Below are 55,866 nucleotides of genomic sequence, written 5' to 3' on the forward strand. Positions count from 1 at the left end.
TAACCCCAATGCGGTGTCCCTTGGAGTCATGTCGAAAGCCTACGGATTGCCGGGGCTGCGCATTGGGTGGATCGCCACGCATCGCCCGGATGTGCTTCAGGCGATGGCTGTGGTCAAGGATTACCTTACCATTTGCAACAGTGCACCGGCTGAGATGCTGGCTGAGGTGGCTCTTAAACATCGGGAGGTTCTACTAGAACGCAATCGGGACATCCTACGCCAGAATCTGGAGCATTGGACGGAGTTCTTTCAGCGCCACAGCGAGCAGTTTGCCTGGGTACCGCCTCAGGCCGGCTCGGTGGCTTTTCCGCGTTTGTTAGAAGGGGATGTCGAAGAATTTTGCGATGCCCTAGTGATGAAGACCGGCGTGTTACTGGCGCCTGGTACCTTATTTGAGGATCGGGGCAATCACTTCCGCATCGGGTTGGGGCGGCGCTATGTGCCTGAAGCATTGGAATTACTGGAATCGTTTCTGCAAGTACCTAAATCCCTACCAACGCTTTAATGCGTGAGCATGTGATCCACGGCGGCGGTGAGTTGGTTCAGGTTGGCGACCTGAAAGACATGGGTGCAATAGGGTAAATAACGGGGCATGTCAGAGTCGCCGCTTCCCCATAGCCAGGGTGGTTCGGGATTCAGCCAAATTACCTTGCGCGCCCGGCGGGCAAAGCGTTCGAGTAAATCGGCGCGTGGGTCGTTGTAGTTATTGCGTCCATCGCCCACGAGGATCAGAGTTGTGCGTTGGTCTAAGGTATGTAGGTAGTGGTGATCGAATTCGGTCAGTGCAAACCCTAAATCGGTGTTGTAGTAACCGGGAGGCATGCGTTGGAGCACCTGGATGATCGCCTCTTCGGGGGGCAGACGCTCAAAATCGGGTGAGATGTATTCCAGATGATCAATGAAGGCAAATGCATGGGTATGGCCGATTTGGTCTTGGAGCGCGTAAAGCAGGCTGAGCATCAATTCGGAGCAAAAGCGCATGGAGGTGCTGATGTCGCAGATCACCACCAGTTTGGGCTTGAGGGCGTGGTCTTTATAACGCAGTTCAAGCGGAATAAGGCCGTACTTCAGGCTGGCGCGCAGGGTGGCTTTAGGGTCGAGTTGACCGTTCCGCGCACGCTTCATCCGTAGCGCCAGGCGAGTGCGCAGGGCGGTGGCTAAGCGTTGCACCTCGCGCCGCAGACGGTGCATTTCATCCGGGGTTAGGTGCTGTAAGGGGCGGTTGAGCAAACCGTCATTGGAAGGCTGGCGAGGGTTTTTGACCATGGCGTCGAGGATGCGTTCACCGGCATGCTGATGCAATTGGGCCTGCATGGCACGGAGGTTGGCCTGAAGGGCACGGCGGATTTGATCCACCTTGTGGCGGTTGAATCCCAACTCGCGTAAGCGCTGAAGCAGACCTTCCAGGGCTTCTTGTACTTCGTCAAAATGCAATGCGGCCTCGAATTGACGTGCCAACCAGTTGCGATAACGAGGATCTGTGGGGGGCTCGGCATTGAAAAGCATATCCAGTTGTTCTAATTCCTGGGGCGAAAGCGGCTGCCCGGCAAGCAGTTTTTGTATCATGTGTTGAAGATGTTGGGACAATTGGCGCAGGGCTTCGGCCAGCAGGCGCGCTTCCTGGGCTGTTAACGTACCGAGGACGTTTTGTAAGGGAGGCGGTTCTTGAGATTGAAAGAAAAGCGGAAAGAGTCGCTCAAAGACGGGGATATCGCGCGCCTCTTTGATCAAAGTGGCCCGGAGGCTAAGGCGAAACCGTTCGCGGTCTTGAACGCCTAACTGCTCTACGGCCTGGAAAGCATCGGTACTTTCGGCCAGGCTAATGCGTACCCCACTGGCACGTAGGGCGGCAATAAATTGAACCATTCGCCGTTCCATAGGGCTATCCTCAACAACGATTGAGCCCAATCCATCAATTCTGCCACCGCGGGCGCGGCGCAGGTGGACGTGGAGGACGGGGTTCTTCATCATCGGGGTGCACGAACGCACGGCGCGCCCGTTGTAAATCAGCCTCGTGCTTGAGCAAGACGCTCAATGTTGTTTCGAGCGTCTTTTCGTCCAGTGCAGAGGCATTCAAAGAAACCAGGGCTTTTGCCCAATCGAGGGTTTCGCTGATGCTGGGTGCCTTACGTAAATCCATGTTGCGCAACCGTTGCACCAATTCCACGGCTTGACGGGCGAGTTTAGGACTTAGTTCCGGCACCTTGAGGCGTACCACAGCCAATTCCTGATCCAACGTTGGGTAGCCTATAAACAGGTAGAGGCAGCGGCGCTTGAGGGCTTCGCTCAATTCACGGGTATTATTGCTGGTGAGCACCACCAAAGGGTGGTGCTTGGCAGTGAGGGTACCAATTTCAGGAATGCTGATCTGGAAGTCGCTTAAAATTTCGAGCAAGAAGGCTTCAAATTCGGCATCGGCACGGTCAATTTCGTCAATCAGTAGCACGGTCGGGGTATCGGCCAGAATGGCCTTGAGCAGGGGGCGTGGAAGTAAAAACCGTAGGGAGAAGAAAACATCTTCCTCCTGGGCCAGGCGGTCGGCGGCTTCACGTAAAGTCTCGCTAGTGGAAAGAAGGTCTTGTAGTTTATCTCGTAACAACTGGGTATAAAGCATTTGCTTGGCGTATTCCCATTCGTAGAGAGCTTTGGTTTCGTCTAAGCCCTCGTAGCACTGCAAGCGGATCAAAGGATAACCGGTTGCCCCGGCCAAGGCTTTTGCCAGTTCAGTCTTGCCCACACCAGCAGGGCCTTCGGTAAGCACGGGTTTGCCCAGGGCGTGGCTGAGGTAAAGCACGGTCGCAATTTCATCGCTGGCGATATAATTCTGCGCTCGTAAAGCGGCTTTCAAACTGTGGGGAGAATCAAAGGGTGACATGGCCATTACCTGTAAGATTGTGACACTTAAAACCCGGGGAGGCTGTGAATGGGGCGGTAATTATTTACTAGTTAAATCCATTATATCCCAATTTGTTAGGGGTTGCATCGTGTGTCCTATGTGTGGGCGTTCAGGATGGGGGGATTGAAGAAGATTTGTTAAAATTGAAAAAAGGTCAGACTTAAATGATGGATTATTTTTTGGGCGTAGATGTTGGATCAAGTAAGACCCAGGTGATGGTGACCACGGCGGATGGGCAAGTGTTGGGGCTGGGTCAGGCAGGGGGTGGTAACCCGGATGTGGTCGGAATAGCGGCTTTTCAGCAGGTCGTTGCCCAGGCTACGCAGCAAGCACTAGCGGTGGCTGGTCTTTCGCCGCCTGATTTGCGGGCGGCAGGGGTGGGCATTTCGGGGTTTGATTGGCCTTCTCAACGCATAGGTCTTCTGAAGGCGCTTTATCCTGTGTTGGGTCCCGATTTGCCTCTCGATATTGTGAATGACGCCGTACTGGGATTACTTATCAGTCCTCGTGGCTGGGGGATCTCCTTAGTTTCCGGTACTGGGTGTAATTGCTGGGGACGTAACCCTCAAGGGGACTATGCCCACATGACGGGTTATGGGGATTTAATGGGGGAATATGCCGGCGCCACGGAATTGGTGGCGCGGGCAATCCATTTTGTAGCGTATCAATGGACCGGACGCGGGCAGCCCACGGGGCTAACTCCCTTGTTTATCCAAAAAACCGGGGCAAAGGACCTGGGGGACTTAATTGAAGGTCTTTGTCGTGGGTACTATCATTTGAGTGCAGAGGCTGCCCCGCTGGTCTTTGAATGTGCCCGAGAGGGCGATCAGGTTGCCTTGGCGTTATTAGACTGGGCTGGCCGTGAATTGGGAGCCATGGTGGTTAGCGTGGCACGGCGACTGAACATGACTCACTTAGCTCCAGATATCATTTTGATCGGAAGCATGTTTAAGAATCAACCGGCATTGGCCGATTTCGTGAGGCCGGTTGTGCTGGAGGCAGTACCAAAGGCTCGTCTACTCCTGTTACCCACTTTGCCGGTGGTGGGGGCTGTTGTGCTGGCGATGGAAGTGGTTCGAATGCCTCGGAACCGTATCCAGCAAGCGTTGGAAAACCTGCAACAGACTGTGATGTCTTTTCAGTGAGGTGGGATATGAAGATTGCCGTCATTGGTGGTGGTTCGACCTATACGCCGGAATTGGTCAAGGGATTTCTGGAGCGGACAGCGCAATTGCCGCTGCGCGAATTATGGCTCATGGATGTGGATCAGCATCGTCTGGCAATTGTGGGCGGGTTCGTTCAACGCATGGTGGAAGCCCATGGACGCCCGTTTCGGGTTGTCCTGACGACCGACCGGCGTGAAGCGCTGGCGGGTGCAGCTTATGTATGCACTCAATTCCGAGTCGGACAGATGGAAGCGCGACGGCAGGACGAATATCTGGCACGACGGCATGGGTTAATTGGGCAAGAAACCACTGGGGTTGGGGGGCTGGCAAAAGCCCTTCGCACCATCCCGGTTATTTTGGACATTGCGCGCGAGATGAAAGCCGTGGCCCCAGATGCTTGGCTGATCAACTTCACTAATCCAGCTGGGTTGATTGTGGAAGCCCTCAACCGGTACGTACCCGAAGTGAGGGCGGTGGGGGTTTGCAATGTCCCCTATACAGCTAAAATGCAATTCCTGGCACTGTTGAAGGAAAGCATGGGGAGAGAGATTGCTCCCGAGCAGGCGGAATTGAAGACATTAGGGCTAAACCATCTAACGTGGCATTATGGGCTAACCATAGAAGGGGAGGATTTCTGGCGTTACGTGTTGAGGGCGTTCATTCAGAAAGCCAGGGGGCAGGAACACCCGGAGTGGGAGCCGCGTTACCTGGAAAGCACACATATGATCCCTAACTATTATCTGCATTACTACTATCACACCGACGAAAAACTGCACGAACAAGTACACTGGCCACCCTCGCGCGCTGAGCAGGTGATGCAAATTGAGACTCAATTGCTTAAGCAATATGCAGATCCTACGCTGGTAGATTTACCACCTGACTTGATGCGGCGAGGGGGAGCCTACTATTCCACCGTTGCCACTCAGTTAATTTCGGCCCATTACAACAACCTGGGCGAAGTCCACGTGGTCAACGTGCCCCATCGCGGTGCGGTTAAGGGATGGGATGCGCAATGGGTGTTGGAATTACCGGCGCGCGTTTCACGCCAGGGGATTGAACCTTTGCCAGCACAGCCTTTGCCGCTATTTGCCTTTGGTTTGGTGACAACGGTCAAGGCCTATGAAATACTCACCGTGCGTGCAGCGGCAGAAGGGGATGTTGAGGCGGCTTACCAAGCGTTGATTACCCATCCCCTGGGGCCGCGCTTGAACCGGGCTGAAGCCGTGCTTGAGGACATTTTGGCGACGAGTTGGCCTTTCCTGCCCCAGTTTCACGGCAAGGTAACACCACCCAAACATGTGTCGGTTACCCCGGATGGCGATCAATAGGGCCGCGTTCTTCGTTTTCTGATTTGGTAAGGCACTTATCCAAAAGAAACCGACCAACTACCTTGACAAGCCGGGTATCCTCCTGTAATTTTATGCCACTTGTTGCGTGTAGAAAAAAAAGAACAGGAAAGGAGGGAGGATGCTGGTTATTGTCCTATCTGGATTTTTCTTTGCGGCGTTAATTCCAGTGTTATACTGTCGTTTTCAAGCCCATAGTGGGTGGCTTATTGCTCTGTTACCGCTGGGATGGTTGGGTTATTTCTTGACCCAAGCACCAACCATCTTGATCCAGGGGCAGGTGATTGAGGAGCGATACGCTTGGGTACCCTCTCTGGGGGTTGATCTGGCGTTTCGCCTGGATGGGCTAGCGCTTTTATTTGCCCTTTTAGTCACCGGAATCGGTGCGTTGGTCATTATCTACGCAGGTGGTTATCTGGCTGGGCATCCTTACCAGGGACGTTTTTTCATCATTATCACCCTGTTCATGGTCTCTATGTTGGGGATTGTGCTCAGTGACCATTTGGTTCTTCTTTTTGTCTTCTGGGAGTTGACCAGCATCACGTCCTTCCTCTTAATTGGCTTTGATCATCAGCGCTACACCTCGCGCGCGGCAGCTTGGCAAGCCTTATTAGTTACCGCCGGAGGTGGTCTGGCCCTCTTGGCCGGATTGGTGCTCTTAAGCCAGATGGTTGGTAGTGGAATGATAAGCGTCATCAATCAAAATGGCGCAGTCGTCCGTTCCAGCCCACTCTATACCAGTGCTTTGCTTCTGATATTGATCGGGGCGTTCACCAAATCGGCTCATTTCCCCTTTCATTTTTGGCTCCCCAATGCGATGACGGCACCAACCCCGGTGAGCGCGTATCTGCATTCGGCCACCATGGTCAAGGCGGGGATATTTTTACTGGCACGTCTCACCCCGGTTCTAGCCGGAACACCGCTCTGGTCAACCCTGGTGAGCGGTGTGGGCTTTGTAACGATGTTGACAGGCGCATTATTAGCCATAGGCCAACGTGATCTCAAGCGTTTGCTGGCTTACACGACCGTTGGCGCACTGGGGACAATGACCTTACTACTGGGGTTAAACACCGATTTAGCGGTCAAGGGGGCGACACTTTATATCCTGGCGCATGCATTCTATAAAGGGGCGTTATTTCTGGTGGCAGGTGCGGTGGATCACAGTGCTGGCACCCGTGATGTTGAACGCCTGGGTGGCTTGGCGCCCGTTCTGCCATGGGTAACGCTGGCAGCAGCACTGGCCGGAATTTCCATGGCTGGGTTACCGCCGGCATTGGGGTTTTTGGCCAAAGAGGTTTTCTATGAAGCCCTGGCGGAAGGCACTTGGCTCTCTGCGTTGCCTTTGGGCGGGGCGATCCTGGCCGGGGCGTTGACTTTTGTGGTGGCGGGGCTGATCGCGGTGGGGCCGTTTTGGAAACGTCAACGTGATCTCCCTCATGAGCCACATATGGTTTCACTTGCGTTCTGGCTGGGACCGCTGGTGTTGAGTACTTTGGGACTCCTGGGCGGTCTATTTCCGAATCTTTTTGTCACCCCGTTGGTTCAGGGCGCGGCTCAGAGCGTTCTCCAACACTCACTGAAGGTCAAATTGGTGCTCTGGCATGGATTAACGCCGGTGTTTGGACTGAGTCTACTTACTATGCTTCTTGGAGGGTTGGGTTGGGCAGGTTATCGCTGGCTCTGGCAGGGTGGGTGGCTTTGGCAGGTTCTCGCTCCTTTTGGGCCAGCACGGATATATGAGTATCTCTTTCACGGCCTGCGTCGCTTTGCGGCCTGGCAGACGCGCTTGATTCAGAACGGCTATCTGCGACTCTATGTGATGACGGTTATCCTAACCACCGTAGGGCTTACCGGTTTTACGTTATTCAGCCGGTTGACCTGGTTGGGTGTTGGAGGGTGGGGAGAAATCCGCTTTTATGAAGGGGCCATTGTGGCATTAATGATCGCTGCGGCTGTGATCATCCCCCGTTTACGTTCCCGCTTGGCTACGGTAGCCACCATGGGGGTGATTGGATATGGATTGGTGGCGGTTTATCTGATTTATTCCGCCCCTGACCTGGCGATGGTGCAGTTTGCCATCGAGACGCTGGTGGTCATCCTTTTTGTACTGGTGGTTTACCGTTTGCCCAAATTTACTCGTTTGGCCCCTTCTCCAACCCGTTTCCTAGACTTATTGGTGGCAATCGGGGGTGGGTTCTTAATGACCGCCATTGTCTTGATTGTGACCGCGCGTCCCCTGGTGCCCCATATTTCCGATTATTTTGCTCAAAACAGCCTGCCTCTAGCCAACGGCCGAAACGTGGTCAATGTAATTCTGGTGGATTTTCGCGGCTTAGATACGTTGGGCGAGATTACCGTGCTTGCCCTGGCTGGAATTGGGGTCTATGCCCTGGTGCGTTTGACGTTGGGGCATTTGGCGGTTCATTTTGAGGGGTTAAGCGAGGAAGAGGAAGAGGTAGCACATGAAAGGACGCTCTGAGATTTTATCCGTTGCCACGCGTTATTTAATGCCCTTGCTCATTGTATTCTCGGTTTTCCTACTCTTGCGCGGACACAATGAGATTGGAGGCGGTTTTGTTGGTGGCCTGGTGGCAGCCGTGGCGATTGTGCTCTATATGATTGCGGAGGGGGTGGCCGCTGCCCGTGAATTGCTCCGCGTTGAGCCGCGGGTGTTGATCGCCGCAGGGTTATTGGTTGCCTTGAGCAGTGCTATGGTGGCTTGGTTGGCGGGGCAACCGTTCATGACCGGACTGTGGTGGAAGCAAGCACTGCCGGTAGTTGGCAAGGTGGGCACACCGTTGATCTTCGATATCGGAGTTTATCTGACGGTGATGGGAACTACGCTGCTGATTTTATTTACCCTGGCGGAGGATTGAGATGATACCAGCCCTAGCCTTGTTGGTGGGAGTGCTATTTACCATTTCGCTCTATCTAATGATGCGACGCAATTTGGTCAAGGTGTTGATCGGGCTGATTATTCTCAGCAATGCCATCAATTTGCTGATATTTACTCTGGGGCGCTTGGTGCGTGGGCGCCCGCCGCTCATCCCAATGGGAGCAACAGCATTACAACCCCCATATGCAGATCCTTTGCCCCAAGCCTTGATCCTGACGGCAATCGTGATCAGTTTTGGCGTTACGGCATTTGCCATTACCTTAATGCGCCAGGTCTATCAGACCTTGGGCACCAGTGATCTAAACCAGTTACGGGATACGGACATTCAACCCCGTTATCACCCCGATCATTATCATGAAGACAACGAGGTGGAGGAACATTGATGGCAGATTACTTAGTGCTTTCGCCCCTCATTTTACCGCTGTTCCTTGCTATCCTGACCTTGCTCGCCTGGCATAAACTGGTTTGGCAGCGGGTTGTCGCAGTCTCTGGAAGTGCTTTACTCTTGGGATGTGGTTTGGCGCTGCTTGGACTGGTGGAGCGAGAGGGAATTCGGGTTGTGCAGGTCGGGAACTGGCCACCCCCTTATGGTATCTCGCTGGTGGTGGATCGTCTCAGTGCGCTGATGGTGACTGTAGCGAGCGGTCTGGCTCTGCTAATTGCCATTTTCTCGCTTGGTAGCATGGATGAAGCACGACTGCGCTTTGGATTTTACCCCTTATTTTTTGTCCTTCTTATGGGGGTGTGCGGGGCGTTCATTACTGGCGATATCTTCAACCTCTATGTGTGGTTCGAGGTCATGCTCATGGCCTCGTTTGTGCTGATTGCGTTGGGAGGCGAGCGGGCGCAACTGGAAGGGGCGCTGAAATATGTGATCTTGAATCTTCTCTCTTCGGCATTGTTTCTCACTGCGACCGCGGTGCTGTACAGTCTCACCGGCACGCTGAACATGGCGGATCTTTCCATCCGTCTGCGCACTACCATTGCGCCGGATCTGGTGACCACCGTTGCGGTTATGTATATGGTGGCTTTCAGCATCAAAGCCGCGGTCTTTCCCCTCTTTTTCTGGTTACCGGCGTCTTACCATACGCCACCGGTAACGGTAACGGCCTTGTTCTCAGGATTGTTGACCAAGGTAGGGGTGTACGCGTTAGTGCGTGTATTCACGTTGCTCTTCCTGGCCGATGTCGCGTTTACACATACACTGCTACTGGTGTTAGGGGGCTTGACCATGGTAACTGGCGTGTTGGGGGCTGCCGCGCAATATGATATCCGTCGCCTTCTTTCCTTTCACATTATCAGTCAGATTGGATATCTCTTGATGGGATTAGGGCTTTTCAGCCAATCCTCATTAGCGGCTACCCTGTACTTTATGGTGCATGTAATTATGGCTAAAGCCGTGTTGTTTCTGATCGCTGAGGTGATGTATCGCCTAGGGGGGACGTTTGACTTGCGCCGCTTAGGTGGGTTATACCGAACATATCCCTGGTTGGCACTGGGGTTTCTCATGCCAGCCCTCTCGCTGGCCGGCATCCCGCCGCTCTCGGGCTTTTTCGGCAAATTGGCCTTGGTCCAAGCAGGTTTGGCTCAGGGACAAGGGGTGATTGTGGGCGTTTCACTGGGTGTGAGCCTGCTCACGCTGTTCTCCATGACTAAGATTTGGCAGGAAGCCTTTTGGAAGCCCGCCGAGAGTGTGTTGAGGCCCCTTTCCGGGTCGTGGGGACAGCGTTTCGCACTGATAGCGCCAATTGTGGTGATGGGGCTGATTACCATTGTGCTGGGCCTTTGGGCAGAGCCCCTGTATGCGTTTGCGCTGCGCGCCGCAGTGCAGTTACTGGATCCAGGTACCTATGTCGCCGCCGTAATGGGAGGTATACCGTGAATTTGCTCTTGCTCAACGTCCTGCTGGCACTAGCTTGGGCGGCCTTGATGGGACAGTTTGATGTGTCCACGTTGGTTTTTGGTTTCATTTTGGGTTACTTTGCCCTCTGGTTAACGGCGCGCCAAATCGGACCAAATTATTTCCGCAAGATGCCACTGGCTCTCTTGTTTCTGGGATTTTACTTGCGGGAATTGGTGTTGGCGAACTTGCGTGTGGCGCGGATCGTGCTTTCACGCGATCCCAAAAAGCATTTACGTCCCGCTATTGTGGCTGTGCCATTGTCATTACGCAATCGCTCAGCCGCAGTCTTTTTGGCCAATATGCTTACCTTGACTCCGGGAACACTTTCGGTGGATATTTCGAACGATTTAAGGACCCTCTTCTTACATACGCTGTTCCTTGAAAGCCCCGATGTAATTCGCCGCGAAGTTAAAGAAGGTTACGAGCGTCGTATCAAGGAGTTGTTTGAGACATGAGCCTTACCCTGGTTGCAATACTTATCCTTTCAGTTTTAACTGGGGGGATGATTCTGACGTTCATTCGCCTATTCCGCGGTCCTAGCCTTCCAGATCGGATTGTGGCTTTGGATTTGATGGTAACTCTGTTGATCGGGATTATTGCCACGTATGCCATCTTGAACGATCAGGCTGCCTTTTTGGATGTGGCCATCATCCTGGCTTTGGTCTCGTTCTTGGGGACGGTAGCCTTTGCGTACTACATTGAGCGGAGGGTGTGATGGTGCGCGAAATTTTAGTGGATGTACTTATGATCGGAGGGGCAGCGTTCATGTTCTTGGCCAGTTTAGGCGTATTGCGTATGCCGGATTTGTATACCCGCATGTCCGCCACATCCAAAGCGGCGACCCTGGGCAGCGGTCTAGTGATGCTGGCGGCGGCGGTTTATTTCAACGAGTTTAGCATTGCGGTGCGGGTTCTGGCTATCATTATGTTTCTATTGCTCACCGTGCCCGTGGCTGCCCATATGATTGGTCGGGCGGCCTATTTTGACGGTGTGCCGTTGTGGGAAGGCACCATACTGGATGAGTTGCGCGGACATTACAGCCGCGTAGATCACCGTCTGGATAGCGAGGTTGTTCCACCGGTGGAGGCAGTGATCCCAGAAGGCGAAGAGGGCGACGATTTTACTGCTTGACCTCTGGCTCGAGGTCAGACGCCGAAGAGAACGTGTTCTTTAAGAAATGCCTCAACCGTTTGGAGATAATCCGTCAGCGTTTCGGCTTTTCGAAAGCCGTGTCCCTCTCCAGGGTAAAGGCGGTAAACACAGGGAATACCCCGCCGTCGTAGAGCCTCAACAATAGTTTCAGACTGATTGGGAGGTACCATCCGGTCCTCGGCCCCTTGAAATACAGCCAAGGGGCGCTGGATTTGGTTGGCATAATAAATGGGGGAACGCTCACGATAGATTTGAGCGGCTTGAGGCAGGGGGCCTACTAAGGTATCGGTGTAGTGGGATTCAAACTTGTGCGTTTCCATAGCCAAGGTAAATAGATTGCTGACCCCGTAGAGGCAAAGACCGGCACGGTAGCGTTCGGGGTAACGCGCAAGCGCGTTCAGCACAGTGTAACCGCCGGCACTGCCGCCACGGATAACCAGTCGTTTTCCATCCGCCAGGCCTTGTTCTTCCAAAAGGTTGGCTAACGCGACGGCATCTTCGACGTCGCTTACCCCCCAACGGCCGCGAAGTGCGTCCTGGTACGTACGTCCATACCCGCTGCTGCCACGGTAATTAAGTTCTACCCAAGCGTAGCCGCGGGAGGTGAAGTAAGCAATTTCTGGGTTGTAGCGCACATAAGCCACCGAGGTAGGGCCGCCGTGGACATTGACAATGGCGGGAGGCAACCCTTCACCCCGCACATGTGGATGGGTGGGCGGGTAATACCAGGCATGGACGATTAGACCGTCTTCCGCTTGCCAGGATAGGTGCTGAGGGCGGGGAAGGTACTCCGGCAGGAGGTGTTCACTGTCGCTGTGAGCGACGATATGCCAGCGCTCGCCATCCCAGCGCAGGATGCGGTCGGGAATATCGGGGGCGGAAGCTAACACGGCCAATTCATCGTGCTGCGGAGAGACAGCCAATTGGGCTAGCCAGGTATAAGGGGCAGTATCTATGGGGTGGGATTGTCCCTGGTCAGTGTCTACCCACCAGAGGGTTGCCTGACCCCCGTAATGGCGCAGATAATAGAGGCGTTGCCCATTAGGACTCCATCCCACCGAGCGCATCCCTTGCACCCAAGCGGGATAACGCAGAAGAACGCCATCCCCTTCAACCAAGATGCGGCGCTGGCGTGTTTGTAGATCGAGCAGGATTAACTGATCCCAGTCACCGTGATTAACAATGTAAGTCAAGAAGCGTCCATCCGGCGAAAACAGTGGATGGGTAACCGTAAGACTGCCATCGCCGGCCAGGGGTTCCTCACTGATTAGGTGCGGGGGAGTGCCTTCAAGGGTGCCGATTTTCAGCCAGGTCGCTTCCCAGGGCATGTTGGGGTGATACCATTCGATCCAGGCCAGCATCTGCCCGCTAGGATGCCAGGCGGGTTGCATGTAGAAATCCGCTCCTTGAACCAGTTTCATCGGCCACAAATGGCCTTCTCGATCTACTAACGCCAGCAGGTCAGTCTGATGATCCGTCCATACGTAGACCACCCATTGCCCATCTGGAGAAATCACAGGTGACGCCGCAAAACCGAACGCGGGTGTGAGGGGCTGAGGTGCTTGGTGATGTAACCCACAGTGATAAAGGCGCCCCTGTTTCTCGGCGAAGATGATTTGATCCTTCCAAACGGTAAACTCGCCGCCCCCATAGCCCACACCGCCACGTACCCATTGTTCTATGGTTAGGTCACGGGGTGCACCACCGATGGGGGCTGAGACCAGCACGCCTTGGCCATTGGGACGGCCTTCTAACCAGATAAGGTGTTGACCATCACCGCTCCATTGCACATCATCAAAGCGCAAACGATAGGCCAGGAAGGCGCTGTTGATGGGGCTGGGCCACAGGCCAAACGGTAGGGTAGAGGAAGGAGCGCTCATGATGCCTTAACCGAAAGAGGGTGCTTTAGAGATCAAAATGAGGCGAGAAGATTTCTACTAATCTAGGGTAAGGCTGGTAACCGTTAATGCGCCCGCGGGGCTCGCCGTTTTGAAATAGAATGACCGTGGGCACACTAAGGATCTGATAGCGAAATGCCAGGTTGGGATTTTCGTCCACGTCAACCTTATAGCACTGGACGCGGTTACCGAGCATTTCGGCCAGTTTATGCAGTTCTGGTTCTAAGCGGCGGCAAGGGCCGCACCAAACAGCACTGAATTCAACCAGGACGGGGAGAGGTGAGGATAAGACTTTTGTTTCGAAGTCATTTTCGTGGATAAGAGGAAAGGAGTCGTTCATTCTAATATTTGCTCCACACGAATTAGGAATAACGTCTTCAAGTATAGCCGATTCTCCTCACCCTGGGCAGGATTTGTGGATATAATATGAGCAATTCCTTGTCAATACAACCTGTTTGGCTCATATAAAACCTATTCAGGAAGGAGAAAAAGGCATGATCGTCACCACCAAGAAATTATTTGAAGCCGCTTATGGCAAGTATGCAATTGGGGCTTATAACATCAATAACCTGGAACAAGCGATGGGGTTGTTCCGCGGTAACATTGAAAGCCAAGCACCGTTTATCATCCAAATTAGTAAGGGAGCACGGTCTTATACCCATAAGTCTATGCTCGAGGCCATTATTCGTGCTGCAGATGCCCTCTTCCCCGAAGCCATTTTTGCAGTGCATCTGGATCACGGCGATGAAGAAACCTGCTATGACGCGATCAACAGTGGATTTTATTCCTCAGTGATGATAGACGCCAGCCACGAGGACTTTGAGACCAATGTGGCCATTACTCGACGTGTGGTCGAGGCCGCTCATGCCAAGGGCGTGGTGGTAGAGGCAGAATTGGGGCAGTTGGGAGGGGTTGAGGAACATGTAGCGGTGGATGAGGCCGGGGCGAAATTAACCGATCCCGATAAGGCCAAAGAATTTGTTGAACGGACCGGGTGTGACTCGCTGGCGGTAGCGATTGGCACCAGCCACGGGGCGTATAAGTTCTCCGGGGCACAGACTCTGCGCTTTGATGTCCTGGCCGAGATTCAGAAGCGCTTACCCGGCTTCCCCTTGGTGTTACATGGTGCGAGTTCAATTCCTCAGGAGGAGGTTGAGCGGATTAACGCAGCGGGTGGAAACCTCAAAGGCGCCAAGGGGGTGGATGAGAACCTTTTCAAGCGCGCGGCGGAATTAGGGGTGACTAAAGTCAATATTGATACCGATGGGCGCTTAGTGTGGGTCCGCGTGCATCGCGAATACCTGAAAGAGCACCCCGAAGTAGTAGATTTTCGTCCCATCGGTAAGATTTTCATGGCCGAGTATGCTAAGATGATTGCTCACAAGAACGAAAAACTAGGCAGTGCCGGCAAGTTGCCGGAAATTCGCAAACTGTTAGGTTTGGCATAGCCCGGAGTTAACGACGAATGAGAGACTCCATGGCAGGCTAATCAGCCATGGAGTCTCTCAATATAGGGGGTGTTACGCTAGGGTTAAGGACTTGAACGCTTCAACTTGAGACCGAATAGCACGCTCAACCGGCAGGCGTTCGATGCTGGACGCACCGAAAAAGCCTACCACACCGGGCATGCGTTTCAGAGCTATACCCACGTTATCCGGTTCGTCAAATGGGCCACCGTGGCAGATCACCATAATGTCCTTGCGTACTTTGCGCCCGGCCTCGGCCATGCGCATTGTCCGATCAATGGCCTCATCCAGGCTTAGAGCCACTCCGGCGCCAATGCTCCCTGAGGTGGTTAAGCCAACATGTGCCACTAAGATGTCGGCCCCGACCTCAGCCATGGCCTTGGCTTGATCTTCATCAAAGACGTAAGGCGAGGTGAAGAGGTCCATCTCGTGGGCCAGTTTGATCATGGCGATTTCTTTATCATAGCCCATGCCGGTGGCTTCCAGGTTGGCGCGGAAGTTGCCGTCAATCAGCCCCACGGTGGGGAAATTCTGCACGCCCGAAAAGCCGATCTCCTTCAGTTGCTTGAGGAAGACCGGCATCAGGCGGAACGGATCGGTACCGCAGACACCGGCCAGCACCGGGGTATTCTTGACCACTGGGAGCACCTCCGAAGCCATCTCGACCACAATGGCGTTGGCGTCACCGTAGGGCATCAACCCGGCCAATGAACCGCGCCCAGCCATGCGGTAGCGCCCGGAGTTGTAGATGATGATCAGGTCGGCCCCACCGGCCTCAGCAAACTTGGCTGATATTCCGGTGCCGGCGCCACAGCCCACTATAGGGCGTCCGGCTTTTACCTGGGCCTCTAAACGGTTTAGGATTTCTTGACGTGTGAAAGCCATCCTAACATCCCTCCCTTCACCTTAGTGATTTATTGAGATTGTTTGCGCAGCATCTCAAGCAAGGTTTCGGCGACCTTGCCGGAGAATTCAGGGTCGTTAATGTTGTAGTCCAACTCAATATAAGGAATATCGGGGCGTAAATTGCGCTTGATGGCATCGAAGCAGGCACGATCAGCCTCGGGATCCCAGAAGGCGCCACCGGGGCTATCCAACATCGAGACACCCTTGAGTGGGATCAAAACTGCCACTGGACCCTTGGATTCATTGGCGGCACGGGCTATCATCTCCCCAATTTTGATGTTTTCTTCCACATTGGTGCGGAGCAAGGTGACGTTGGGATTCCATTGGTAGAGTTTGCGGTTGCGATACTTCTCAGGGACGGTGTCCATTCCCCAAAAGTTGGCCATATCCACGCAGCCGGGCACCAACACGGTCGGGATACCCGCGCGTGCCGCTGCCAGACAGCGTTCCGGCCCGGCGCTGAGGACGCCACCGCAGACTTCATCGGCCAATTCGGTGGTGGTAATATCCAGGGAGCCCACGGCGTAGCCATCCGTGATCAGGGATTCCATCACCCGCCCACCGGTACCAGTGGCGTGGAAGACCAGCACTTCATACCCTTCGGCTTCGAGGATGCCTTTGGCATGATTGACAGCTGGGGTGGTATTTCCAAACATTGAGGCCACAATGATGGGCTTTGCTTCGGCTGCGGATGGGCGTTCCATCTTAACCATCCCGGCGATGGCACCGGCAGCGTTAGCATAAATGACGCGGCTGATGCGATTGAGTCCGGCCACATCTACAATGGATGGCATAAAGGTGATGTCTTTGGTACCGGCGTAGGCTGAAACATCCCCACCACCAACGGTAGAAACCATCACCTTGGGCACGCCGATGGGCAAGGCGCGCATGGCGGTTGTCGCAATGGAGGTGCCGCCGCTACCCCCCATGCTGATGATGCCATCCAATTTCCCTTCGTCGTACAGGCGGCGCACCACGACGGCCAGACCCTCGGCCATGACGCGCATGGCTTCGTCCTTGTGTTCACCAGTGGCAAGATAAGCAATATCTCCACCGCCGGCTTGGGCCACCTCCGCACGGGTAATATCGGGCGGAAAGGCAGGTTCACCCATGACACCAAAGTCTATGACCAGGGTTTTCACCCCCTCCCGTTCAATCAGTTCTTTGAGATAGGAAAAATCTGCGCCTTTGGTGTCTAAAGCACCCGCAATCACTACGGTCTTAGTCATAGAGTACCTCCTTCTGCTGAGTGGTTTTAGAAGATGGAATTGCTAGGTTGGTGTCAGTTATGGCAGTTCACCGGGTGGTAGGATGCGGCAATCGGGGAGTTCGCGCAGGGCAATCTCAGGGCCAGGAGGCGCATAAATGGCAATAAGTTTGAGGGTTTCCCAGCCGGTGTTGATGGTGCTATGGTTAAAGCCCTCGGGAATAAAGACCATCATCCCCGGTCTTAAATCCATGGTTTTATCGGCGACGGTTTGCCGCCCATAGCCAGAAATGACGTAGAGGATTTCCTCTGTTCCCGGATGATTGTGGGTCATGTGACCCTTGCCGGGTGCTAATAAGACGACCCCGGCACTAAATTTCCGTGCACCGGTCACATTAGGGGCACTCATCCATTTGATTAGTCCCCAGTCAAAGACTTGAGTTTCAACCTCCTCAGGAGAAACAAAGTACCTGCTCATTCTTTCTTCCCTCTAGTCTTTTACCTCTTTGGGGAACGTAATCCAGATATTGAACACACCCAGGCAGACGCCGAAAATGGCCATGAGCGATGCCCAAATGCCTGCCCACATGGTGTTCCAAGGCGCAGCGATGATATCAGGATAAGATCCACTAAAATAGACCCCTAAACACATTGTAATGCCGTTAAAGAAGGCCAAAGATCCCTCCTGAAAAACTTTTGCCCAGCGCATTGAGTAGACCATGAAACCTACGCCAGCCGAGAGGATAATCCCTATACCCTAATTGTTAAGCAAAGATCGAGTAGTATGCCTACTAACCGAGCCTTTATAATGCACCCGCGCTTGCTACAATTTATTATAGGGAGGTTTGAAAACCGATTCAATCGAGATCGGTTCGCAGTCTTTCCCTTGGCGTCTTTTAACCCATGCTATAATCATCCCAAAGGATGACCGATGCTTGATCCGGGTGTTCTGAGCAACATTATTCTGATTCTGACGGGCTTCGCTGCGGCTTTCGTAGCTGCGCTATGGTTGAGCCTGATCTTTTGGACCTACCGTGATATTCGCCAACGTACTCGTGATCCCCTCGTGCATATTCTAGCCACGCTGGTAGCAGCGGTGCTGTTCCTACCCGGGGTGTTGATCTACCTAATTTTGCGCCCCTCTCATACATTAGAAGAAGAGTACCAGCGCAGCCTTGAGGAAGAGGCGCTCCTTCAAACCATTGAGGAGACGCCTCAATGCCCGGGGTGTGGGCGTAAGGTGATGCTGGATTGGGTGGTATGCCCAAGTTGCTATACCCGCTTGCGCAAGCGCTGTCATCAGTGCGGGCGCTTAATGGAACTGGCTTGGAATATTTGCCCATATTGTGGCACAGCGGTTCCAGGGGCACGGCGTGAAAATATCACTCTGGACGAAGCGTTACAGACTACATTGACAAATGAAGAACCGCCCTCTGTTGAATCCTTCTCTTAGTCTTTGGCATCGTTATAATTGTGGACACCATGCGCTACACCTTGTTTGTTCAACCTATTGATTATCTGGTCATTGGTCATGTTACCCAAGACCTGACCCCCAATGGACCGGTATTAGGAGGCACGGCGGCCTATGCGGCCCTGACAGCGCGGGCCATGGGGTTGCGCGTTGGGGTGGTGACCTCATGTCACCCGGAAACCGACCTGAGCCTGCTTAGTGAGGTGCAGGTCATGGCCTGGCCAGCAGATCATACAACAACGTTTGAAAACCTACCCGGGGTGCATGGTCGAGAACAGATTCTGCACCATGTTGCTGCGCCTTTGCAATTGAACATGATCCCAGAGGCCTGGCGGAAGACGCCCATCGTTCATTTGGCACCGGTCGCGCAAGAGGTTGATCCCAAACTGGTGCGTGCCTTTCCTGAGTCGTTTATTGGCTTGACGCCGCAGGGTTGGCTACGGGCGTGGGATTCCCGGGGGCGGGTGCATTTTACCGAATGGCCGGAAGCCCGCTATGTGCTCGAAGCTGCTAATGCAGCGGTATTAAGCGTGGAAGATGTGGCAGGGAACGAGATGATTATTGAAGAGATGTTGGCGTCAATCCGGGTGTTGGTGGTGACCGAGGGCGCGGCGGGGGCGCGCTTATATTGGAACGGTGATCTGCGTTATTTTCGTCCCCCCATGGTGCAAGAAGTGGATCCAACCGGGGCCGGTGATGTGTTCGCGGCGGCCTTTTTTATTCGTTTGCATCAAACCCGCGATCCCTGGGAAGCCGCGCGCTACGCGACACAACTGGCGGCAATCTCAGTGACACGACCGGGGCTTCTAGGGGTCCCCACACCGGCTGAAGCCCAGGAGAAACTTATTGAAATTATTCCCTAAAACTGGGTAAGTGTCATGGGACGAGTGTATACATTTGTCAATCAGAAGGGCGGGGTGGGTAAAACAACCTCTGCAATCTCGCTTGGAGCGTATTTAGGTTATTATGGGCAGCGGGTGTTATTGGTGGATTTAGATCCCCAGGCCAATGCCACATCTTCGTTAGGAATTGATAAACGCACTGTGCGCAGTGGTACTTATGAGACTCTATTGGGGCTTCAACCCGCGGGAGCGAATATCCTGCACAATCCGCGTTTTAAACTCTCCATCCTACCCTCTTCACCGGCACTGGCTGGTGCAGAGGTTGAATTAATCGAAGTTACCAGACGCGAACACCGCTTGAGTCAGGCGCTGCAGTCTCTCATTGATCGTTATGATTACATCTTAATAGATTGTCCTCCCTCGCTGGGATTGTTGACGATCAACGGCATTGTGGCCGCGCGCGATGGTGTCATTATCCCGGTGCAATGTGAGTATTTAGCGCTGGAAGGGCTGGGACAATTGTTGCAAACCATTCAGCGGGTGCGAACTTCGATTTTCCCGGATCTCAGCGTACGTGGTGTGATCTTGACCATGTTTGATGGGCGCACGCGCCTGGCCGTCGACGTGGTTAATGAAGTGCGGCGTTTCTTTCCCACCCAGGTATTTCAAACCATCATCCCGCGGAGTATCCGTCTAGCCGAAGCACCCTCATATGGCATGCCGATATCAATCTATGCTCCTGAGTCGAGCGCGGCCAAAGCCTACGCTGCGCTCGCTCGCGAATTGCTCCAGGGAGATGGGCTAACGATCCCCGTATTTGATACCCAACAGGGGTCGGCATGACACGCAAAGGCGGTTTAGGCAAAGGACTCGAAGCCTTGATCCCCGGTGGAAGTGGAACGCCCGCGGAGGGGGGGGTAACTTATGTGCCTGTTGACCAGATTGTTCCCAACCCACATCAGCCGCGAAGCAAGATAGAGGCCGAGGGGTTAGAAGATCTAGCGGCGTCCATCCGCGAGCATGGAATATTGCAACCCCTCTTGGTCAGCCCGGAGGGAGATGGGCGATATACCTTAATTGCTGGTGAACGCCGCTGGCGGGCGGCCCGTCAGGCTGGTCTAGAGATGGTACCGGTACTGATACGACCGACCAGTGATGCTCAACGCCTAGCGTTGGCTTTGATCGAAAATCTCCAGCGTGCCGATCTCAGTCCGCTCGAAACGGCTGAAGCTTATCGTCAACTGCATGAGGACTTTGGACTTTCCCATGAAGATATTGCCCGTCAGGTTGGCAAGAGCCGAGCGGCGGTAACCAATACCTTGCGATTGCTCAAATTGCCCTTGTCCGTCCGGGCGGCCCTGGCTGAGGGGAAAATCAGCGAAGGTCATGCCCGGGCGCTCTTAGGGCTTCCCACCGCTCAGGCGCAAGAAGCGGTTTTAGCCGTAGTGATGCGCCAAAATCTCAGTGTGCGCCAGACAGAAGCGTTAGTGCAACGTTATCAAGGGCAGCGTTCAGCATCTAAGGCGCGCTCTGAAGCTCCTCCTGAAGTGCGGGATTTAGAATCGCGCCTGGAAGAGCGCCTGGGGACGCGGGTGGCATTGCGGCGGGGAAAGAAAGGGGGGCGCTTGATCATTCGCTTCTACTCGGATGAGGAATTAGAGACATTGTTAAAGATCTTATTGGGCTGAGGTAAAGGGTATGCTGATCCTGCGCAACACCCGTGTTTTTACTCTCGATCCACAACAACCCGTCGCAACTGCCCTGGCGATTGAGCAGGATCGAATTGTGGCTATAGGGCGTGAGACGGACATTTTGGCATTATCTCGACCGGGCACAACGGTTCAAAACTTGAACGGGAAGATTATCCTGCCGGGGTTAACTGATGCGCATATTCATTTGCAGCATCTGGCGCTTAGTTTGCAGCGGGTGGACTGTGCTACGGCGACTCGGGCAGAGTGTTTGAGTCGGGTGGCTGAACGTGTGACTCAGACCCCACCCGGCCAATGGATTTTAGGGCACGGTTGGAACCAAAACGAATGGCCTGAAGGGTTTGGCTCAGCCCAAGAACTAGATGCTATTGCCCCTCAACATCCGGTTTTTCTCACTGCCAAGTCGCTTCATGCGGCCTGGGTCAATTCGATGGCGTTGCGCTTGGCCGGAATTGGACCCGATACTCCTGATCCTACGGAGGGGCGGATTCAACGTGATGCGCAAGGGCATCCCACGGGTATCTTATTTGAGGCGGCGGTAGATTTAGTGCAACGTTGCATCCCTCAACCGGAGGTGGAGGACGTTGCCCAGGCAATCCGAGCGGCTCAGCCAATCCTCTGGCAGATGGGTTTAACCGGCGTTCATGATTTTGATCAGCGCACATGTTTTATGGCGTTGCAAAGACTGCGGCGCGAAGGCGAATTGAAATTGCGTGTGCTCAAGAGTCTCCCGCTCGACGCACTGGATGAGGCGGTTGCGCTTGGAGTTGGGAGCGGTTTTGGGGATGCCTGGTTGCGCATCGGAGGGGTTAAACTTTTTGCCGATGGGGCGTTAGGGCCACAAACGGCAGCCATGTTTGAACCCTATCTTGGACGAGAAGACTATGGTCTGCTGTTCTTGGAGGCAGAGCAGGTATTTGAAATTGGGCGTAAGGCGGGAGAGGTGGGCTTAGGCCTGGCCGTGCATGCAATCGGTGACCGTGCGAATGCGGAGGTACTCACCGGTTTAGAACGGTTACGCCAATGGGAACATGACACTGGAAAACCTCACCTGCGCCACCGGATTGAGCACGTTCAGGTTTTGCGTCCCCAAGATATCGGGCGATTGGCCCAAGCCAATCTCATTGCTTCGGTGCAACCCGTACATGCAACCTCAGATATGGAAATGGCCGACTGCTATTGGGGTGAACGGTCACGTTATGCATATGCTTACCGTACTTTGCTTGCTCAAGGAACGCGACTGGCATTCGGCTCGGATGCACCGGTGGAATCCCCCAATCCGTTTTGGGGGATTCATGCGGCAGTAACCCGCCGGCGTCTGGATGGAACGCCCGGCCCGGAAGGTTGGTATCCTCAAGAGCGGGTTACCGTTCAACAAGCGATTGAAGCCTACACCCTTGGTGCAGCCTATGCAGCAGGATTGGAAAATTGTCTCGGAAGCCTGCGGTCAGGCTATTATGCGGATTTGATTGTTCTGGAACGGAATCCATGGGAAATGCCTGTCGAAGATCTGCACCAGTTACACCCGATAGCGACCATGGTGGGGGGAGAGTGGGTATGGCAGACAGAAGAGATGTGAATTCGTCCCCCCCAATCCTTAAACCCGAATTATTGGTGCCTCGTTTGGGGGATTACTTGGTTGAGCGCGGCTTTCTCTCGCAAGATGACTTGGACGCTGTGCTGGATTACCAGGCAAAATTACGCGAACAGGGTCGAGAGGTACCCCTGTTGGGACAATTATTAGTTGAATTGGGCAAAATCAGCCAGACCCTTTTGGATCATGCGATCACTGAGTATGTGCTTCAATTACGCACTGCTCTTGAGGAAAGTAACGCCCAACTCGAACAGCGGGTACAGCAGCGCACGGCAGAACTAGAACGGGCATTACAAAAACTCTCCGAACTCAACCAGTTGAAGGCCAATTTTGTAGCCAACATCTCGCATGAGTTGCGCACGCCCCTTACGCACTTGAAGGGCTATCATGAACTTTTGCTATCAGGTGATCTGGGACCACTGAATGACGAACAGCATCGGGCTTTGCTCACTATGGAGAAGGCGATTGCCCGCTTGGAACGCTTGATTGAGGACTTGATCTTGTTCTCGACGACGGAACGAGGAAATTTACCGGTTCGAATTGAACCAATTGATCTTTGCAATTTGTGTCACAAGATTATCGAGCAAGTATCCCCTCGCGCTTGTGATCATCACTTGGACCTGGAATTGAGATGCCCCACAAACGGGGAGTTATTAGTTTACGGCGATTGGGAAAAAATTGGTTGGGTTATTCATCAATTATTGGATAATGCCATCAAATTTACTCCGGCTGGTGGGCATATTACCTTGGCCATCGAGTTGATGGATGAACACGTGGAAGTAAGCGTTACCGATACCGGGATTGGGATTCCGGCAAATCGCTTGCAGGAACTGTTTGAGCCCTTTCATCAGTTAGATAGTTCTCCTACTCGTCGCTATGGAGGGACAGGACTGGGACTTTCACTCGCTCAAAAGATCATCGAAGCCCACGACTCTGTAATTTCAGTGGCTTCTGAATTAGGGCGTGGAAGTCGGTTTTCATTTCTCTTGCGGCGTGTGTTCTCTAATGAGGAGGTGAAAGGCAATTATGAAGGTGGGTGATACTCCACAGGTATTACCGGTTGAAGCACTTTTTGCTCTAAGTCGTATATTGGGGCAAGCGCCTTCTTGGCGGAAGGTGATGGATGAGGCCATTCAGGTGATACGCCCCCATTTTGTTTTTGATAATCTGGTGGTGTATTTGTTGGATCCGGTTACCTTGAATCTTGAGGTTGGCTTTGCTCGCGCAACCGGACGTGGAAAATCGGCTGAAGCCGATGTGGCCTGGGGGGAAGCGCTGAGCAATCAGGTGGTGGAACAGCGGCAGTTAATCCTTCAAGAACCAACCGACACCACCGAAGATCGCTTACAGCGCCCCTATATGTTGGGTGTACCTCTCCAAGTGGGGGAAACACTGCTTGGGGCACTGATTTGGATCCGCTTTGGTGGTCCGCCCTTTGATCCGGCGGCGTTTCCCTTTGTGGAATTTTTTAGCCAGCAGTTGGCGCAGGCCATTTTTCGGGAACGGTTAGCACACGAGATATCGCGTTTGGAAATTCAGTATAGCGGTTTGCAGGCCCAGGAGGATTTTATCTCGGCGCTCTCGCATGAATTTCGCACCCCATTGGGATTTATCAAAGGCTACACCACCACGTTGCTACGCCCGGACGCTAACTGGGATGCCGCCACACAACGTGAATTTCTAAACATTATTGATCAAGAGGCCGATCGTATGCAGGAATTAATTGATAATCTGCTCGATTCGGCACGTTTGCAGACCGGGCGGATCAAGATGAACTTTCAGCCGGTACGTCTGGATTCTCTGCTCAGTGATGTGGTGGCACGCATGAAATTGCGTTATCCAGAACTCGAGGTGAGCGTTCAACTCGATGAACCGCTGAGCCCACTTTTTGCCGATCCGCAACGTCTGGCGCAGGTGTTTGAAAATTTACTTTCTAATGCGGTGAAATATGCGCCTGGTTCTCCGGTTTCTATTAAAATTACACCCGATGCTGAAGGCATTCACCTCGCTTTTGCTGACCGTGGGCCGGGCATTCCTGAAAAGTATCGTCAAAAAATCTTTGAGCGTTTTTTTCGCGTGCCTGATGTACAGCCCTCTATTCATGGGACCGGGTTGGGTTTGTTTATTTGCAGGCAAATTATCCAGGCGCACTATGGTCAAATTTGGGTGGAATCGCAATTGGGAGAGGGCACCATCTTTTGCATCTTTTTGCCCTGGAAGCCATAGGGAAGGAGGGCGTTGGGCTTAAATGGGCACAAAAATCTTGGTTGTGGATGATGAGCAACGGTATCGTCATCTCTTGCGTGTTAATCTTGAAGCGGAAGGCTATGAGGTTTATGTCGCGCGTGATGGCACAGAAGCGATTGAGCAGGTGACGAGTAAACAACCCGATCTGGTGATCTTGGATGTGATGATGCCAGGCATGGATGGCTTTACTACCTGCGAACGTATCCGCCAATTCTCAGATGTTCCGGTGATCATTTTGACAGCCAAAGGGGAAGAACAAGATCGGGTCAAAGGGCTGAACGTAGGGGCAGATGACTATGTGGTGAAACCCTTCTCAGCGATGGAGTTGGTGGCGCGAGTGCGGGCGGTTTTGCGGCGTGCCAAGACCCAACAACAGGTGATAAGCAAACGCTATTTCGTCCACAAAGACTTGAAGATTGATCTGGCGCGAGCAGAGGTCTGGAAGGGAGACCGCCCAGTGTTTCTCTCGGCCACGGAATATCGCCTACTTATTCATTTTGCTCAACACGCTGGAGTAGTGCTTAGTGCCGAGGAATTGTTATCTGCAGTATGGGGGGATTCGTACCGTGAGGATAAAGAGATCCTCTGGGTGAGCATTGCACGCTTGCGCCAAAAACTCGAGGATGATCCGCACAACCCTCAGCACATTATCACTCGCCCGGGCTTAGGCTACTTGATGCCGGCTGAGGACGCAGGTGCCTAAGGGTAAATCTGTGGAGCGACTATATGGTGACCCAATTTGATGAAAAGGGCAAATTTTTTACGCGTGTGATCACCAAGCGCCCAGTTAATGTGGTGATCCAGACCCCCACACATCGTATTCAGGGACAGGTGCACGTGCGTCCAGATGAGCGCCTCAAAGATGAACTGGATCAGATTGGCGCGTTTTTGGCGGTAACCGAGGCCACGGTTTATGACGTATGTGGTGAACAGGTTATCCTTCGCACCCACTTTCTGGCGCTGCAAGTACAACAAATTATCTGGATTACCCCATTGGAGGAATTGATTCCATCCTCTGAAGATGGCAAAGATTGAGAGACCTATGGTTACGAGTGGAAGTCCTATGAGCCCGTCCCCATTGCATCCCGATTTAGTTCGACTCAAGAATCACTTGATTAATGCAGTGGCGCGGGAATTAGAAGGTAAAGATTACATCCAAGGAGACCAGCGGCGTGAAGCCGTCCTTCAAGCCTTGCAACAAATCTACGCCAGCCTCAAGATCAACTTAGCTACCCCAATCCGCGAGCAACTCTTTCGGGATGTTTTGGATGAACTGTTGGGATTTGGCCCATTGCAACCCCTAGTTGATGATCCTGAAATCAGCGAAATTATGGTCAATGGGCCTAAAAAGGTGTATATCGAGCGTAAAGGTAAGATCATTAAAACCAACATCACGTTTGCCGATGACGAACAGGTGATCCGGTTGATTGAGAAAATTGTTCTGCCGTTAGGGCGGCGGATAGATGCTGACAGCCCAACCGTGGATGCACGCTTGCCAGATGGTTCACGGGTGAACGCCGTCATTCCACCCGTTGCAATTGATGGCCCGACGATCACGATTCGCAAATTTCAGAAGGACAAACTGACGGTGGATCAACTCATTGCGTTGGGTTCCCTGACGCCAGCCATGGCGGAGTTCATTCGAGCCTGCGTGATCGCACGCTTCAACATTGTGATCTCCGGTGGAACCGGTTCCGGTAAGACGACACTGCTTAACGTGCTCTCATCGTTTATTCCCGCCGATGAACGAATCATTACGATTGAGGACGCCGCGGAGTTGAAATTACAGCAGGAACATGTGGTACGCTTGGAGACGAAACCTCCTGATTCCGAGGGCAAGGGAGCAATAACAGTGCGGGATTTAGTACGTAATGCATTACGCATGCGTCCAGATCGCATTGTAGTGGGAGAGGTACGCGGGGGCGAAGCGCTGGACATGCTGCAGGCGATGAATACCGGTCACGATGGTTCGCTGACGACCCTGCACGCTAATTCACCGCGGGATGCCATCTCGCGTTTGGAGACAATGTGTTTGATGGCCGGGATGGATTTACCTGTTCGTGTTATCCGGCAACAGATTGCCTCTGCCATTGATTTGATCATCCACCAGTCACGCTTGAAAGACGGTAGCCGCAAGGTGACCTCAATTACTGAAGTAGTGGGGATGGAGGGGGATACGGTTGTGATGAATGAAATCTTCCGCTTCGAACAAACCGGCATTGGACCCGATGGCCGGGTCTTGGGTGAAGTGAAACCTACTGGAATACGCCCGATGTTTACCCCGCGGTTAGAGGCTGCCGGATTCAAGTTGGGGCCTGAGGTGTTTGGGGCTAATTTGACCGAGATGATCTCGGGTCGCAGGCGGTGAGGAATTGGGTTGGGAGGAGACATGGGTACACTCTTTGAACAAAAAGTGCGATTGCGGACGAAAAAACTAGGGCTGCTACTCCGCGACGCCCGTCTGGCGCGCCATCATTCGACAGCGCTGTGTGCTCAAGCGATGGGCTGTACGGTAGAGGAGTATGAAGCCATGGAAGCCGGACAACTGGCGCCATCGCTGCCCCAACTTGAGACACTGGCTTTCTATCTGGATGTTCCGCTTGAACATTTTTGGGAAAATCGTGCCCTTTCTGAAGCCGAACCCCCGCTACCTCCCGAGAATTTACAGGCTCTCTTGAGCCTGCGTCAGCGTATGATTGGGGCCCGTTTGCGCTTAGCCCGCCAACAGCGCAATCTTACCCAAGGCGAAATAGCGCGGCGGGTGGGTTTAGATGAGCATTTGCTAGAACAGTACGAGACTGGAACTCACCCGATTCCACTGCCTGAGTTGGAGTTAATCGCAAATGCGTTGGATTTGCGCCTGGAGGATCTGTTTGACCAGCGCGGCCCGGTGGGAGAGTGGCGTTTGCGTCATCAGGCGATCCAGCAGTTTCTGGAGTTACCGGAGGAATTGCAGGCGTTTATCCGAAAACCGGTCAATCGCCCATATCTGGAATTGGCCATGCGATTAAGCGAACTCTCGGCGGATAAACTGCGTGCGGTGGCCGAATCTCTGTTGGAAATCACCTATTAAGTTGAGGTCATCCAACACATGGAGAAAACACCTGATCTATCTTCCCAACTAGCAGAAGCCCAAGCGGCCTATACACAGGGGGCTTTTGAAACGGCGGCTCGCCTCTATGAAGGGATTGCAGGGGGTTATGAGGCGATGGGGGATGTCCTCAAGATGGCCGAAATGCGTAACAATGCCAGTGTAGCGTGGTTACAAGCCAATCGAGCAGATGAGGCATTGCGGTGTGTCGAGGGTACTGTGGAGATTTTTGCTCACGCCGGGGATGAACATCGCCAAGCCTTGGCATTAGGCAACCGGGCGGCGGCGTTAGAGGCTTTGGGGCGGCCCAGGGAAGCATTAACAGCCTATCATGAAGCGGCGGAACGGCTTAAAGCCGTGGGGGACAATGAAAACTATGCTGTGGTGAAACGGCGCATTTCAGCCTTGCAGGTGCAGATGGGGAACCAAATCGCGGCCGTTTTTAGTATGGAAGATGCCCTGGAACACCAACCACGTCTATCTGTCCGTGAAAAAGCATTAAAATCGCTTTTCGGTGTATTTCGGCGTGTCATGGGCCTTAAGTAAGGCAGGATACAGGATTGAAATCAGCGGTGATTATTGAGCGTCAACTTCGTCGTGCCACTCCTGAAGATATCGCCCATCTGCGTCAACTCCTACAAAGTGGGCGCTATGTTCATCGTCACCTCGACTGGCGTACTCCCTTGGATTGGCTTGGGCATCAACCGTTTTGGTTATTGCTCACTGGTAAGCGGGTGGATGCAGCCTTGGCCTGTCCACCGGATCCGCCTGGGGTTGCGTGGGTGCGTCTTTTTGCGTGTTCCGAATGGGAACAACCTGCTGAAGCATGGCATGCGCTCTTTCCCAAAGTGTATGAAACCTTAGCCCATCAAAATGTGCTGGCAGCCATTGCGCTGCGCCCCTGGTTTGCACACTTGCTGGAACAAGAGCATTTTACCTTGTATCAACACGTGGTCACGCTTTGGCGAAGCCTGAACGATCCCCCGTGTGAGTATGAAACCGATTTGAGGAGAGTGGGGGTCTCCATTCGTCCTATGGGCATGGACGACCTGGAGGCCGTGGCAAGCATAGATGCCAGTGCGTTTGAGTGGTTATGGCGTAACAGTCCCGCGGATATCTATCGTTCCTGGCAGCAGGCGGCGTATGCCAGCGTGGCTGTAATTGCAGATAGGATTGTTGGGTTTCAATTCAGCACCCTCAGTCCCACGAATGCTCATCTGGCGCGCCTGGCGGTTCATCCTTCGTGGCAGCGCTGCGGTGTGGGCCAGGCGTTGCTCAATGACGTCATTCGTTATTTCCGTTCCTTTCGGGTCGCCCAGTTGACTGTTAATACTCAGCAAAGTAACCAGGCCTCACTTGCCTTGTATCAGAAGGTGGGTTTTCGTCTCACGGGTGAGGATTACCTGGTTTATCTTTATGCTAATTAACGTGACTACTCTTACAGGAGGTTCCAATGCCGTCTTCCCAAAGTGCTTCTAAAAGTAAGCGGGTTTCGTATCGCGAATTGCAACAACAGCGTCAGCGTCAGAAACGCATCATTGCAGTGGTGCTGATCGCGCTGGCGGCGGTTGCGGTGGTGGCCGTGCTGATCATGAGCAATCGTCCAGTCGAATTCACCCGCCCTGAGCCAATTACGCGTTTGCCGGTAAATGCAACATCGGTGGGTGATCCTAATGCTCCGGTTAAGGTAGAGGAATTCTCGGACTTTCGTTGTGTCCATTGTGCGGCTTTCTGGCGCGAGTCAGAGCGGCGTTTGGTTGAACAGTATGTGGCAACAGGCAAGGTTTATTTCACGTATACGCCGTTTTCTTTTATCAGTGACGAGTCGTTCCTGGCGGCGGAAGCCGCTTACTGCGCTATGGATCAGGGCAGGTTTTGGGAATTTCACGACTACATCTTTGCCAATTACGATTTGCCAATGACCGAAAAGTTGTTGCGAGCATTTGCTCAGGACCTGAAACTTGATCTCGCCCAATATGATAACTGTATGGCAAGTGGTAAGTATCGCCAAAAAGTTCAAGAGGATGGTCAATACGCGCGCAGCAAAGGCGTCACTGGCACTCCCACCTTTGACGTTAACGGTACGCTGGTGGGGCAAACAGAGTTGTTTGCGACCATTGACCAAGCGTTGGCTTCCAGCGCTCAGCCGTGAGGCCATTCCATGGGCCGCCTCAATACAAGCCGAGGCGGCTCATGATCCAGACTAGGGGTGGCGCAATAAAAAGGGCTGGGAGCAGGTTGCCAGCGCGAATGGGGCGGATTTCCAGCAATGCCCCAATCGCAATGGCCATGACAATTACCCCACCCGTAGCGTTCATTTCAGTCATCATCGGTGCGCTGATGATCTGCTGAATTTGCGCTGCCAACAAGGTTAAACTACCTTGATAGACCAAAATCACCAGCGCAGAAAATAACACACCGACCCCAAGGCTAGAAGCAAAGGCCAGCGATGCAAATCCATCAAGCACCGATTTGATGGCCAGGGTCTGGTAATCACCGGTCAAGCCATCCTGAATTGCGCCCAGGATGGTCATCGGGCCAACACAGAAGACCAACGAGGCGGTGAGAAAACCACGGACGAAACGCTGACTACTCGCAGCGCTTTCCTGGCGTATAAATCGCTTTTCTAACCACTGGCCCAGTCGCCCCAAACCCTCTTCAACACGCCACCATTCACCTAAGAGGGCGCCGATCAAGATGCTCCCTAACACAACCAGGGAGTTTTGGGTGGTGAGAAACATTTTCAGGGCGTAGGCCAAGGTGAATAACCCTAAGCCGGTCACCACGGTTTGACGCAGGCGCTCGGGCAAGCGCCCACCCAGCCAAAGGCCGAGAAAGCCACCGATCAATACAGTTGTGACGTTAAGTAGTGTTCCAGTGCCTACCATAGTGCCCTCTAATGATGTTAGAGATCTTTTGCCAACGTAGGGCGATCTACCCCACCGGATTGATAGACGTAAAGTTCCAGCACAAAACAGAGCGAAGAGAGGCGATTGAGGTAACGAAGCACGTCATTGTTTTCAAGCAATTTTTGATGGAAGAGAGCCGCTACTCGCCGCTCAGCACGACGGATGATCGTGCGCGCAAGAGAAAGGGCCGCGCCGGCGGGTGTTTCGCCGGGTAGGATAAATTCATTGGGGATAGTGACGTTTTGGGCGAAGGTATCGGTTTGTTGCTCCAACCAGGCTACGGAAGCCGAGTTAATCCGGCGGAAACGCACCGCGTTTTCAGGGGTAGCTGCGACCTCGGCCATCAGCAAATAGAGATCTCGCTGGATGTGTAAGATAACTTGCTTAAGGGTTTGATCTTGGATGAGGCTGCGCGCTAATCCCAGAGCAGCGGTTGCCTCATCCAGAGTGCCCAGAGCCTCGATACGGCCTTCCTCTTTGGGAACACGACCCTCGCCTAACAACCCGGTGAAACCATCATCGCCATTGCGGGTGTAAAATGTCATCACGCTGCTCCCTCGCTTTTAGGGCATAATGTAAAGGAACCAAAAGGTCTCAGGGGGGAAAGCAGCCTGGAGCTCGGGTTCCCACAAAAAGCCGTTCAGTGGTTTGGTGCTGCGCAGGCGTTGATCCAGGGCTGCGAGTGCCTCGCGGTGCGAGGGCTCAATAGCAGGAATCTCTTGGAAAAGAAAATGCAAAATGGCACGATGTCGCACTTGATACGCCCACATAGTGGATGAGGGCGTCGCCGATGGGTCCAGTGTCTCTGCAAGAGCTTGTTGCCATAAGTTTAGTCGAGTTGGAATTTCTTGTGCGGCTTTCTTTTGCCAGTTGGCACGCCAATGCTCTCGGATTTGTTGTACCTGCTGGGTCAGTTGGGCTAATTGGCGGTGTTGTGGTTCGGGCCAGGGGTAGGCATTGAGGCGGGCCTGGGCAAGGAGCAGGTTTCCCAGGGTTAAGCGATTGAGATCCTCAGGAATGGGGTAGCCGATGCGGAGGTTGAGCGGCCAGAATAATACTGGTGAGAGGAGGTAATCTTCCAATTCGGGCACGGCAGCTTGGAAGAAAGCCCAGTCTTTATCGAGAAGGTTCATGATCACCTCAGGCAAAAAGCCCTGAATTTACAGCAACCCGTCAGGCATTTGAGGCCGACGGGTTGCCCGTGACGATAGGGAGAATATCTAGAGAAGTTAGGGTGCGGTAGGAGACGATGTGATTTCTGTACGTTGTGGACGTGCTGCCAGGAGATGCCATTCTAAAATCGTGGCAAAGCGATCCGCGGTATCAAAGAGCGGACCAACGCGCACGCCCTGAACCTGCTGGCTGATGCCGTAATTATAAACCGGATAGAACAAGGGTAAAGCTGGCAATTCCTCGGCGAAGATGACCTGGAAATTGCGGTAGAGGCGGGTGCGTTCGCCAATATCCGGGGTGATACGCGCTTTTTCCAGGTATTCACTGGCTAGTTTGTGATCCCATTGAGTATAGTTCTGTCCTCCGGTGGCTTGAACCTGATCCCAGAAGGGATAGGGATCGGGGTCCGGCGACCGGGAGAGATTCAGATCTGCTAAGGCGGCTTGATACGTTCGTTCGGCAAGGCGCTGTTGCACTAAAACATCGTAAGGTACGGCTTCGAGTTGGACATCAATGTTGAGTTGTGACCAATCAGTTTGAATGGCTTCGGCCAGGGCACGATGCTGAGGTGTATCTGGATACAACAGGGTGAAACGAATTGCAACTCCATCTTTGTTCACACGAACGGGTTCACCCTCCGCCGGTAGAGTGTAGCCAGCCTCACGTAGGAGGTTTTGAGCCTCATCTGGGTTGTAGTTCACCCGCGGTATGCCCTCATAATAAGCCCAAGTGCCGGGAAAAATCGGCCCATCTGCCAAGATAGCTTGCCCTTGTAAGATCCGATCCACAAGGTACTGTCGATTGATTGCGGCGTAAAGCGCACGCCGCACTGCCACATCCCGAAAGAAAGGTACATCGGCATTCTTTAGGTTGAACAAGATCAAGCTCAATTCGGGGCGACGTGCGGTATAAAGGGCAAGATTGGGCTCGGCCAAGGCTTCTGCCAATACATCAGGTGTAATTTGGCTGATGCCCTGAACCTGCCCGTCGCGGAAGGCCTGTAGCGCGGTCGCGGAGTCAGGATAGTAACGGAAAACGATTTGCTCGATATAAGGGGGATGAATATAGTAATCCGCATTAGCGCTAAGTACCACACCGGTGATGGTGCCGTTCTCTACGATGAGACGATCAAACCGATAGGGGCCACTCCCAACAGGTTGCATATTGAAGTCAGCATTAACAATTTCGTCAAAGGTCCTTCCTTCGAGAAGGTGTTTAGGGACGATCCCAAAGGTCAGGTAGTCTAGGAAAGGTGCAAAAGGCTCCGGAAGGCGGAATTGGAGGGCAGTATCGCTGAGCGCTTTGACGTCAATGGATTTCCAGAATTCTTGCAAATCCGCCGGGACAACCGAACTGCCCTCACGCAATTTCTCGATGGTAAAGACCACGTCAGCGCTAGTCAGGGGGTGTCCGTCATGCCATTTTATGCCTGGACGTAAGGTGAAATTATAGACGGTGCCGTCTTGCGAAATGCCCCATGATTCGGCCAGGTCGGCTTGAGGTAACCCACGTTCATCGAAACGCAGTAAGGCGCTGTAGAGCAGACGATCCACATCACGATCGGCTGGATTATAGAAGTCCAGTAGGGGGTTCAGACGATTAAACTGGCCGATGAGGGCTTCGGTATAAACTCCACCGCGGCGAGGTTCGGGAGTTTGGGGTGAGAGAACCGGATTGGGGCGTTCGCTCAATAGCAGAATGCTAACCACCAAGCCGGTTAAGAAAATAATAAGAAGTTGCCAGCGAAAATTTTTCATAGGCCTTGTGAAAACAAAATAAGGGCACCCTCCCTTCGATCAGGGCAAATGCCCTTGGCTATCGGTTTGATTCCTAGTCACGCACGGCACGGTAACGCAGTCATTTACCGTAAGGCAATGGTCAAAATGGTCAAGACAAAAAAGATGACGCTCAAGCCAATGGTGATGTTGAAAAGGGTTTTCTCGAGGCCGCGACGTGCGCTGAAGACCTGAGTGCTATCGGCACCAGTCAACCCACCCAAGCCAACGCCTTTGTTTTGTAGAATGACGCTGGCCGTTAATGCAAGCGAGATTATAATCAATGCGATATCCAGGTAAGTGGTCACGTTTTCCTCCTTTAGGAAGCAACGCCAGGATTATACCGTCTAATTTCAGGAATCGTCAACCGCCATGGAAGAGATCATTTTAAACCTGCACATACATACGCGCTATTCGGATGGGAGCGGTCTGCATCGCGATATTGTTGAAGCCGCGGCTCGCGCAGGCCTGGATGGGGTGATCGTTACTGATCATAATGTGTGGGTGCAGGGAGTCGAGGGGTATCGTAACGCGCATGACCGTCGCATTTTATTACTGGTAGGTGAGGAGGTCCATGATCGAATGCGCAACCCCCAGAAAAATCACCTTTTGGTGATCGGCGCTAATCGTGAGTTATCCCCGCTAGCTGGCTCGCCGCAACGCGTGATAGACGCAGCACGTCAGACTGGTGGGTTGACCTTTATTGCCCATCCTAACGACCCCGCCTTACCAATGTTTGGTGAGGAAGATATTTCATGGGAAGACTGGGATGTCTATGGATTTACCGGCCTGGAACTTTGGAATGGGTTTAGTGAACTAAAGAACGTAATTCGCTTTCGCCTTCAGGCATTCTTTTATGCCTTTTTCCCCCAATTTGTGGCTTATGGACCTATCCCGGCGACATTGCAACGTTGGGATGCACTGCTTCAGAAAGGACAGCCGGTGGTCGCTGTTGGAGGATCGGATGCGCATGCACTGCATTTACGCGCTGGCTTCTTGCGGCGGGTCGTATTTCCGTACCAGTTTCACTTTCGAGCCATCAACACCCATGTCCTGTTGACTGAAACGTTAAGCGGGGATTTTAACACTGATAAGCAGAGCGTTTTGACCGCGTTACGCCAAGGGCACTGCTTTATCGGTTATGATTTACCTGCATCAACGCGGGGCTTCCGTTTTACTGCTCAGGGACGTTCTCGCACGGTAATCATGGGGGATTCCATGGATGTCAACGGTGGGGTGACCTTAAAGATTCGCCTACCGCAGGCAGCAGAATGCCGACTGATTAAAGACGGGCAGGTGATTAAGATTTGGAAGCGGCAGGAAGTCTGTACCTGGATTACGCAGACCCCTGGCGTGTATCGGGTGGAGTGTTACCTCTCATATCTGGGGCGGCGGCGAGGGTGGATTTTCAGCAACCCGATTTACTTAAAGTCCGGGCGGGAGTAGATGAATTATGGTGACGACCAATAACGTGATTCGCTTGCTCAAGGCGCGTCACATTCCTTTTGAGGTGTTTGAGTTACCCCCTCAAAAACTGGGAGCATTGGAAACTGCGCGCCGTTTGGGGGTGCCGCCTCAGCGAGTATTTAAGACCATTGTGGTGGTGCGCGAACGTGGGGGTAAACCGATCCTAGCCGTTATCCCGGGCACGCGTACTGTGGACCTCAAAGCATTGGCGGCCTTCCTGGGGGAGAAAAAACTTCGAGTGCCCACCCAGCGTGAAGCTGAACAATTGACCGGCTTGCAAGCCGGGGGAATCTCGGCGCTGGCATTACTGCAACGAGGGTTTCAGGTGGTTGTAGACGAGAGCGCGTTAGATGAAGAAACGTTTCATGTCTCTGGTGGACAACGCGGCCTCAACTTGAGGTTGCCGGTGCGGGCTTTTTTAGACTTGACTCGCGCTCACACGGCCCAGATCAGCCGACCACTGGCTGAGGGTGAAATTGAAGAGTTTGAGGAAGACGACCTCTAGCCCTTGATCACGGCCACCGGGCGCAAACGGGCGACCTTGCGCGCAATCCCCGCGCCGGCGACGGTTTCGACCACCTCATCCACATCTTTATAAGCCTGCGGCGCTTCTTCGGCTAATCCCGACATGGAGCCGGCGCGTACGTGGATGCCGCGCTTCTCAAGTTCGTCGCGCAGTCGCTCACCCCGAATCTCTTTCTTGGCTTTGTGGCGGCTAAGGACACGCCCAGCGCCGTGGCAAGTGGAGCCCCACGAGCGTTGCATGCTGGTTTCCGTGCCAATGAGCACCCATGAAGCCGTACCCATGCTTCCCGGCACCAATACGGGTTGCCCTAAGCGGCGGTATTCTTCAGGCAATTCAGGAAATCCAGGTCCAAAGGCGCGTGTGGCTCCCTTACGATGAACGCAAACCTTAAGCGGTTTCCCATTGACGATGTGCGTCTCAATCTTTCCCATATTATGGGCGATATCGTAAACCTGGTGCAGATGCCAGTTGTGCACTTTACCGGCAAAGACTTCTTCAAAGGCGCGACGGGCGGCGTGGGCCAGTAATTGTCGGTTGCAAAAGGCATAATTTGCGGCGGCACGCATGGCAGCCAGATAATCACGCCCTTCAGGTGAGTCAATGGGGGCGCAAACCAGTTCGCGGTCGGGCAGGTGAATACCGTATTTCTTAACGGCACTCTGCAGATCCTGAACATAGTCCGTGCAAATTTGATGACCGAATCCACGCGATCCACAATGGATCAAAAGCGCAAGGTTGCCTTCCTGTAGCCCCATCGCCTGAGCCGCCTCGGGGTCAAAGATTTGTTCGATGATATCTACTTCAAGGAAGTGGTTGCCTGCCCCCAGAGTGCCCAATTGTGTGCGGCCGCGTTCCTTCGCTTTATGGCTCACCTTGTTAGGGTCCGCCCCTTCGAGACAACCGCCTTCTTCGGTGCGGCGTAGATCCTCTTCACTAGCCAAACCGCGCTTGAGGGCCCAGCGCGCACCTAGTCGGCAGACTTGATCCAATTCCTCATGGCTGAGACGGTATTCGCCTTCGGTTCCCACCCCACTCGGGCAGTAGTGATTCAGGGCTGAGGCCAGGTCGTCGAGGTAAGGCAATGCTTGTTCGTAAGGAATTTGTGAGGCTAGTAAGCGCACCCCACAATTGATATCGTAACCAATGGCACCGGGTGAAACGACGCCATCTGAGACTCGGGTAGCCGCAACCCCACCAATGGGAAAGCCATACCCTTGGTGCATATCCGGCATCACGACCACCGGATCTACCACGCCGGGCAAGGTGGCGGCATTAATGGCCTGTTCGAGGGAGAGATCTTCAAGTGAGGCCTCGAGCAGGCGGCGGGTAACAAAAAGGCGCACCGAGGCACGCATATCCGAGCGGTAGGTCGCAGGGATTTCCCACTCATAGTCGTTAACTTTGCGAATATCTTGTAAACGGATCATGGCAATACCTCCATACTCATCCGTCCATCCCAAATTGCACGATATAAAGAAGCGGCGAGTGGTGACTTTCTATCAGCCTCGGCGGTAGCCTTTGTAATAAGGTCTACAACGGTGATGGTCAAACGTCGAACGTAAGGATCGTTTCAAGCCCTTGAGGTGTGGAACGAATGGCTAAATTGTGAAAGGTGACGGCTTTAATGGCCTTGTTAAGGTAGCGAATGGGTTTACCTAAAACCAAGACGTCCAAAACATGGTCGTGAATGTTGCAGTGGAGGATCTCAAACGCCAGCCGCTCGGTTTCTTGCAGATAGAGCAGTTCATTCAAGAAGGCTACCAGTAGGCTTTCAGAATCTTCGCCGCGGAGGGTAATCTGACGATCTACTTGAGGTTCTGGTGCTGTTTCCACACCTTCCAGGTGATACATCCCACGGGCTGCTTGGATAAAGAGGGTAGCTAAATCCGGCGCCCATACCCGTAATGCCCAATCGGCGGTATGGCGAATTTCTTCAAAGCCTGAGATGGGCATCGTGTTCATGGAAGGTTGGCTTGACCGGGCGTCATTTTTTTTGATTCAGGTTGTGTCTTATAATATTATAACGTATGGGTTTTCGTCTCGAACACCTTGAACGGCGCCTGCGTGCCCTGGTTGAGGATTACCTGGGGCGTGTACCCTGGCGCGATCATACCGATGACTGGTCACGTCATCTCTTTGAGGCTCTGCAAACCGCCTTGCTCAATCAACCTACCGGGCGCCCGTTACCGAATCTCTGTGTCATTGAGGTGCCTCCCGCGATTTACACAACATGGCATCGCAAGGGTGATTGGCAAGCGCCTTTGGTTCGGGCGCTGGAAGAATTGGCTAGGGAGGCAGGGTTTAACTTCCTGGGAACCCCTCAGATTGTGCTAAGGGAGAATCTCAATCTCGAAGGGGATGAAATGCGTGTTCATTGGGAATGGGAGGATGAGAGGTTGGGCGAAACGGCAGTAATCACGCTAAACACGGAGCCGGAGGCTCGTGTGCCACATAGGCGACGGGCCTTTCTGATCGTACGAGGCCAGGAGGTATTCCCCCTAGAACAAAGCGTGATCAGCATTGGTCGTCACAGCGATAACACGCTGGTCATTACCGATTTGCGCGTTTCTCGTCATCATGCGCAAATTCGTCGCGTTGGTGATTGTTTTGTGCTTTTCGACCTCAATTCGACTGGTGGAACCTACGTTAATGGAGAGCGTATTCTCCAGCGAGAACTGCAGGCAGGGGATGTGATCTCGCTAGCTGGTGTCCCTTTGATCTATGGAGAAGAGAGTCAGCCCGATGGCACGGCTGGAACCCAACCTATGGAATAATGAATGATCACCGGTATTTTCGTGCTCATTTTGCGCATTTTGCTGGCGGTGGTGCTCTATGCATTCTTGGGCTGGGCACTGCTGACCCTCTGGCGTGAACTGAATTTTCATTTGCAATATGGTGCCCGGGAGGCAACACCCGCGATTGCCCTGGAAGTCGTCTCTGAAAAAGAAGGAGAAAATCAAGTTTATCGGTTCGTGGAGCGGGAGATTTTGGTGGGAAGACATCCCTCTTGTCAGGTGGTTCTAAAGGATGAGACGGTCTCAACCCGTCATGTGCGTTTACGTTATCGGGATCACCAATGGTGGGTTGAGGATCTACATTCGACGAATGGTACGTTTCTGAATGACGAACGGGTGCAGATGCCCACAGTGGTCGTTTCTGGGGATACTCTGCGCTGCGGTCAGGCCCTGCTGCGCATTCAAATTCAATCACAGGAGGAGATATGAACCAAAAACCTATTCTCGGTGTCATAGGTGGTTCGGGGTTGTATCGATTCAGTGCTTTAGAGAATGTGGAGACTATCGAGGTCGAAACGCCGTTTGGTTCGCCCAGTTCTCCCATCGTGCTGGGCACCTTAGAAGGCAAGCGCATTGCATTTCTGGCGCGGCATGGGCTGGGGCACTTTATCCTTCCCAGCGAGGTGAATTATCGCGCGAACATCTACGCCTTGAAACAACTGGGGGTGGAGTATGTCATTGGTGTGAGCGCGTGCGGCTCACTGCGGGATGATTATCGTCCGGGGCATTTTGTGGTGCCGGATCAGTTATTTGACTTCACCCGGGCCCGGCAACGTTCATTCTTCGGCGAGGGCCTGGTGGCCCACATTGGTGTGGCTGATCCCTTCTGTCCCAATCTCTCGGGTCTGCTTTACCGGGCAGCGTCTGGGAGTGGTGCTACGGTCCATCGGGGCGGAACATTTATCACCATTGAAGGCCCTCGTTTCTCCACGCGTGCCGAATCTAACTTGTATCGGGCGTGGGGTATGTCCATTATCGGCATGACCACCTGCCCTGAGGCATTCCTGGCCCGTGAAGCCGAGTTATGTTATGCGGTTCTGGCGCATGTCACTGATTATGATGTCTGGCATACCAGCGAAGAGCCGGTGAGCGTGGAGATGGTGATCCGTACGCTCAGCGAAAATGTTCAAGCCGCTCAAGAAGTGATTCGGAACCTGGTGGGATTATTAGACGGAGTACGCACCTGCGAATGCCCGCAAGCCCTTTCCAAAGCCCTGATTACTGCCCCAGAGAAGATTCCAACCGAAACGCGGCGTAAATTAAGTTTGCTGGTAGATAAATACCTCCCGGCGTGAACACTCTCTTCAAGTCTTCGTCCTTTCTTGATAACGCACTCAAGGAAAGCCGTCTCCTTAATCTGGCGGCGGCTTTCCTTTTCCTCTACGCTTTAATTCTTACCTTGGCACCGGCGGTGCGGGTGCATACCCTGCAGACGGCGCTTAACTGGCGCCATTGGATGGGGATTGCGGTTTGGGCTGTAGGTGTCTGGTGGGTACGGCGAGCCCTTCAGACCCACTTGGGTGACCATGATCCTTATTTACTACCGTTAGGGGCATTTTTGAGCGGTTGGGGATTGCTCACGATTTGGCGTCTGGATGCAAGCCTGGGATTGCGGCAGACGCTCTGGCTGGGTTTCGGCTGGCTGCTTTTAGGCATGGGGGTGCGTTGGCCCAATCTGTTGCTCTGGCTGCGGCGATATAAATACGTCTGGCTGGCATTAGGGCTGCTTCTGGTGGCGTTAACCCTGGTGTTCGGCACCTACCCGGCGGGCGAAGGGCCGGGCCTGTGGTTGGGTTGTTGTGGGTTTTACTTTCAGCCAGCAGAACCATTGAAGATTCTCTTGCTCATTTATCTAGCGGCTTACCTGGCCGAACGACTTCCCTTCTCGTTTGACTTAACCTCCTTGATAGCACCAACCTTGGTCGTAGTAGGGATTGCCGTAGCACTTCTGGTGATCCAACGCGATTTAGGAACTGCTTCATTGCTTCTCATTCTCTATACATTGGTGCTTTATTTAGCAACGGGGAAACGCAGGATTCTGCTCTTTACCCTGACTGGGTTGATCCTTGCCGCCTGGGTCGGTGGGGCTGTGTTTAGTTTGATTCATCGCCGCCTTTTAGCCTGGTGGGATCCTTGGTCACAAGCGGAAGGTGTGGGATACCAGATCATCCAATCTCTGATTGCGGTGGCCGAGGGTGGGCTATTGGGCACCGGCCCGGGGCTGGGTAGTCCGGGTTTTGTGCCGGTGGCTCATTCGGATTTCATCGCGGTAGCCATAACCGAAGAGACCGGACTGTTGGGGTTGGTGGGATTATTAGGGTTGATTGGTTTGCTGGTAACTCGAAGCCTCATTGTGGCTGTCCGGGCGCCCAATCTCTATCGGCGTTTGCTGGCGGCTGGATTAGGGGTTTACCTCGGGGGGCAATCGGGGCTGATCATTGGGGGGAACCTGCGCCTGCTCCCTTTGACCGGGGTCACACTACCTTTTGTCTCTTATGGGGGCTCATCCCTGATCGTTTCCTTTGTTGCACTGTTGTTTTTACTTCAAATCAGTGCTACCGAAGAAACCATGGCCACGCCTTTGACCGCTGTGCAACCTTTTCGGGTGATAGGGGGGGGATTTTTGGGCCTTTTAGCTCTGCTCGCGATACTAGGAGGATGGTGGGGGTTGATTCGGGGTGAGGCGTTGCGCAACCGAGCGGATAACTTACGGTGGGTGGTGGCTGAACGATTCATGCCGCGGGGGCGGATTTTAGATCGCCAGGAAAATGTGCTGGTTCAAAGTGAAGGACAAGCGGGTAGCTATCGGCGGGTTGTGCTTTATCCTCCCCTGGCGTCAACGTTGGGATTTATCCACCCTCAATTGGGTAAGACTGGTTTAGAAGCCGGCCTGGATGGCTACCTGCGAGGGTGGGTGGGACAGCCGGCTTGGAATATCTTGCTGGCGCGCCTGCTCTATGCGCAGCCTCCGCAAGGTTTAGACGTAAGATTGACCCTGAGCTTGGAACTTCAGCGCGCCGCGGATACTGCCATGACGGGGAAACAAGGCGCTCTGGTGGTATTGAATGCCCAGAGCGGTGAAATCCTGGCTATGGTGTCACAACCCTCCTATGATCCTAATCGTTTGGATGAGGACTGGGAGCGGTGGAAGGCGGATCCTCGCGCCCCGTTGTTGAATCGGGTTACCCAGGGGCAGTATCCGCTGGGCACAGCGCTGACGCCTTTCTTATGGGGGATTCAACGGCTTTCACCAGAACAGACCGATACCTCGCCTCAAAGTCTGGCCCTGCAAACGGCGCAAGGGCGGTTCCCCTGTGCGCGAACGCCCTCACTTCCGCTCAATTGGGCAAGTGCAGCACAGGCTGGGTGCCCATGGGTAACTTTGGCGCTTGCACAGGGACTGAGTGGGGAGCAATTGTCGGCACTTGGGTCGAAATTGGGTTGGGGAACTCCTATTCAACTTCCTCTGCCTATGGCTCAAGCAAGTTTACCGCCCGCTGATGCCAGTTTGGAGAGCCTTATCACTGGCGAGGCGGGTTGGTATCTCTCTCCTTTGCAAATGGCGCAGGCGGTTGCGGTTCTTCAGCAGGGGTTGCGCCCGGATATTCACCTGGTTGGGGCGGTTAAATCACCCCGACAAGAGTGGATTGTGCTACCGGTTGGAACCGGGACGAAGGTTGAACTGGCTGGGCGTAATGTCCAACAACTGGAGGCCTGGGCAGATAGTAATTTGCCGATTTGGATGGCTTTTGGTCGCGGCCAGAGCGGCGATAAGGCAGTAATCTGGGTGTTGGCCGGTACGGTGCCCAGTTGGCAGGGCTCTCCGCTTGTGGTGGTTCTGGCGCTGGAAGAAGGAACGGCAGAAGAAGGGGAACAAATTGTGCGCGAAGTGCTTACAACGGCTTTGCGCTAATTGCCACCCTTAAGGTTTACCAGTCACGCCCGCCGCGGGAAGGGTGGTAAATGATGGATGGTAGCGTGTATTTGTTCGGGGGATCGAATATGGAGTATACCAAAGGAGGGTAAGCAATCTGGTTTGGCCCCGGTTAAGGCGGAACCAGGATTGAGAAATAAGCGCCCTTGGTACCACTCAGCCACCGGGCGATGGGTGTGTCCAAAGATGATGACCTGGGCGGTGGATGCCTGATTAAGTAGGCGCTGACGGTAACGTTCTAGTTGGTAGCCGTTGAGAAGGTACTGCCATTTATCTAAGACGTAAGTGCGCCATGAGCCATGACCATGCATAAGTGCGACGGTAACACCTCCCAGGGTAAACTCGCGTTGCCAGGGCAAGGTATTCTGAAAAGCCCAATCCCGGTTGCCCCGCACGGCAACCACCGACGCTACTGTGGTAAGGGTTTTCAGAACCTCAGGGATACAGATATCACCGGCGTGCAGGATTAGGTCGGGATGATAACTGTGCAACGCCGGGAGCAGGTGGGGATGTAACTGCTCAGAGCGGTCTGGCACATGCGTATCGGCGACGACGGCAATCGTAAGCGGAAGGCGTGCAGCAAGTTCTGGGGGAGGCGACCAGGGCACAGGTGGATGGTGGATCTGGCCTTGCATCAATCAGGATTATGAGCGGGGTTGAAAATGGCGGTCCAAGAGGGCTTGGATGGCCTCACGTACGGAGGTTGGATGGGTGAAGTGAATGGCGTGCAAACCCACCCGCCGTGCTCCCTCGACGTTGGGGATTAAATCATCCACAAAAACAGCCTCGTGGGGAGCTACCTGGAGTTGCTTGAGGGTATGGTGAAAAATCTGTGCGTCAGGTTTGCGCATTCCCACTTCGGCAGAGAAGATAACCACATCGAACGTATCCAGGAAGCCATAGCGTGCTTCCACAACTTGACGGGTGCCGGTCCAGGCGTTGCTCAATAGACCTGTTTTGATATGGGGGCGCAGGCTCTTAATAAAGGCAACTAGGTCAGTATCCAGCCGGTCACCGGCCCAAAATTGGGTTTGTAAGTCCTGGATTGCGGAAGGTGGTAATCCCAATTGGGCGCAGACCCAAGCCCAGTGTTCTTGTTCGGAGATCTCGCCGCGCTCGGCCCGGATGGAACTTTCACTGTTGAACACCAAACTTTCCAGCGCTGATACACTTAATCCATACTGCGCCGCCAATTTGGTGCGAGGTGTGGGGTCTTCGGTACGTAGAAGCACCCCTCCCATATCGAAGATCACGGCTTTAATCATATTTGAATTACCCTCGTTAGGATATGCGCCCAAAGTATAACACGAGTAAAACACCAGGTGGCAGCCGTGAGAGCTTGGCTGCCACCTAATGCGATTGTAGTAGCGGTATTGGCCTAACCATTACGGTGCAGTTTTCCGGTGCGCTTGGCGTAGTGCTCCGCCTGTTGGAAAATCCACAACCCCAATGGGATAAGGAACAACCCCATTAAGAGCGCAGGCCAGATTTGCGGCCACAACATGGGCACGGATGCACCTTCTAGGATAGCCATGCGCGCCCCGCGCAGGACATACGTGGCTGGGCTGTAAACGGCCAAAGTGCGCAATATGCCGGGCAATACATCCACTGGGTAATACACTCCGGAGATGAGCAGCATTAGGGCGATAAACACATGGGTCATCTGCGAACCGCGTTCCGGAAAGAGTAAGGGCAGTACTGAGGCCATCACCCCGATGCCGACAAAGGACACACTTCCGGCCAGAAGCATCACCGTGGCGCTAAATAGGTTGGCGTGACTCAGGTCAATATCAAAGACCAGTGATATGACGATCAGGATGACACCGGTGAAGATCAGGCTGTAGACCAGCGAGAACGCCGTTTGGCCGGCCATGTGGGTCAGGCGTCGAATTGGGGCCATCAGCGTGTATTCGATGGTACCCTCCCAGCGCTCAATGCTGATCAAATCCGTGATCCAGTAAAAGATTGTGGAGAGAAAACGCCACACCAATGTTCCAACCAACAGATAGAGCACCAGGTATTGGGTATTGACCGCGGCGGCTCCACCAATCCGTTCCATACCTAGTCCGATAAACGAAACCGCCATGCTATCGGTAATGGAGTAAACCAGCCAGACCAATTCCCAGGACCAATAGCGTTTGATCAGGTTAAAATTACGCTCTACAAACGCAAAGGATGCGTGCATTTGGTAACTTAATGTCGTCATAGCGTCATACCTCCTCATCCTCTTCGGGGTTGTGCAGTTGTTTGCCGGTCAATTCAAGAAAAACCTCTTCCAATGTGGGCGAGGCTTCCGATGAACCGCGCACACGATTCTTGAGCCCCTCAGGGGTATCTAGGGCAACGACGCGACCACTATCCATAATTGCAATGCGGTCACACAACGTTTCGGCTTCGGTCATGTCGTGCGTTGTGAGCAGGATAGTGGTGCCGTGCACCTCACGCAGTTCGCGCACCACGGCTTGCACCTCACGCTTCGAACGGGGATCAAGACCCGTGGTAGGCTCATCCAGCAGAAGCAAGCGCGGTCGTGATAGCAACGCACGGGCGATGGCCACTTTCTGTTGCATCCCGCGTGACATTTCTTCCATGGGGTGGTAGATATCGCGCTCCTTTAACCCCAGGCGTAATAGGATCTCAACGACCTGCTTGCGCGTCTCACGTGCCGAAAGGCCGTACAGGCGCGCGCCGTACATCAGGTTCTCCATCGGGGAGAGTTTTTTGAAGAACGAAGCCTCGACACTCACGCGATTGATCAGGCGCTGCACCTGCAAGGGCTGGCGCACAACATCGTAACCAAAGACACTGATCTTCCCCTTATCCGGGAGCAAGAGGGTCGCGATCAGGCGAATCAGGGTGGACTTACCACCACCATTCGGTCCAAGGATGCCGAAGATTTCCCCTTCTTCCACGGTAAAGGATACGTGATCCACGGCCACGATGATCTGGAATGGGCTGTGGGGTGTTGAGGCGTTGTGTTTTCCGTTACCGTTGCCATTGGAAGAACGAGGGGTGAAAAGCGCTTTCCAAAATGGGCCTTCGTTCTTTCCAAATTGTTTGTATACATCATTTACCACGACGGCGTGCGACATGGATGAACCTCCTATAAAATCAGGCTGACATGATGAGCAAAGTAGAGCGAATCGGACGTATTTGTTTCCAGCGTGGGTCAGGGATGAACCATCTTACCTCGGAATGTTGCTTTCGGAAGGCTTTCCAATCCTCGTGCAAGGCGGGGTTGCGTTGAAGGGCTGGGGGGTTGGCCACCAGGACGCACTGGATAAAACCGCGCCTTAAATCCTGCTTCATTTGGGCATAGGCGGGCGGGAGCAGGTTGGAAGTTGAGGTGATGTCCACATATACCACGGCCAGTCGTCCGGCCAATCCACAGCGCAGGATGAGGCACAATCCTACAACTAACGCCTGTTTGGCTTCACGACTGTAAGGCTGGTTAGAGGATAGGGCACCGTTTACATAGAGCCCTACGCCTTCGGGTTGTGGGATACGCGGGTCGGTAAAGTAGTCTATGCGGAAGGTATTAAGTTGACTCAGGATCTCAAACATGATGCTTGCCTCCACAAGACAAATAGGCCACCGGGAGACTCCCGTGGCCTATTGGGATATTGCATCGGTTTAAAAGAATTCGGCCACGGGGTCGGAGTGCACCCGTGGCCGTTGCTGTCGCGCTAACCGCTTTCTATCCGCAAACAGGCGCACTCCGAGAAGGTAAAGCAACCCCACCGCTGCTATCGCGCAGGGTAAACGTGCCTCCAGCAACGTAAGTCATCTCTACCATCTTCTCGAGTGCGTCCTTTCTTTTCAATATCAGGCTTCAGTCTATCTGCACCGGTACAATCTGTCAAGGAAATTGGGGCTTATTTAGAAAATTTTAAGGTTTCAATGTGGTATTAGTGGGGCCGAGTCTCGCCCACGAATTCGATGAATACCCGGTTGCCCAAAAGCCGGCCTCGGCGAGTCAGACACAAACGTTCCTCGCGCCATTCTAGCAGTCCTAAGTTGACCAGGTAGGATATCGTAGCACCAAAGACCTCTTCCATGGCTTGATGAAAGCGTTCGTAAAAGCGCTGCTGGGAGACCCCTTCGCGGGTCAGGCGCAGTCCCATCAGCATGGTTTCCTGCATTTCGGTTAACAGATCAATGGTTTGAGCCTGTTCGGTGGCTGGCGTAAGTGGGAAAGGACGTTCTGGGGGTTGAGCCAGGCGATCGATATACGCCTTGATTCCCCGAACATTGGCAACGCGGGTGTGGTTGGCAAAGCCGTGGGCACCGGCGCCGAGTCCTAAATAAGGCGCATTGAGCCAGTATTGCAGGTTGTGTCGGCACATCAGCAGATTACCACCCCGTGGCTGGGCCCAGTTGGAGATCTCATACTGTACAAAACCAGCCTGACTTAACCGCTCGTCCGCCCACTCATACATTTCGGCAGCGAGATCGTCATCAGGCGACGAGATGAGGCCGCGTGTGACCCAATGATAGAACGGGGTGGTGTGCTCAATGGTTAGGGCATAAAGCGAGAGATGTTCGGGATGTAATCCCAACGCACGCTCCAGGGTCTCTTGCCATCGAGAAAGCGATTGATGCGGAATCCCATAAATCAGATCGAGATTGAGATTGTCAAAGCCTGCACGGCGTGCCCAGCGCACGGCCTGGCTTACATCAAAAAAATCATGTTGCCGTTCCAACAGGCGCAGGTCATCGGGATGAGCGGATTGCATGCCCAGGCTGAGGCGGTTGAGGCCCAAGCGCCGCACGGCTTTCAGCCATTCAAAGGTGACACTGCCGGGATTGGCTTCCAGGCTGATCTCAACTTCGGGAATCACATCAAATGCCTCGTGGCAGGCTTTCAGGATCAATGCAATGGCATCCGCAGGTAAAAGGGAAGGTGTTCCGCCGCCGAAGTAAATGGTATGCACGGGTAGGCGGTAAGGGGCGGTTTGTCCGACATAGCGGATTTCAGCGCAGAGAGATTTGACGTAGGCGGGGATGAGACTCTCTTGACCGCTGTAGGTATTGAAGTCGCAGTAAGCGCACCGGTGGCGGCAGAAGGGGATATGAAGGTAAAGGCTGTAAACATCACTCATGGTTTATTGTTGGCCCGGGGTAAAAAGCCCGGCTTCGACATAATACCACTGTTCGCCGCGGCGGGCGAAGAAGGCCACCATTTGGGCGGCATGAACCGGATTTAATTCGGCTGCGCTACAACACCTATAGTGAGGGATTTCATCATATCTCAGTGGTATCTCTTGGTCATGATAGCAAATTCCGATCCACCCCGATTTTTGGAAGAAGTAGAACGGTTTTCCGTTCAACCATTGAAAGCCAAAGGCTTCTTCATAGCCATAACGCTCATTCAGCACCTCACCGTTTTGAATGATCAGGCCTCGAGGTTGACACTCGACGCTTTGACGTTCACCCGTGCGAACGGAATGGCAGGTGAGGTATACCACTTCGGCAATCCAGCTGTCCCCCTGTGCCCATACCCCCTGTACCTGAGAGAGTGCCCCTGGTTGACCGAGGGGCAGGGTGTAAATAACCTGGTTGCCCAGGCGCACTTCTGCCATGACCTGGTTAACAGAGTTGGTTTTGGTCACGACTTCCAGCCGCTGTCCTTGCCAAGGCGTCCAGAGTCCAAAGGCATTCTCTTGCGGATCAAAGAGGGTGTTGTGCTGAATGACATTGGCACGCAAGTCAGCATGGCGGGCCATAATTTGATCAAAGGTGCCCGTCAAGGGTTCGAAGGATAGGGGTTCGATAGAAGGGGGATTGCGCAGTGGGTGCTCTTCAATGACCAGGCCGGAGGGGAAAATCCACGGTGTCAGAGTGGGTTCAATGGATATGGATGTGGGCGGTAGAAGGGTAGGGGAAGGGATGGACGTGGTCCCCAATGGGGTTGGGGAAGGTACCTGGGGGGTGCAGGCCGTTAACCCAATTAGCGCCATGATTAGGAATAGCCAAGTCAGAGGACGAAACCCTGCCATTCTCAAGAATCCTCCAAAGAAATTTTAACACCAGCCATGCGCAGAACAATAAGTCTGCCTTCAGGGGAACCATTGGTCGCAGCCTGTGTGCCAGTGGCACAGCAAAAAGGACCGTCTTGTCACCAATCCAATAGCGGGTTATACTATTCTAGTGTGGGGAAAAAGGGATTGTAAAGCCAAAATCTGGACGTGCGGTTTCCTTGACGATATTCATCTGTGCGGCTTATAATAAACCTTTGCGTATTCCGCTTTTACGGCAAACGGTTTGGTCAGGTATTTAAGTCAGGAGTGAGTGATGCTTTCGATTCCCACAGTAAAATCCTACGCCCGCATTCCGGTTGTTTTTGATTTACCCAACCTGATTGAGGTGCAAATTGAGTCGTTTAAGCGCCTCAAGAGCGAAGGGTTGGCTGAACTTTTTGATGAGATTACCCCAATTGAGTCCTATAACAAGGGGATGAAATTGTATTTTCCCAGCCGTACCCCTGAGGCGCAGCAGTGGGGGTTGAAGTATTGGTTTGGTGAGCCCAAGCACAGCATTGAAGAATGCGTTGAGCGTGATTTAACCTATGCGCGCCCGCTGTATGTATCTGTTTTGCTGGCAGGCCCTGATGTGCCCGAACCGATCAAGCAGGATATTTTCTTGGGGGATTTCCCCGAGATGACCGAGAAGGGCACTTTCATTATCAACGGCACAGAGCGGGTGGTGGTTTCACAATTGATCCGGTCTCCAGGCGTGTATTTTGAGGCCCCAGTAGATCGTGCGACCGGGCATCGCATGGCAATGGCCAAGTTGATCCCTGACCGCGGCGCCTGGATGGAGTTTGAAACCCGCAAGAACGACTATATTATCCTCAAGTTCAACCGCAAGCGCACGGTTCCGATCACCATTTTCCTGCGTGCATTGGCGGCAGTTAACGATGGCCTTCCCGACTCGCCGATCAAAGAAGGCACGGATGAGGAACTGATCGCGCTTTTCCGCGATGTCGACAACAATCCGGATCGTCTCTTCATTGCCTCATCGTTCCACCAGGAACCGCAGTGGGATCTCTCGGGCGGGTTAACCATTGCCGAAGCCGCGCTGATTGAATTCTTCAAGCGCATGCGACCAGGGGACCCGGCGACGTTGGAAAATGCGCGCCAGTTCTTAGAAGAGCAACTCTTTGATCAGCGTCACTATGACCTGGAGCGGGTGGGGCGCTACAAACTCAATCAGAAACTGGATCTAATGGAGCATGTCCCGATCACACACCGCACGGTGACGCGCTGGGACATTGTGGCGATTGTTCGCCGCATGATCTTGATCAACAATGAGCGTGAAGATAAAGACGATATTGACCACCTGGGCAACCGCCGTGTTAAGACCGTGGGCGAATTGATCCAGAATAAGTTGCGCATCGGCTTGCGCCGCATGGAACGCGTCATCAAAGAACGCATGTCCATCCGTGACCAGGATCAACTCTCCCCGGTTAGCCTGGTCAACATTCGTCCGGTTGTGGCAGCTCTGCGCGAGTTCTTCGGCTCCAGCCAGCTCTCGCAGTTCATGGATCAAACTAATCCCTTAGCCGAACTACGTCATAAGCGTACGCTCTCGGCCCTGGGGCCGGGCGGCTTGCGCCGTGAACGGGCGGGCTTTGATGTGCGCGATGTCCACCACTCGCACTATGGGCGCATTTGCCCGATTGAAACGCCCGAAGGACCCAACATTGGTTTGATCGGACGTTTAGCGACCTACGCGCGGGTCAATGAATATGGATTTATTGAAACCCCGTACCGCCGTGTGATCAAGGTCATGTCAACGGACGACCCGAACCTGGTTGGACGAGCGGTCAACGAGACATTAACCGATCCGGAAACCGGGGAGGTTTTCCTAAAGCCGGGTGAGCGCATTCAACCCGAGCACTTACCGCTGATCAAGAAATTGGATCGGCGCACAGTCTTTGTGGTACCGTTTGTGTCTAACGAGGTGGAATATCTCTCGGCGGATGCGGAAGATAAATTTGTGATCGCGCAGGCTAATACGCCGTTGAATGAATACAACGAGTTTGCTTCTAACCGCGTGACCTGCCGCTTCCACTCCGACTTCCGCGTCGTGCCCCCGGACAGTGTAAATTACATGGACGTGGCACCGCACCAAGTGGTAGGCATCAGTGCATCCCTCATTCCCTTCCTCGAACACGATGATGCTAACCGCGCGCTGATGGGTTCAAACATGCAGGCCCAGGCCGTCCCGTTGGTGCGTCCGGATATCCCGATTGTCTCGACCGGCATGGAAGCCCATGCGGCGATTGATTCGGGCCAGGTTCTGGTTGCAGAAGAAGACGGCGAGGTGGTTTCGGTCACCGGGCGCGAAATCGTCATTCGCGGCGCTAATGGATTGCGCCGTTACCCGTTGAAGAAATATCAGCGTTCCAACCAATCTACCTGTATTGATCAGCGCCCAGCGGTATTCAAGGGCCAGCGCGTGCGCAAAGGCGATGTGCTGGCTGATTCCTCGTCCACGGTCAACGGCAACTTGGCGTTGGGACAAAATGTGGTAGTAGCGTTCCTCTCGTGGGAAGGCGGTAACTTTGAGGATGCGATTCTCATCTCTGAGCGCTTAGTGCGGGATGATATGTACACCTCGGTGCATATTGAGCAGTACGAGGTGGAGGCCCGCGACACCAAATTGGGGCCGGAAGAGATCACCCGCGACATTCCTAATGTTGGTGAGGACGCGATCAAGGATTTGGACGAGCGCGGTATCATCCGCATCGGCGCTGAAGTGGGGCCGAATGACATCTTGGTTGGGAAGATCACACCTAAGGGCGAGAAGGAACTGACCCCGGAAGAACGCCTATTGCGGGCTATCTTTGGCGAGAAATCGCGCGATGTGAAGGATACCTCGCTCCGCATGCCACACGGCGAGCGAGGTAAGGTCGTAGATGTTAAAGTCTTCACCCGCGAGGATAACAGCGATTTACCGGCGGGCGTGGATATGATGGTGCGCGTTTTCGTCGCCCAGCGCCGTAAGATCACTGCGGGTGATAAGATGGCCGGACGTCACGGTAATAAAGGCGTAGTTTCGCGCGTGGTGCCGATTGAAGACATGCCCTTCCTGGAAGACGGAACACCGGTGGATATCATCCTCAACCCGTTGGGTGTACCCGGCCGTATGAATATCGGCCAGGTATTGGAGACTCACCTGGGCTGGGCAGCCCATCGCCTCGGCTTCCGTGCGATTACACCAGTATTTGACGGTGCATCGGAGCGTGAAATTGAAGCCGAACTGGCGCGTGCCTGGCTAATGGATGAGGCCTGGAAGGATGCCGTGAGGGCAGCTTGGGATTGGATCAAGCAGCAGCCCGATTACGATCCAGAATACTTCCGTGATGACGATGAGGTGCGGCTGGTTTACCTGGAGCAGTGGTTAGCAGAAAAAGGATACGACGTTTCGCGTTTATCCTACGACTATAACTATGCCCGCTACGCCAATCTAGAAGCCTGGTTGCGCGAACAGGGGTATGACCCTGATGAGATCCTGGTCTATGAGAGCGTCATTGCCAACGACAAGCGTCAACCGCAAAAGGACGAACGTGCTATTGAGGTGTGTCTGCGGTTATGGCTGATGCGTCAGGGTGAAGACGTTAGCCAGGTGCCCGATGCTCAGATCCGTCGGACGGCAGAGGATTACATGGCGCGCACCGGGTTGCCCATGCCGATCATTGGTAAACAGATCCTGCGTGATGGGAAAACCGGGATGCCATATGACCAGCCGGTTACGGTTGGGGTGATGAGTGTGATGAAACTGCACCACCTGGTTGAGGACAAAGTGCATGCCCGCTCGACTGGCCCTTACTCGCTGGTAACCCAGCAGCCGTTGGGAGGTAAGGCGCAATTCGGTGGTCAGCGCTTCGGTGAGATGGAAGTGTGGGCGTTGGAAGCCTATGGTGCAGCCTACACCCTGCAGGAGATGTTAACGGTCAAGTCGGATGATGTGCAGGGACGCGTGGCGACCTATGAGGCTATTGTCAAGGGTGAACCCATCGAAGAACCAGGCCTGCCCGCCTCGTTCCGTGTCTTGGTCAAGGAGTTGCAAAGCCTGGGTCTGGCGGTGGAAGCCTACATGGATAACGGCGAGGTTATCCGCTTCGGAAAAGATGAGGAGCGGGTGCGCCCGCCGCGGTTAGAGACCGGATTATTGGGATTAGGTGAGGAGTTGGAGGAAACCTCCCAACTTGACGGTTCATAACCCCCGTGATATAATCAGCCGCCGTGCCTTTGCCTGCGGCGGTGTTGTAGGCAAGCAATGGTGAGGCCATCGGCCTACATACGATGGCCTCGGTTATTGAGAAACGGATCAAATGTACTACGATTTTTTGGAGGCGAGGACGTGCCAACGATAAATCAACTTGTTCGAAAAGGACGCCAAGTAAAAAAGGAAAAGAGCAAAGCGCCAGCCTTGCAGTATATTTTGAACACGATGCGTCAGCGACGTATCCGTGTGGATAAGGGCGCGCCCCAAAAGCGTGGGGTGTGTACGGTGGTGCGTACTATGACCCCCAAGAAGCCTAATTCGGCACTACGCAAAATCGCCCGTGTGCGTTTGACCAACGGGATTGAAGTGACGGCTTACATTCCTGGTGAAGGCCACCAATTGCAGGAGCACTCGGTGGTATTAGTGCGCGGTGGGCGTGTGAAAGACCTGCCGGGCGTGCGCTATCACATCGTGCGCGGTACGTTGGATGCGACCGGTGTGGCTAAACGGATGCAAGGGCGATCGAAATACGGCACGAAGAAGCCGAAAGAGGCCAAGAAATAATCAGGTCCTGAAGACGGAGAGGATAAAGCATGCGGCGCGGAAAACCTGAACGACGTGAATTGCCCCCGGACGTGCGCTACGGAAGTGTTCTGGTGCAGAAGTTTATTAATCATGTGATGCGGCGAGGTAAGAAAAGCCTGGCCATGCGGATTGTCTATGATTCCTTTGATGTCATCCGCGAGAAGACGGGCAAGAATCCGCTGGAGGTCTTCGAGCAAGCCATTCGTAATGTCGGTCCGATCATGGAAGTGCGTCCACGGCGAGTTGGTGGTGCGACCTATCAGGTGCCTATGGAGGTACCCGATTATCGTCGCACAACCCTGGCCATGCGCTGGATTCTAGAGGCAGCCAAGGCACGGACGGGTAAATCTATGGTTGAGAAACTTTCGGCGGAATTATTGGATGCTGCCAGTGGCCAGGGTGCGGCGATCCGCAAACGTGATGAGACCCACAAGATGGCCGAGGCGAACCGCGCTTTCTCTCACTACCGCGTCTAGGCTATCGAGCAGAAAGGGATCTCTTAGAGGTAAGCGGTTATGCCACGCAATTTTCCGTTGGAGAAGTGTCGTAATATTGGGATCATTGCCCACATTGACGCGGGCAAGACTACCACGACCGAGCGTATCCTGTTCTACACCGGGCGCACCTATCGCCTGGGGTCGGTGGACGAAGGTACAACCGTTACCGATTGGATGGAACAGGAACGGGAGCGCGGCATAACCATTGTTTCTGCGGCGGTGACGGCGGAGTGGAAAGGGTATCAGATCAATCTGATTGACACTCCGGGGCATATTGATTTCACTGCCGAAGTACAGCGATCCCTGCGTGTTCTGGATGGTGGCATTGTCGTTTTTGATGCCGTGCAAGGGGTCGAGCCGCAGAGTGAGACGGTGTGGCGTCAGGCAGATCGCTACAATGTACCGCGAATTTGCTTTGCTAATAAAATGGATCGGGTGGGAGCGTCGTTTGAGCGAACCATCGAATCCATTCGTCAACGGTTAGGCGCTAATCCAATTCCCATGCAAATTCCTATTGGAAGCGAAGCGGCGTTCCGTGGGGTCGTTGATCTGCTCACGATGCAAGCCATTTATTGGGAGGATGAACTAGGCCGCGAGCCGGTGTATGCGCCCATTCCAGAGGACGTGCGCGCCCGAGCTGAGGAGTGGCGAGCAATCATGGTGGAGCGCATCGCCGAGTTTGAGGATGAGTTGATTGTCAAATATCTGGAAGGGGAAGAGATCAGCGTCGAGGAACTTAAGCAGGCACTGCGCAAAGCCGTTATCGCAAATAAGGCTACCCCGATATTCTGTGGCTCAGCCCTGCGCAATCGTGGCATTCAGCCCCTCTTAGACGCAGTCATTGATTATTTGCCCTCACCGGCAGATATTCCCCCTGTTAAAGGCACCGACCCGGATAACCCAGACGTTATTATTGAGCGCTGGCCATCGGATGACGAACCAATGTGCGCGCTCGTCTTTAAGATTGTTGCAGATCCTTATGTTGGTCGGTTGGCTTATTTCCGCGTTTATTCGGGCAAGGTGACCCAGGGGGACATGGTGCTGAATTCTTCGCGGCGGCGTAAAGAACGCATTGGGCGTATTGTGCGCATGTATGCCGATCGGCGGGAGGACGTGAGCGAAATCTGTGCCGGAGATATTGGTGCGGTGTTGGGGTTAAAAGACACTTTTACCGGTGATACTCTGTGTGATCCCAAACATCCTATTTTGTTGGAAAGCATTACCTTCCCCGAGCCGGTCATCTCTGTAGCGGTTGAGCCCAAGACCACCGCTGATCAGGATCGTATGGCCGAGGCTTTGCGCCGCTTAGCCGAAGAAGACCCCACCTTCAAAGTGCGCTTTGATGAGAATACCGGCCAGACGATTATCTCGGGCATGGGTGAACTTCATCTCGATATCATCGTGGATCGTATGATGCGCGAGTTCCGTGTTCAAGCCAACGTAGGTCGCCCGCGCGTTTCGTATCGTGAAACCATCAGCCGCCCGGTGCCTGAGGTTAATTATCGCTATGTGAAACAAACCGGTGGGCGTGGGCAATATGGCCATGTCATCATTTCGCTGGAGCCCTTAGAGCGAGGAAATGGGATCAAATTCATCGATAAGACTGTGGGTGGTGTGATCCCCAAGGAATACATTCCGGCGATTGAAAAGGGGATTCTCGAAGCGGCGGAAGCAGGTGTTCTGGCGGGTTACCCGGTGACCGATGTGCAGGTCACGCTCTTGGGGGGATCTTACCACGAGGTAGATTCCAGCGATATGGCCTTCAAAGTGGCTGCTTCGTTTGCCTTCAAAGAAGGGGTGCAACGAGGCGCTCCGGTTCTGCTGGAGCCGATTATGAAAGTGGAGGTGCTAGTACCGGAAGCCAATTTGGGAGATGTGCTGGGTCAATTAAATGCCCGGCGGGCGGAGATCCAGGGGATGGAACCGCGCCCGGGCGGGATGCAGGCCGTGCGGGCGTTGGTTCCACTGGCCGAAATGTTTGGGTATGCTACCGAACTGCGCTCGGCAACCCAGGGGCGCGGCATTTATACCATGGAGTTTGATCATTATGCTCCGGTGCCTGAGTCAGTTCGGGTTAAAATTCTTGGATAATCTAAACTGCCATATGATCAGGAGGAATGTGATACATGGCTAAGCAAAAGTTTGAGCGGACGAAGCCGCACATGAATGTAGGGACGAT

Annotated in this window: 57 protein-coding genes; 35 read left to right on the top strand and 22 right to left on the bottom strand. The window is 53.6% G+C overall.

Annotation, left to right across the window (positions count from 1 at the left end):
* A partial coding sequence (locus tag AC01YT_RS06120; protein ID WP_476673668.1) for an aminotransferase class I/II-fold pyridoxal phosphate-dependent enzyme occupies positions 1-505 on the top strand: 505 nt, incomplete at its 5' end.
* Here the strand turns inward: AC01YT_RS06120 and AC01YT_RS06125 are convergent.
* Complete coding sequence (locus AC01YT_RS06125) at positions 502-1,878, bottom strand: vWA domain-containing protein (RefSeq protein ID WP_476673670.1); 1,377 nt, start codon at positions 1,876-1,878, stop codon at positions 502-504. The two genes, AC01YT_RS06120 and AC01YT_RS06125, sit on opposite strands and share 4 nt — an antisense overlap.
* Before the next feature lie 34 nt (positions 1,879-1,912).
* Positions 1,913-2,875: an AAA family ATPase gene (locus AC01YT_RS06130; protein WP_476673672.1), complete on the bottom strand. Its 963-nt coding sequence runs from the start codon at positions 2,873-2,875 to the stop codon at positions 1,913-1,915.
* Positions 2,876-3,060: 185 nt separating this feature from the next.
* Between AC01YT_RS06130 and AC01YT_RS06135 the strand changes: the two genes are divergently transcribed.
* From AC01YT_RS06135 to mnhG, 9 genes are all read left to right on the top strand, one after another.
* A complete protein-coding gene (locus tag AC01YT_RS06135; protein ID WP_476673674.1) occupies positions 3,061-4,041 on the top strand; it encodes an N-acetylglucosamine kinase in 981 nt (326 codons plus the stop codon).
* A gap of 8 nt (positions 4,042-4,049) precedes the next feature.
* Positions 4,050-5,390, top strand: a complete 1,341-nt coding sequence (locus AC01YT_RS06140; protein WP_476673676.1) for a 6-phospho-beta-glucosidase — start codon at positions 4,050-4,052, stop codon at positions 5,388-5,390.
* 139 nt (positions 5,391-5,529) lie between these two features.
* Positions 5,530-7,887 (top strand): putative monovalent cation/H+ antiporter subunit A, encoded by a 2,358-nt coding sequence (locus tag AC01YT_RS06145; protein WP_476673678.1) that lies wholly within the window; start codon positions 5,530-5,532, stop codon positions 7,885-7,887.
* Positions 7,871-8,284, top strand: a complete 414-nt coding sequence (locus AC01YT_RS06150; protein WP_476673680.1) for a Na+/H+ antiporter subunit B — start codon at positions 7,871-7,873, stop codon at positions 8,282-8,284. Before AC01YT_RS06145 ends, AC01YT_RS06150 begins: the two co-directional genes overlap by 17 nt.
* A gap of 1 nt (position 8,285) precedes the next feature.
* Complete coding sequence (locus AC01YT_RS06155) at positions 8,286-8,687, top strand: Na+/H+ antiporter subunit C (RefSeq protein WP_476673682.1); 402 nt, start codon at positions 8,286-8,288, stop codon at positions 8,685-8,687.
* Positions 8,687-10,186 carry a Na+/H+ antiporter subunit D gene (locus AC01YT_RS06160; protein ID WP_476673684.1) on the top strand — a complete coding sequence of 500 codons (1,500 nt, stop codon included), beginning with the start codon at positions 8,687-8,689 and terminating at the stop codon, positions 10,184-10,186. The genes AC01YT_RS06155 and AC01YT_RS06160 overlap by 1 nt, the downstream gene beginning before the upstream one ends.
* Complete coding sequence (locus AC01YT_RS06165; protein ID WP_476673686.1) at positions 10,183-10,662, top strand: Na+/H+ antiporter subunit E; 480 nt, start codon at positions 10,183-10,185, stop codon at positions 10,660-10,662. The genes AC01YT_RS06160 and AC01YT_RS06165 overlap by 4 nt, the downstream gene beginning before the upstream one ends.
* The gene (locus AC01YT_RS06170) at positions 10,659-10,922 is read left to right on the top strand and encodes a monovalent cation/H+ antiporter complex subunit F (protein ID WP_476673688.1); all 264 of its coding nucleotides are present in this window, start codon (positions 10,659-10,661) and stop codon (positions 10,920-10,922) included. The genes AC01YT_RS06165 and AC01YT_RS06170 overlap by 4 nt, the downstream gene beginning before the upstream one ends.
* Positions 10,922-11,338 (top strand): monovalent cation/H(+) antiporter subunit G, encoded by a 417-nt coding sequence (gene mnhG, locus AC01YT_RS06175; RefSeq protein ID WP_476673690.1) that lies wholly within the window; start codon positions 10,922-10,924, stop codon positions 11,336-11,338. The genes AC01YT_RS06170 and mnhG overlap by 1 nt, the downstream gene beginning before the upstream one ends.
* A 14-nt stretch (positions 11,339-11,352) precedes the next feature.
* Here the strand turns inward: mnhG and AC01YT_RS06180 are convergent, their stop codons facing one another.
* Positions 11,353-13,239, bottom strand: a complete 1,887-nt coding sequence (locus AC01YT_RS06180) for a S9 family peptidase (protein ID WP_476673692.1) — start codon at positions 13,237-13,239, stop codon at positions 11,353-11,355.
* A gap of 25 nt (positions 13,240-13,264) precedes the next feature.
* Positions 13,265-13,597 (bottom strand): thioredoxin family protein, encoded by a 333-nt coding sequence (locus AC01YT_RS06185; protein ID WP_476673694.1) that lies wholly within the window; start codon positions 13,595-13,597, stop codon positions 13,265-13,267.
* 154 nt (positions 13,598-13,751) lie between these two features.
* Here AC01YT_RS06185 and AC01YT_RS06190 point away from each other — a divergent pair, with 154 nt between their 5' ends.
* Positions 13,752-14,705 carry a class II fructose-bisphosphate aldolase gene (locus AC01YT_RS06190; protein ID WP_476673696.1) on the top strand — a complete coding sequence of 318 codons (954 nt, stop codon included), beginning with the start codon at positions 13,752-13,754 and terminating at the stop codon, positions 14,703-14,705.
* 72 nt (positions 14,706-14,777) lie between these two features.
* On the opposite strand, the gene AC01YT_RS06195 is transcribed toward AC01YT_RS06190, so the two are convergent.
* From AC01YT_RS06195 to AC01YT_RS06210, 4 genes are read right to left on the bottom strand one after another with little or no spacing between them, the layout of a single operon-like run.
* Complete coding sequence (locus tag AC01YT_RS06195) at positions 14,778-15,608, bottom strand: phosphoenolpyruvate hydrolase family protein (protein ID WP_476673698.1); 831 nt, start codon at positions 15,606-15,608, stop codon at positions 14,778-14,780.
* Positions 15,609-15,637: 29 nt separating this feature from the next.
* The gene (locus tag AC01YT_RS06200; protein WP_476673700.1) at positions 15,638-16,858 is read right to left on the bottom strand and encodes a Tm-1-like ATP-binding domain-containing protein; all 1,221 of its coding nucleotides are present in this window, start codon (positions 16,856-16,858) and stop codon (positions 15,638-15,640) included.
* Between the two features lie 57 nt (positions 16,859-16,915).
* Entirely contained in the window at positions 16,916-17,314 is a 399-nt protein-coding gene (locus AC01YT_RS06205) for a cupin domain-containing protein (RefSeq protein WP_476673702.1), read from the bottom strand.
* Positions 17,315-17,326: 12 nt separating this feature from the next.
* Complete coding sequence (locus tag AC01YT_RS06210; RefSeq protein WP_476673704.1) at positions 17,327-17,512, bottom strand: hypothetical protein; 186 nt, start codon at positions 17,510-17,512, stop codon at positions 17,327-17,329.
* A gap of 255 nt (positions 17,513-17,767) precedes the next feature.
* Here AC01YT_RS06210 and AC01YT_RS06215 point away from each other — a divergent pair, with 255 nt between their 5' ends.
* The 14 genes from AC01YT_RS06215 to AC01YT_RS06280 are packed head-to-tail and all read left to right on the top strand — an operon-like array spanning position 17,768 to position 29,942.
* On the top strand, positions 17,768-18,289 hold the full coding sequence (locus AC01YT_RS06215; RefSeq protein WP_476673706.1) for a zinc ribbon domain-containing protein: 522 nt from the start codon (positions 17,768-17,770) through the stop codon (positions 18,287-18,289).
* 29 nt (positions 18,290-18,318) lie between these two features.
* Positions 18,319-19,170 carry a PfkB family carbohydrate kinase gene (locus tag AC01YT_RS06220; RefSeq protein ID WP_476673708.1) on the top strand — a complete coding sequence of 284 codons (852 nt, stop codon included), beginning with the start codon at positions 18,319-18,321 and terminating at the stop codon, positions 19,168-19,170.
* 15 nt (positions 19,171-19,185) lie between these two features.
* Positions 19,186-19,992, top strand: a complete 807-nt coding sequence (locus tag AC01YT_RS06225; protein WP_476673709.1) for a ParA family protein — start codon at positions 19,186-19,188, stop codon at positions 19,990-19,992.
* Positions 19,989-20,837 (top strand): ParB/RepB/Spo0J family partition protein, encoded by an 849-nt coding sequence (locus tag AC01YT_RS06230; protein WP_476673711.1) that lies wholly within the window; start codon positions 19,989-19,991, stop codon positions 20,835-20,837. The genes AC01YT_RS06225 and AC01YT_RS06230 overlap by 4 nt, the downstream gene beginning before the upstream one ends.
* Before the next feature lie 10 nt (positions 20,838-20,847).
* Positions 20,848-22,437 carry an amidohydrolase gene (locus AC01YT_RS06235; protein WP_476673713.1) on the top strand — a complete coding sequence of 530 codons (1,590 nt, stop codon included), beginning with the start codon at positions 20,848-20,850 and terminating at the stop codon, positions 22,435-22,437.
* Positions 22,416-23,492 (top strand): sensor histidine kinase, encoded by a 1,077-nt coding sequence (locus AC01YT_RS06240; protein WP_476673715.1) that lies wholly within the window; start codon positions 22,416-22,418, stop codon positions 23,490-23,492. Before AC01YT_RS06235 ends, AC01YT_RS06240 begins: the two co-directional genes overlap by 22 nt.
* Positions 23,479-24,678, top strand: a complete 1,200-nt coding sequence (locus AC01YT_RS06245; RefSeq protein WP_476673717.1) for a GAF domain-containing sensor histidine kinase — start codon at positions 23,479-23,481, stop codon at positions 24,676-24,678. The genes AC01YT_RS06240 and AC01YT_RS06245 overlap by 14 nt, the downstream gene beginning before the upstream one ends.
* Positions 24,679-24,700: 22 nt before the next feature.
* A complete protein-coding gene (locus tag AC01YT_RS06250; protein WP_476673719.1) occupies positions 24,701-25,402 on the top strand; it encodes a response regulator transcription factor in 702 nt (233 codons plus the stop codon).
* 23 nt (positions 25,403-25,425) lie between these two features.
* Entirely contained in the window at positions 25,426-25,734 is a 309-nt protein-coding gene (locus tag AC01YT_RS06255; RefSeq protein ID WP_476673721.1) for a DUF6812 domain-containing protein, read from the top strand.
* Between the two features lie 28 nt (positions 25,735-25,762).
* Positions 25,763-27,067: a CpaF family protein gene (locus tag AC01YT_RS06260; protein ID WP_476673723.1), complete on the top strand. Its 1,305-nt coding sequence runs from the start codon at positions 25,763-25,765 to the stop codon at positions 27,065-27,067.
* 21 nt (positions 27,068-27,088) lie between these two features.
* Entirely contained in the window at positions 27,089-27,772 is a 684-nt protein-coding gene (locus AC01YT_RS06265; protein WP_476673725.1) for a helix-turn-helix domain-containing protein, read from the top strand.
* Positions 27,773-27,790: 18 nt separating this feature from the next.
* Positions 27,791-28,336, top strand: a complete 546-nt coding sequence (locus AC01YT_RS06270; RefSeq protein ID WP_476673727.1) for a tetratricopeptide repeat protein — start codon at positions 27,791-27,793, stop codon at positions 28,334-28,336.
* 14 nt (positions 28,337-28,350) lie between these two features.
* Positions 28,351-29,217 (top strand): GNAT family N-acetyltransferase, encoded by an 867-nt coding sequence (locus AC01YT_RS06275; protein ID WP_476673729.1) that lies wholly within the window; start codon positions 28,351-28,353, stop codon positions 29,215-29,217.
* Between the two features lie 26 nt (positions 29,218-29,243).
* Positions 29,244-29,942 carry a DsbA family protein gene (locus AC01YT_RS06280; RefSeq protein ID WP_476673731.1) on the top strand — a complete coding sequence of 233 codons (699 nt, stop codon included), beginning with the start codon at positions 29,244-29,246 and terminating at the stop codon, positions 29,940-29,942.
* A gap of 19 nt (positions 29,943-29,961) precedes the next feature.
* On the opposite strand, the gene AC01YT_RS06285 is transcribed toward AC01YT_RS06280, so the two are convergent.
* From AC01YT_RS06285 to secG, 5 genes are all read right to left on the bottom strand, one after another.
* On the bottom strand, positions 29,962-30,678 hold the full coding sequence (locus AC01YT_RS06285) for a DUF554 domain-containing protein (RefSeq protein ID WP_476673733.1): 717 nt from the start codon (positions 30,676-30,678) through the stop codon (positions 29,962-29,964).
* 17 nt (positions 30,679-30,695) lie between these two features.
* On the bottom strand, positions 30,696-31,244 hold the full coding sequence (locus AC01YT_RS06290) for a cob(I)yrinic acid a,c-diamide adenosyltransferase (protein WP_476673735.1): 549 nt from the start codon (positions 31,242-31,244) through the stop codon (positions 30,696-30,698).
* Between the two features lie 18 nt (positions 31,245-31,262).
* Positions 31,263-31,832 carry a hypothetical protein gene (locus AC01YT_RS06295; protein WP_476673737.1) on the bottom strand — a complete coding sequence of 190 codons (570 nt, stop codon included), beginning with the start codon at positions 31,830-31,832 and terminating at the stop codon, positions 31,263-31,265.
* A gap of 96 nt (positions 31,833-31,928) precedes the next feature.
* Positions 31,929-33,629, bottom strand: a complete 1,701-nt coding sequence (locus tag AC01YT_RS06300) for an ABC transporter substrate-binding protein (protein ID WP_476673739.1) — start codon at positions 33,627-33,629, stop codon at positions 31,929-31,931.
* Positions 33,630-33,733: 104 nt separating this feature from the next.
* Positions 33,734-33,955, bottom strand: coding sequence for a preprotein translocase subunit SecG (gene secG / locus AC01YT_RS06305; protein ID WP_322806173.1), 222 nt, complete (start codon positions 33,953-33,955; stop codon positions 33,734-33,736).
* Positions 33,956-34,019: 64 nt separating this feature from the next.
* Here secG and AC01YT_RS06310 point away from each other — a divergent pair, with 64 nt between their 5' ends.
* Together AC01YT_RS06310 and AC01YT_RS06315 are read left to right on the top strand one after the other, a co-directional pair.
* Positions 34,020-35,093 (top strand): CehA/McbA family metallohydrolase, encoded by a 1,074-nt coding sequence (locus AC01YT_RS06310; RefSeq protein ID WP_476673742.1) that lies wholly within the window; start codon positions 34,020-34,022, stop codon positions 35,091-35,093.
* Positions 35,094-35,100: 7 nt separating this feature from the next.
* Positions 35,101-35,619: a YbaK/EbsC family protein gene (locus AC01YT_RS06315; RefSeq protein WP_476673744.1), complete on the top strand. Its 519-nt coding sequence runs from the start codon at positions 35,101-35,103 to the stop codon at positions 35,617-35,619.
* On the opposite strand, the gene AC01YT_RS06320 is transcribed toward AC01YT_RS06315, so the two are convergent.
* Together AC01YT_RS06320 and AC01YT_RS06325 are read right to left on the bottom strand one after the other, a co-directional pair.
* Positions 35,616-37,067 (bottom strand): RtcB family protein, encoded by a 1,452-nt coding sequence (locus AC01YT_RS06320; protein WP_476673746.1) that lies wholly within the window; start codon positions 37,065-37,067, stop codon positions 35,616-35,618. The genes AC01YT_RS06315 and AC01YT_RS06320 overlap by 4 nt on opposite strands.
* Positions 37,068-37,185: 118 nt before the next feature.
* Positions 37,186-37,602 carry an archease gene (locus tag AC01YT_RS06325; protein WP_476673747.1) on the bottom strand — a complete coding sequence of 139 codons (417 nt, stop codon included), beginning with the start codon at positions 37,600-37,602 and terminating at the stop codon, positions 37,186-37,188.
* A 65-nt stretch (positions 37,603-37,667) separates the two neighbouring features.
* Between AC01YT_RS06325 and AC01YT_RS06330 the strand changes: the two genes are divergently transcribed.
* Genes AC01YT_RS06330 through AC01YT_RS06345 form a run of 4 tightly spaced genes read left to right on the top strand, consistent with a single transcriptional unit; the run spans position 37,668 to position 42,348 of the window.
* Complete coding sequence (locus AC01YT_RS06330; RefSeq protein ID WP_476673749.1) at positions 37,668-38,414, top strand: FHA domain-containing protein; 747 nt, start codon at positions 37,668-37,670, stop codon at positions 38,412-38,414.
* A 3-nt stretch (positions 38,415-38,417) separates the two neighbouring features.
* Positions 38,418-38,864, top strand: coding sequence for an FHA domain-containing protein (locus tag AC01YT_RS06335; RefSeq protein ID WP_476673751.1), 447 nt, complete (start codon positions 38,418-38,420; stop codon positions 38,862-38,864).
* The gene (gene mtnP, locus AC01YT_RS06340; protein WP_476673753.1) at positions 38,861-39,730 is read left to right on the top strand and encodes an S-methyl-5'-thioadenosine phosphorylase; all 870 of its coding nucleotides are present in this window, start codon (positions 38,861-38,863) and stop codon (positions 39,728-39,730) included. Before AC01YT_RS06335 ends, mtnP begins: the two co-directional genes overlap by 4 nt.
* On the top strand, positions 39,727-42,348 hold the full coding sequence (locus AC01YT_RS06345; RefSeq protein WP_476673755.1) for an FtsW/RodA/SpoVE family cell cycle protein: 2,622 nt from the start codon (positions 39,727-39,729) through the stop codon (positions 42,346-42,348). The genes mtnP and AC01YT_RS06345 overlap by 4 nt, the downstream gene beginning before the upstream one ends.
* A 23-nt stretch (positions 42,349-42,371) precedes the next feature.
* Here the strand turns inward: AC01YT_RS06345 and AC01YT_RS06350 are convergent, their stop codons facing one another.
* The 7 genes from AC01YT_RS06350 to AC01YT_RS06380 form a co-directional block, all read right to left on the bottom strand.
* Entirely contained in the window at positions 42,372-43,004 is a 633-nt protein-coding gene (locus AC01YT_RS06350) for a metallophosphoesterase family protein (RefSeq protein WP_424913074.1), read from the bottom strand.
* A 9-nt stretch (positions 43,005-43,013) separates the two neighbouring features.
* Positions 43,014-43,634: an HAD family hydrolase gene (locus AC01YT_RS06355; RefSeq protein WP_424913075.1), complete on the bottom strand. Its 621-nt coding sequence runs from the start codon at positions 43,632-43,634 to the stop codon at positions 43,014-43,016.
* Positions 43,635-43,747: 113 nt separating this feature from the next.
* Positions 43,748-44,575, bottom strand: coding sequence for an ABC transporter permease (locus AC01YT_RS06360; protein WP_476673757.1), 828 nt, complete (start codon positions 44,573-44,575; stop codon positions 43,748-43,750).
* 4 nt (positions 44,576-44,579) lie between these two features.
* Positions 44,580-45,461, bottom strand: coding sequence for an ABC transporter ATP-binding protein (locus AC01YT_RS06365; protein ID WP_424913077.1), 882 nt, complete (start codon positions 45,459-45,461; stop codon positions 44,580-44,582).
* A gap of 19 nt (positions 45,462-45,480) precedes the next feature.
* On the bottom strand, positions 45,481-45,933 hold the full coding sequence (locus tag AC01YT_RS06370) for a hypothetical protein (protein ID WP_476673760.1): 453 nt from the start codon (positions 45,931-45,933) through the stop codon (positions 45,481-45,483).
* Between the two features lie 344 nt (positions 45,934-46,277).
* Positions 46,278-47,471 (bottom strand): radical SAM family heme chaperone HemW, encoded by a 1,194-nt coding sequence (gene hemW, locus AC01YT_RS06375; RefSeq protein ID WP_424912842.1) that lies wholly within the window; start codon positions 47,469-47,471, stop codon positions 46,278-46,280.
* 3 nt (positions 47,472-47,474) lie between these two features.
* Positions 47,475-48,368, bottom strand: a complete 894-nt coding sequence (locus tag AC01YT_RS06380) for a hypothetical protein (protein WP_476673762.1) — start codon at positions 48,366-48,368, stop codon at positions 47,475-47,477.
* A gap of 295 nt (positions 48,369-48,663) precedes the next feature.
* Between AC01YT_RS06380 and rpoB the strand changes: the two genes are divergently transcribed.
* From rpoB to fusA, 4 genes are all read left to right on the top strand, one after another.
* On the top strand, positions 48,664-52,599 hold the full coding sequence (gene rpoB / locus AC01YT_RS06385) for a DNA-directed RNA polymerase subunit beta (protein ID WP_476673764.1): 3,936 nt from the start codon (positions 48,664-48,666) through the stop codon (positions 52,597-52,599).
* Between the two features lie 141 nt (positions 52,600-52,740).
* On the top strand, positions 52,741-53,169 hold the full coding sequence (rpsL, locus tag AC01YT_RS06390; protein WP_315624389.1) for a 30S ribosomal protein S12: 429 nt from the start codon (positions 52,741-52,743) through the stop codon (positions 53,167-53,169).
* Between the two features lie 29 nt (positions 53,170-53,198).
* Complete coding sequence (gene rpsG / locus AC01YT_RS06395) at positions 53,199-53,666, top strand: 30S ribosomal protein S7 (protein ID WP_315624388.1); 468 nt, start codon at positions 53,199-53,201, stop codon at positions 53,664-53,666.
* A 39-nt stretch (positions 53,667-53,705) separates the two neighbouring features.
* Entirely contained in the window at positions 53,706-55,778 is a 2,073-nt protein-coding gene (gene fusA / locus AC01YT_RS06400; protein ID WP_476673767.1) for an elongation factor G, read from the top strand.
* Positions 55,779-55,866: the final 88 nt, after the last annotated feature.

This window comes from Thermanaerothrix sp., assembly GCF_056331585.1.

Coding starts and splice junctions, on each gene's coding strand:
- AC01YT_RS06125 (WP_476673670.1), bottom strand. CDS start 1,878: ATGGAACGGCGAATGGTTCAATTTATTGCCGCCCTACGTGCCAGTGGG.
- AC01YT_RS06130 (WP_476673672.1), bottom strand. CDS start 2,875: ATGTCACCCTTTGATTCTCCCCACAGTTTGAAAGCCGCTTTACGAGCG.
- AC01YT_RS06135 (WP_476673674.1), top strand. CDS start 3,061: ATGATGGATTATTTTTTGGGCGTAGATGTTGGATCAAGTAAGACCCAG.
- AC01YT_RS06140 (WP_476673676.1), top strand. CDS start 4,050: ATGAAGATTGCCGTCATTGGTGGTGGTTCGACCTATACGCCGGAATTG.
- AC01YT_RS06145 (WP_476673678.1), top strand. CDS start 5,530: ATGCTGGTTATTGTCCTATCTGGATTTTTCTTTGCGGCGTTAATTCCA.
- AC01YT_RS06150 (WP_476673680.1), top strand. CDS start 7,871: ATGAAAGGACGCTCTGAGATTTTATCCGTTGCCACGCGTTATTTAATG.
- AC01YT_RS06155 (WP_476673682.1), top strand. CDS start 8,286: ATGATACCAGCCCTAGCCTTGTTGGTGGGAGTGCTATTTACCATTTCG.
- AC01YT_RS06160 (WP_476673684.1), top strand. CDS start 8,687: ATGGCAGATTACTTAGTGCTTTCGCCCCTCATTTTACCGCTGTTCCTT.
- AC01YT_RS06170 (WP_476673688.1), top strand. CDS start 10,659: ATGAGCCTTACCCTGGTTGCAATACTTATCCTTTCAGTTTTAACTGGG.
- mnhG (WP_476673690.1), top strand. CDS start 10,922: ATGGTGCGCGAAATTTTAGTGGATGTACTTATGATCGGAGGGGCAGCG.
- AC01YT_RS06180 (WP_476673692.1), bottom strand. CDS start 13,239: ATGAGCGCTCCTTCCTCTACCCTACCGTTTGGCCTGTGGCCCAGCCCC.
- AC01YT_RS06185 (WP_476673694.1), bottom strand. CDS start 13,597: ATGAACGACTCCTTTCCTCTTATCCACGAAAATGACTTCGAAACAAAA.
- AC01YT_RS06190 (WP_476673696.1), top strand. CDS start 13,752: ATGATCGTCACCACCAAGAAATTATTTGAAGCCGCTTATGGCAAGTAT.
- AC01YT_RS06195 (WP_476673698.1), bottom strand. CDS start 15,608: ATGGCTTTCACACGTCAAGAAATCCTAAACCGTTTAGAGGCCCAGGTA.
- AC01YT_RS06200 (WP_476673700.1), bottom strand. CDS start 16,858: ATGACTAAGACCGTAGTGATTGCGGGTGCTTTAGACACCAAAGGCGCA.
- AC01YT_RS06205 (WP_476673702.1), bottom strand. CDS start 17,314: ATGAGCAGGTACTTTGTTTCTCCTGAGGAGGTTGAAACTCAAGTCTTT.
- AC01YT_RS06215 (WP_476673706.1), top strand. CDS start 17,768: ATGCTTGATCCGGGTGTTCTGAGCAACATTATTCTGATTCTGACGGGC.
- AC01YT_RS06220 (WP_476673708.1), top strand. CDS start 18,319: ATGCGCTACACCTTGTTTGTTCAACCTATTGATTATCTGGTCATTGGT.
- AC01YT_RS06225 (WP_476673709.1), top strand. CDS start 19,186: ATGGGACGAGTGTATACATTTGTCAATCAGAAGGGCGGGGTGGGTAAA.
- AC01YT_RS06230 (WP_476673711.1), top strand. CDS start 19,989: ATGACACGCAAAGGCGGTTTAGGCAAAGGACTCGAAGCCTTGATCCCC.
- AC01YT_RS06235 (WP_476673713.1), top strand. CDS start 20,848: ATGCTGATCCTGCGCAACACCCGTGTTTTTACTCTCGATCCACAACAA.
- AC01YT_RS06240 (WP_476673715.1), top strand. CDS start 22,416: ATGGCAGACAGAAGAGATGTGAATTCGTCCCCCCCAATCCTTAAACCC.
- AC01YT_RS06245 (WP_476673717.1), top strand. CDS start 23,479: ATGAAGGTGGGTGATACTCCACAGGTATTACCGGTTGAAGCACTTTTT.
- AC01YT_RS06250 (WP_476673719.1), top strand. CDS start 24,701: ATGGGCACAAAAATCTTGGTTGTGGATGATGAGCAACGGTATCGTCAT.
- AC01YT_RS06255 (WP_476673721.1), top strand. CDS start 25,426: ATGGTGACCCAATTTGATGAAAAGGGCAAATTTTTTACGCGTGTGATC.
- AC01YT_RS06260 (WP_476673723.1), top strand. CDS start 25,763: ATGAGCCCGTCCCCATTGCATCCCGATTTAGTTCGACTCAAGAATCAC.
- AC01YT_RS06265 (WP_476673725.1), top strand. CDS start 27,089: ATGGGTACACTCTTTGAACAAAAAGTGCGATTGCGGACGAAAAAACTA.
- AC01YT_RS06270 (WP_476673727.1), top strand. CDS start 27,791: ATGGAGAAAACACCTGATCTATCTTCCCAACTAGCAGAAGCCCAAGCG.
- AC01YT_RS06280 (WP_476673731.1), top strand. CDS start 29,244: ATGCCGTCTTCCCAAAGTGCTTCTAAAAGTAAGCGGGTTTCGTATCGC.
- AC01YT_RS06285 (WP_476673733.1), bottom strand. CDS start 30,678: ATGGTAGGCACTGGAACACTACTTAACGTCACAACTGTATTGATCGGT.
- AC01YT_RS06290 (WP_476673735.1), bottom strand. CDS start 31,244: ATGACATTTTACACCCGCAATGGCGATGATGGTTTCACCGGGTTGTTA.
- AC01YT_RS06295 (WP_476673737.1), bottom strand. CDS start 31,832: ATGAACCTTCTCGATAAAGACTGGGCTTTCTTCCAAGCTGCCGTGCCC.
- AC01YT_RS06300 (WP_476673739.1), bottom strand. CDS start 33,629: ATGAAAAATTTTCGCTGGCAACTTCTTATTATTTTCTTAACCGGCTTG.
- AC01YT_RS06310 (WP_476673742.1), top strand. CDS start 34,020: ATGGAAGAGATCATTTTAAACCTGCACATACATACGCGCTATTCGGAT.
- AC01YT_RS06315 (WP_476673744.1), top strand. CDS start 35,101: ATGGTGACGACCAATAACGTGATTCGCTTGCTCAAGGCGCGTCACATT.
- AC01YT_RS06320 (WP_476673746.1), bottom strand. CDS start 37,067: ATGATCCGTTTACAAGATATTCGCAAAGTTAACGACTATGAGTGGGAA.
- AC01YT_RS06325 (WP_476673747.1), bottom strand. CDS start 37,602: ATGAACACGATGCCCATCTCAGGCTTTGAAGAAATTCGCCATACCGCC.
- AC01YT_RS06330 (WP_476673749.1), top strand. CDS start 37,668: ATGGGTTTTCGTCTCGAACACCTTGAACGGCGCCTGCGTGCCCTGGTT.
- AC01YT_RS06335 (WP_476673751.1), top strand. CDS start 38,418: ATGATCACCGGTATTTTCGTGCTCATTTTGCGCATTTTGCTGGCGGTG.
- mtnP (WP_476673753.1), top strand. CDS start 38,861: ATGAACCAAAAACCTATTCTCGGTGTCATAGGTGGTTCGGGGTTGTAT.
- AC01YT_RS06350 (WP_424913074.1), bottom strand. CDS start 43,004: ATGCAAGGCCAGATCCACCATCCACCTGTGCCCTGGTCGCCTCCCCCA.
- AC01YT_RS06355 (WP_424913075.1), bottom strand. CDS start 43,634: ATGATTAAAGCCGTGATCTTCGATATGGGAGGGGTGCTTCTACGTACC.
- AC01YT_RS06360 (WP_476673757.1), bottom strand. CDS start 44,575: ATGACGACATTAAGTTACCAAATGCACGCATCCTTTGCGTTTGTAGAG.
- AC01YT_RS06365 (WP_424913077.1), bottom strand. CDS start 45,461: ATGTCGCACGCCGTCGTGGTAAATGATGTATACAAACAATTTGGAAAG.
- AC01YT_RS06370 (WP_476673760.1), bottom strand. CDS start 45,933: ATGTTTGAGATCCTGAGTCAACTTAATACCTTCCGCATAGACTACTTT.
- hemW (WP_424912842.1), bottom strand. CDS start 47,471: ATGAGTGATGTTTACAGCCTTTACCTTCATATCCCCTTCTGCCGCCAC.
- AC01YT_RS06380 (WP_476673762.1), bottom strand. CDS start 48,368: ATGGCAGGGTTTCGTCCTCTGACTTGGCTATTCCTAATCATGGCGCTA.
- rpoB (WP_476673764.1), top strand. CDS start 48,664: ATGCTTTCGATTCCCACAGTAAAATCCTACGCCCGCATTCCGGTTGTT.
- rpsG (WP_315624388.1), top strand. CDS start 53,199: ATGCGGCGCGGAAAACCTGAACGACGTGAATTGCCCCCGGACGTGCGC.
- fusA (WP_476673767.1), top strand. CDS start 53,706: ATGCCACGCAATTTTCCGTTGGAGAAGTGTCGTAATATTGGGATCATT.